This is a genomic window from Microbacterium sp. Leaf436, from assembly GCF_001424715.1.
In the GTDB taxonomy this organism is placed as follows: domain Bacteria; phylum Actinomycetota; class Actinomycetes; order Actinomycetales; family Microbacteriaceae; genus Microbacterium.
Genome location: NZ_LMRB01000001.1, coordinates 451,829 through 507,513, shown reverse-complemented (window position 1 = coordinate 507,513; position 55,685 = coordinate 451,829). Strand labels below are relative to the sequence as shown.

Sequence of the window (55,685 nt, the reverse complement as noted above, 5' to 3'; positions counted from 1 at the left end):
GGCGGTCGGGCCGGCATGGCTCGTCGCGAGCGCCCTGCGCCGGGTGGGTTCGACGGGCGTGCAGCTCACGGTCTGGACCGTCTTCGGCGCCCTCACCGGACTGCTCGTCGTGGGGCTCTCCGCACTCGTGACCGACGACGGCCCGCCCACGCTCCCGGAGACAGTGGTCGTCGTGATCGTCGCCGCAGCCTCGGTCGACTACGGCTGGTGGCGCGTGTCCCGATCGAGGCGTCGCCCCCTGGACGACGAGGGCGTCGAACGCGCGGAGTGAGGGGTACGGGCTCGCCCGTGCGGACGACCACCGGAGGGCTCCGGGGTCGGAGGCGCGATGGCGGAGCAGGCAGCGCGGGCCAGCGTGTCCGGTTCGCGCAGATCACGCGGGCGATGTCGGGGGTCGACGGTAGCGTGACCGTCGATGCCGTCGTCGGGTCGATGGCATCCGGATGCCGAAGGGGGCGACGATGACGTCACGCACAGCTCTGATCGTGCGCGGGGGGTGGGAGGGCCACCATCCCATCGAGGCGACCGACCTGTTCGTGCCGTTCTTGCGCGACAACGACTTCGACGTGCGCATCGAGGACGGACCGGGCGTCTACGCCGACGACGATCTCATGCGGGGCGTCGACCTCGTCGTGCAGTCCGTGACGATGAGCGAGGCCGATCGCGAGAGCATCCAGGGTCTGCGGCGCGCGGTGGCCGCGGGGACCGGGCTCGCCGGATGGCACGGCGGCATCGTCGACTCGTACCGCCACGAAGCGGACTACCTGCAGTTGGTGGGCGGCCAGTTCGCCGCCCACCCGTCCAAGGATCCGGGCGATCGCGTCGGAGACGGGACCGACGTGTTCCTCGACCACCGCATCGAGCTCACCGACCTCGGCCGCACGCACCAGATCATGAGCGGGATCGTCGATTTCTCGCTCACGACGGAGCAGTACTGGGTGCTGCACGACGATCTGAACGACGTACTCGCCACCACCACCCACCCGGTTCGCGTCGACGAGCCGTGGCACCGACCGATCGTGTCTCCCGCCGTGTGGACGCGGGCCTGGGGCGAAGGACGGGTGTTCGTCGCGACCCCCGGCCATGACCCCTCGGTGCTGGCCGACGACAACGTGCGCACCATCATCGAGAGGGGGCTGCTGTGGGCGAGCCGACGCGCATCGGTCTGATCGGCCTCGGGGTCATCAGCGAGCAGTACCTCGACACGCTGCGCGAGCACCCCGCCGTGCGCATCGCCGCGGTCGCCGATCTGCGGGCGGAACGCGCCGCCGAGGTGGCGGCGTCGCTCGACCACGCGCGGGCGCTGAGAGTCGACGCGCTGCTCGCCGCCGACGACATCGACGTGGTCGTGAACCTCACGATCCCGGCCGCGCACGCCGACATCGCCCGTGCGGCGATCGCCGCCGGCAAACGCGTGTTCGGAGAGAAGCCTCTCGCGACGACCCTCGACGACGCGAAACAGATCGTGGCGGATGCCGAAGCGGCCGGCGTCGAGATCGGCAGCGCGCCCGACACGGTGCTCGGAACCGGCATCCAGACGGCGCGCGCCGCGGTCGAGAGCGGCCTGATCGGCACGCCCACCGCCGCCACGGCGACGTGGGTGTCGGCGGGCCATGAGCACTGGCATCCGAATCCCGACTTCTACTACCGCGAGGGCGGCGGGCCGCTGTTCGACATGGGGCCGTACTACCTGACCTCGCTGGTGCACCTGCTGGGGCCCGTCGTCTCCGTCACCGGCGACGTCTCGCGCGGACGCAGCGAACGCGTCATCGGATCGGGGCCCCGCGCGGGCGAGAGCATCGTGGTCGAGGTCGACACGCACGTCACCGGAACGCTCCGGCACACCACCGGCGCGCTGTCGACGGTGACCTTCAGCTTCGACGCGGCCGGGTCCACGGCGAGCCCGATCGAGGTGCACGGTGAGGCCGGTTCGTTGGCGGTGCCGGATCCGAACAACTTCGACGGGGTCGTACGGCACCTGGCGCCGGGCGCCCACGACTGGGTCGAGCTGCCGCCGACCGCCGGGTACGTTGCCGCGGGGCGCGGGATCGGCGTGATCGACATGGTGTGCGGAGGCGCCGAGCCCGACGGCTCGGCGGGTTGTGGCGCGTCCTCGCCCGGGCGCGCGAGTGGGGCGATGGCGCTGCACGTGACCGAGATCATGACGGCACTGCCGCTGTCCGCGAGGGAAGGGCGACGCATCGTGCTCGAGACCACGGCTCTGGTGCCACCGCTCGTTCCGTTGACGCCGGTGGAGGTGTGGCGGGGCTTCCCCGCGCGCGGCGCGGCCGGGTAGCGAAGGCGCCCGCGGAACCCGTGGGCCTTCGCGAATCGCGCGGCGTGCGCGCGACATCTCTTCGCGCCGAGTGATGCCCCGCCACTCCTCCCCATCGGCCGAGTCCCGTCATCCATCCCGATTTCGCCGCACACCTCGTCAGGGTGCCGAAGGCCCCCGCTAGCGTGCACACATGCAATCGCCGGCCTCGTCACCAGAACCCGATCACGGGGCTCCGGCTCTCGCGTCGGTGGTGACCGACGTGCTCGATCTGGATGCCGCGATGGCATCCGTCGAAGCCCGGCGGGTGCGCGCGTTGGCTCGAGTGGGGCGTCTCGCCATCATGGGACGCGCAGGGCGCCCGGCGTCGTCGCGGGAGGCCGATCTGGCCCTTCGAGAGGTGGCGTCCGAGATCGGGGCGGCCGAGCACCTGTCGGATCGCACCGTGCAGGCGCAGATCCGACACGCGATGCTGATCGCCGAGAGCTTTCCGGCGACGCTCGACGCCTGGCAGTCGGGTGCTCTGGCGCGAGCGCACGTTCACGTGATCACCGACATCGGCGCGACGCTGCCCGCGGAACGGCACCGGGAGTTCGACGCCCTCGCCGCCGCGGAGGCCGAGGGGCTCAGTCCCGGCCTGCTCCGGACGCGCCTGGCGGCACTGGCCGAGCGGCTGCAGCCGACCACCCTCACCGAACGCCACCGCGCCGGTCGCGCGCGGCGGAACGTGCGGGTCGTCCGGGGCGACGACGGCATGTCCGATCTCATTGCGACGCTGCCGACGGTGCTCGCGGTCGGGATCTACGACCGGCTGATGCAGCAGAGCCGGGCACTCGTCGATGCTCGTGACGCGCGGCCCCCGGTCACCGCGACACGGGACAGCGGCGAGGCGAGCCGCGCGTCCGCCGGTGGCGCGCCCGTGAGTGACCGGATGCCGCAGGCGCCACCCGCGCCCGACGTGCGCACGCCTGATCAGGTGCGGGCCGATCTGCTCGCCGACCTGCTCCTCACGGCAGCGCCCCTGTCCGACCCGACCCGCGACGACGACGGGCCGGGGACCCTCGGAGCCATCCGCGCCCGGGTGCAGGTCGTCGTTCCGGCCCTGACGATGCTCGACCCCGGCCGAGAGAACGCCGACCCCGCCGAGCTGGTGGGGCACGGTCCCATCGACGCCGCCACCGCTCGCCGGCTGGCCGAGTCGACCACACGTCCGTGGGACCGCGTGATCACCCACCCCATCACCGGGGCGGTGCTGCACGTCGACACCTATCAGCGCACGGCCGCCATCGACCGTTACCTGAGGGCGAGAGACCGCCACTGCCGCTGGCCCGGGTGCACCGCTCCCGCGATCCGGTGCGAAGTCGACCACACGCACGATCACGCTCTGGGTGGCCGTACCGAGACGGGCAACCTCGCCCATCTGTGTCAGCGTCACCACACCCAGAAGCAGTTCACCGCCTGGAGGGTGCGGCAGCGTGAGGGCGGTGTGCTCGAATGGACCTCGCCCACCGGGCGGACGTACGTCGACGAGCCCCTCCCCTACCCGCCCGCCGTGGCTTTCGTTCCCGGCCCTCGACGCGGCGCGCCACCCCCACACGCTGCGCCGAGACCGAGCGAAGAGAGCCCCGGGGACGGGTGAACACCCGGGGGATCGGTGCGCCCGCGCGAGCGTGTTCGCCTGCACCACCGGGGCGATCCTGAGCGCCGGGGCCGGGATGTCGATCGTCCCGACCCCGCCGCTCAGACGGTGGCCTCTCCGGGGCGCTCCTCGTCGGCGCCGCCCGCATCCGCGCGCAGTTCGTCGGCGAGGTGGCGGGCGCCGCGCACGGCGATGGCGACGCTCGTCAGGGTGGGGTTCATCGTGTTGGCGGTCGGGATCAGACCGTTGCCGCCGACGATGAGGTTGTCGAAGCCCCACACGCGGGAGTACGGATCGGCGACAGACGTGGCCTCGTCGGTGCCGGCGCGCATCGTGCCCATGTAGTGCAGGCTCGAGCCGTTGGGGAGCAGGCGGGGTTCCGCGACGAACGTGCCCAGCGCCGAGCCGGCGCGGCGGAGGCGCTGCGTGGCCTCGGCGATCTCGGCTTCCTCGCGTTCGGTGAGGGCGTACTCGATCGTGAAGTTGGGCAGACCGCGGTAGTCGAGCTCGTCGTCGCTGAAGATGGCGCCGTCTTCGACGCGGGGGAACTTGCGCACGCCGAAGCCCATGTTGACGTATCCCCAACGGTTGCCCGCCTGGGGGTGGGCCGGGTCGAGGGCGAAGGGAGGGTTCTCGGCGTACATGATCTGCGCCGAGTACGGGTGGGCAGGCTCCGAGAAGGGGATGCGGTTCACCGCGGCGACCGGGTCGGCGGGGTTCGTAGCGCGGCGGGCGAGTTCCGCCTCGAGCTCGTCGTCCGAGACGAGGGCGCTCATGCGCTCCTGGTCGAGGGAAACGGTGCTGATGACCACGTGGTGCTCGGTGAGGTAGCGGCCCAGCGGCGCGGGACGGATGCCCGAGGCCCACAGCAGCTGCGGCGAGCGGAAGGCGTCGGCGGCGACGATCACGGCATCCGCGTCGACGAAGGATTCCTCCCGGGTGCGGAGGTTCTCGACGACGAGTCCGCGCACGTGGGTGCCGTCGTGCTCGATGCGACGCACGAGGGTGAGATCGCGCAGGTCGAAGCGGGCGGCGGTGTCGGTTCCCGGCTCGATCAGGGGTCCGAGCACCATGTCGGCGCCGGCCCAGCGCATGGAGCCGTCGGGCTGCGGGTCGCCGGCGACGGGGAGGGTGCTGACGCCGTAGCCCTCGGGCAGTTCGGCGGAGAACTCCCGGTCGAGCAGGGTGCGGATGGCCGCGCCGACGGGCGAGTCCGAGAAGGCGGCGCTCTGGTGGTGCAGGAGGCCCTCGGCGGTGCTGATGAGGTCTTCCCACTCGTCGTCGGCGATGAAGTCGAGCTTTTCGCTGAAGGCGGGGCGCGGGATCGCGCAGGTCCAGTGCGAGCCCTGGCCGCCGACGTTCGTGGCCGCGGCCGCGGCGGGGAAGGTCGGCGCGTGCGCCGAGCCCTCGCCGCCGAAGTCGAGCAGGTGGGTGCCCTGGCGGGCGGTGAACATGCCCTCGACGACGGCGCCGGCAGGCAGGCCCAGCGACTCGCGGAAGTCCCCGGCCTGCGGGCCCTGCGAGCGCTCGCGGGCGCGGGCCTTCTCGTCGGGGTCGACGATGTTGCGCACGCTCTCGCCCGGGCGTTCGGTGACCTGCGGGCCGGCCTCGAACATGATCACGCGGGCGGTGGGGAGGTTCTCGAGCAGGACGCGGGCGTAGGCGGCACCGATGGGCCCGCTGCCGACGACGGCGATGGTGGGGGTGTCGGACATGTTCTCTCCTTCGAGACGGGCGGGGATCAGACGGGTTGGCGGGCGGCGGCGGGGGCCGCGGAGGTGGGCGTCTCATCCGACAGACGTCCCGGGGGAAGCAGCAGCGCGATGACGATGCCGCAGGCGTAGACGACCGCGAGGCCGAGGAAGACGGGGGCGAAGACGTCGTGGTAGATCGCGGCGACCTGGTCCTGCAGGTCGGCGGGCGCGGCGCGGACCGCCGCGGGGGTCAGGGTGTTGGCATCCACCCCCGAGGGGAGGTTCGCCGCGACGCCGAAGCCGACCACGCCCCCGATGACCGCGGTGCCGACGGCTGAGCCGACCTGGCGCACGATGTTGGTCGTGGCGGTGACGGCGCCGAGGTCGTCGCGCCGCGCGGCGCTCTGGACGACGGCGAAGATGAGGTTCATGAAGGAGCCGGTCCCGATGCCGACGGTCGCCATGACGATCATCGGAACCCACAGCGGCGCTCCCACGGGGAGCGCGGCCATGACGCCGAGGCCGGCGGCTCCGAGCGCGGTGCCGATGACCGGGTAGGCGCGGTAGCGGCCGGAGCGGCTCACGAGCCATCCGGTGAGCAGGTTGCTGACGAGCATGCCGAGCACGGTCGCGATGGGGACGAGACCCGACACGGTCGCCGTCGTGCGGTACGCCATCTGGATGTACGTGGGCACGTACGCGACGACCGCGAACAGCCCGGCGCCGATGATGAGCGCGAGGCCGAGGCAGGCCAGGATCGTGCGGTTGCGCAGGATCCGGGGCGGCAGGATCGGCTCGGCCGCGCGCCGCTCGATCGCGACGAGGGCCAGGATGCCGACGACCGCCGCAACTGCGCAGATGGTCGCCGCGGGGCGCAGGCCCTCGTCGCCGATCCAGGTCACGGCCAGCACGAGCGCGAGCAGCGAGCCGGTGAACACGACGGAGCCGGGGATGTCGAAGCGCGGGTGGGCGCCGCCGGGAAGGCGCGGGAGGGCGATCAGGGCGAGGGCGAGGGCGATGAGACCGACGGGGATGTTGATCCAGAACACCCACGACCATCCCCAGTAGTCGGTGATCAGACCGCCGACGACGGGCCCGACCACGATCGCGACGGGGAAGGCCGCCCCGATGACGGCCATGTAGCGGGGGCGCTGCCGCGGGCTGGTGACGCGGGCGATGATCGTCTGCGACATCAGCTGGATGCCCGCCGAGCCGAGACCCTGCAGGACGCGTGCGGCGATGAGCCAGCCCAGGTCGGGCGCGAAGCCGCAGATGAGCGAGGCGACGAGGAAGGTCACGATCGACACGAGGAACACGCGGCGGGGCCCGACGATATCGCCGAGCTTGCCGAGTACGGGGAGCATGGCGGTCGCGGCCAGCGTGTAGCCGACCATGATCCAGCTCATGTGCTCGAGGGCGCCGAGGTCGCCGGCGATCGTGGCGAGCGAGGTCGAGACGACGGTGTGGTCGAGGGCGCCGAGGAACGACACCGTGAGCAGGGCCGCGACGAGGATGCGTACGCGGGCGGGAGAGAGAGTCATTCGCGGGGCGCCCGTACGACCGGGCGATCGACGCGACCGTATGTGCCGCTCCGGCTCCCTCACCGGGCGAACGGGCTGCGTGAGCCCCGACGTCCCCCTCATCATAACCGACTTATGTCGAAATTCAACATTACGGCGAGCGGAGCGCATCCGAGAGGTACGTGGCCGCACCCGACAGCGTCTGTCCGCCGTCGACGCCGATCTCGGCGCCCGTGAGGAAGGTCGCGGCATCCGAGAGCAGGAAGGCGACGATCGACGCCACCTCACCGACCTCACCCGCGCGGTGGAGCGGGATCACGGCCGCGTTCGCCTCGGCGAAGGCGGGAGGGGCGCTCGCGGTCATGGGGGTGCGGATGTAGCCCGGGTGCACGAGGTTGACCCGGATGCCGCGGGGCCCGAGCTCCGTGACGCACGCGTGCGTGAGGCCCCGCAGCGCCCACTTGCTCGCGGTGTACGCCGCCGTGTAGTGCCCGGTGAGTCCCGCGACCGAGCCGATGTTGACGATCGAGGATCCGGCATCCATCAGCGGAAGGAGGGCCTGGATGCCGAGCATCGCACCCGTGACGTTCACGGCGAACACGCGATCCCAGTCGGAGCGATCGAGTGAGCCGATACGCGCGCGGTGGGTGATTCCGGCGTTGTTGACGAGCCCGCGCACACGACGACCCGTCAAGGCGGTCGCGAGGGATGCCCACTCGCCCTCGGACGAGACGTCGAGGCGCCGGTAGGCGATCGAGTCCGGAGGAGCCGCGGACAGCAGATCGGGGGCCGCGGCGGCCAGGTCGACGGCGACCACCTCGGCACCCGCGCGAGCGAGGGTCAACGCGTCTTCGGCCCCCTGCCCACCCGCCGCTCCGGTGACGACGAACAGGTTGCCGGCGAGACCGGGGAGCCGCAGGACGGGGTCGCCGTCGGACGTCATCGCGGTCGCCGCCGGGTCGGCCGCGACCGACCGTTCGCGAGAGGGAGACCCCGCCGCGCTCGTCGCGCCGGACGCAGGCTCCCCTCACCCGAGCACCCGTGCGGGTCTCCGGCGGCACCGCGACGCGGGCTCATCTCGCGCGCGCTCGCGACCGGACGCGGGCGCGGGCCACGGGCGGCGCCGCGACGCGCTCGCCGACGACGTTCACGACTTCGCCGACGCCCTCGATCACCAGGCGCACCTCGTCGCCGGGTGCGAGCGGGCGGGGGTCCAGGCCGCCGCGACGGCCCCACAGCTCGCCGAGGCAGCCCCCGTTGCCGACCGTGCCCGAGCCGAGCACGTCGCCCGGGACGACGACGGAGTTGCGCGCGGCGTACGCGACGAGCTCGGGAAAGGGCCAGCCCATGTTGGACACGAGGTCGTGACCGATGCGTTCGCCGTTGATGAAGAGTTCGGCGCGCACGGCGAGGAAGCCCTCGTCGTCGAGGAAGGGTTCCAGCTCATCGGCCGTGACGATCCACGGTCCGAGGGTCATGGCGAAGTCCTTGCCCTTCGCGGGTCCCAGGCGCACCTTCATCTCGCGCGACTGCAGGTCGCGGGCCGACCAGTCGTTCATCACGGTGTATCCGAAGATGTGGTCCGCGGCGGCGACGGCATCCAGATTCTCGCCGTCCGAACCCGGGACCGCTCCGATGACGGCGGCCAGCTCGAGCTCGACATCGAGGCGCTGCGTCTCGGGGATCGCCACGACGTCGCCCGTCGCGCGGACGGTGTGCGGATTGGTGAAGTAGAACGTGGGGGCCTCGTACCACTCGGGCACGACCTCGCTCTTTCCGTCGACCGAGGCGCTCACACCCTCGACGTGCTCCTCGAAAGCCACGAAGTCGCGGATCGACGCCGGCACCAAGGGGGCGAGCAGGCGCACCTCGGCCAGGGGGCGCGCGGTGTCGGTGTCACGACGGGCGAACAGCGCGGGGAGCGCGCTCAGACCCTGAGCGAGCACCTCGGCGACCCGGAGGCCGTCGGGAAACGGGATGACGGTGTCGGCCTCGACGAAACCCTCGCCGATGTCGGCACCGTCGGCCCAGCGCGCGATCCTCACGCGTGCACCCGGGTGCGCAGCAGGTCGGCGGCGTTCTCGCCCAGTACGGCGCGGACGGCCTCGTCGGGCAGTCCCGCCCCGCGTACGAACGCGACGGGCTCGTCGAGACCCATGTCGAAGGGGAAGTCGCTGCCGAGGAGCACGCGGTCGGCCCCCGCGACCTCGACGAGCCAGCGGAGCGCGCGCTCGTCGTGCACGACCGTGTCGAACCAGATCCGCGAGAGGTACGTCGACGGCGCGTGCGCGCAGCCGTGCGCCTCGGGTCGCACCCTCCACGCGCGGTCGGAGCGCCCGATCGCGGTGGGGAGGTACCCGCCGCCGTGCGCGGCGACGAGTCGGAGCCCCGGATGCCGGTCCAGCACGCCCGCGAAGATCAGGTGCGACAGCGCGACGGCGTTCTCGGTCGGCTGCCCGACGGTGTTGGAGAGGTAGAAGCGGTCGAGGCGCTCGTCGAGCGAGCAGCCGAACGGGTGCAGGAACACCACGGCCCGCAGCTCCGCCGCTCGTGCCCAGAAAGGCTCCAGACGCGGGTCGCTGAGCTCGACGTCGCCCGCGAACGACGAGATCTCCACACCCGCGAGACCGCGACCGAGCACGGCGTCGTCGAGCGCGTCGACGACGAGGTGCGGGTGCTGCAGCGGCACGACGCCGAGGCCGACGAGGCGGTCGGGGGCGGCGGCGACGTGCTCGGCGATCAGGCGGTTCGCCTCACCGCTCGCCCAGGTCGCGAGACCCTCGTTCGCCCACGGGTAGAAGTGGTTCGGAGAGGGGCTGACCCACTGCCGGTCGACGCCCTGCGCGTCCATCGCGGCCAGGCGGGCGCCCACGTCGGTGAGGCGCGGGAAGCGCTCGCCGATCATGCGGCCCGATGCATGCAGGCTCTCGACGCCGTTGCGACGCCGCTCGAGGTCGGCCGCGGCCTGCACCTCGTCGGGCACGCGGCGCTCGACCTCGGCGTGCAGGCCGGGCATGAGCAGGTGCGCGTGGACGTCGGTGATCTCGCCGTTCGCGGCGCCGTCGCTCGCGAGGCTCACGAACGGGCCGCCGTGAGCTGCGCGACACCGAACATCAGACCGCCCATGTCGGCGTCGCGGACGCCGTCGAGCTGCCACTGCCCGAGCTGCACCGAGGCGTCGACGATGGCCTTGGCCCGTTCGACGCGGCGGGCGTGGAACTCGTCCCACAGCGCCTGGTCGACGGCATCCCGGTTCACGAGGAGCTCGCTCAGCACGGCCGCGTCTTCGAGGCCCTGGGCGGCACCCTGGGCGATCGTGGGAGGGCAGCTGTGGGCAGCGTCGCCGATGACGACGGCGCGACCGCGGTTCCACGGCGCCTCGACGAGGTGGCGAGTGAACCACGTGTAGTTGGCGTCGGCGCCGGCCTCGATGTCGGCGCGGATGTGGTTCCACGGACCGTCGTAGGCGCGGGACTGCTCGACCATGATGCGGCGGGCCTCTTCGGGCGTGGCGCCGGAGCGGTCTTGAGCCGCCTCGACGAGGAAGGCGTACATCGTGTCGTCACCGGTGGGGGTGTACCCGGCGATGTACATCGGTCCGCCGTAGTACAGCTCGCTGCGGTCGACGTCGGGCGGGAGCGACACGAAGGTGCGCCAGATGCCCATGCCGGTCTGCTCGGGCGCGACGTGGATGCCGATCATCTCGCGCACCGCGGAGTGCAGGCCGTCGGCCCCGACGAGCAGGTCGAACGTGCCCGCCGACTCGCCGTCGACCTCGATCGCGACGCCGTCGTCGGTCTGCGAGACGCGTGTCACGCGCTGACCGAAGTGCACGCGCGCCCCGTTCTTCTCGGCCGCGGACAGCAGGATGCGGGCGAGGTCGGGGCGCGACATGCCCATCGTGGAGGGGTAGTCGGGACCACCGGTCTTCAGGTCGGGGAGGGCGGCGACGACGGGGGCGCCGGGGCCGGGGGCGCGCAGGTTGAGGCCCTCGAACGCCTTTCCGGCTGCGGCGATCTCGTCCCACACGCCGAGCTCGTCGAAGACGCGCAGGGCGTTGCCCTGCAGCGTGATGCCCGATCCGCGCGTGGACAGCGCGGGCTGGGCGTCGTAGAGGTCGACCTCGACGCCGGCCTTGCTGAGGAAGATGGCGGTGGCCAGGCCTGCGACGCCGGCTCCGGCGATCGCGACTTTCTGAACGGCGGTCATGTCAGAACCTCTCTGTTCTGGGACGGGGTGGGGGATTACAGCAGGGCGACGGGGTTCACGGGCGACCCGACGGCCCCGGTGATCGGCAGCGGCGGCGCCGAGAGCAGGAACTCCCAGCGTCCCGCGGAGGCGCAGTGTTCGGCGAGCGCGTCGAGGTTCCACATCTCGCCGATCGTCAGGCCCATGTTCGGGATGACGACCTGGTGCAGCGGCTGGAACGCCGGCACGTCGAACTCGTTCGGTCGCACCTCGAAGCCCCAGGTGTCGGTCGCGATCGCGGCGATCTCGGTGCGGTGCAGCCAGCCGGCGGTGGTGAGCGAGAGCCCGGGGGCGGGGCCACCGGCGTAGTCGCCCCAGCCGTCACGACGGGCGCGCGTGTAGTGGCCGGTGCGCACGAGCACGATGTCGCCGCGACCGATCCGCACCCCCTCGGCCGCCGCGCACGCGTCGAGGTCGTCGGCGGTGATGGCGTGACCGTCGGCGAGCTCGCCGGTCTCGGGCGCGAGGTGGCGGCCGAGGTCGAGCAGCACACCGCGCGAGACGATGACGTCGGCCGCGTGCTCGATTCCGGTGACCAGGTCGCCGTCGCTGGTGACGACGTCGCCCGCGCGGCGGCCGTTCCATGCGAAGCCGTGGTCGAAGATGTGGCCGAGGCCGTCCCACTGGGTCGAGCACTGCAGGGGCATCGAGATGACGTCGTCGGCTCCGCCGATGCCGTGGGGGAAGCCCTGGTTACCGCGCTCGGCGTCGGTTCCCGTGTCGGTCATCGTGTGCACGGGATTGGTGCGTCGGCGCCAGCCCTTCTGCGGGCCGTCGGTGTCGAAGGGTTGCGACAGCGAGATCGAGACGCCGTCGCGCACCAGTGCGGCGGCCGCCCGGCGTTTCTCGGCGTCGATGAAGTTCAGGGTGCCGAGCACGTCGTCGTCGCCCCACCGCCCCCAATTGCGGTAGGCCTCGGCGCGCGCCGCGATCTCGGACTCGGGGTTCCGGCGGTCGAGATCGGCCGGGTTCTCGGACGGCGTCATTCCGCGTCCTCCGCCACGCACCGCACGACCTGGGTGCCGAGCGCGCCGATGGTTCCCGTCATGACGTCGCCGTCGCGCAGGAAGCGCTTCCAGTGCTGTCCGTTGCCGGCGGGGCTGCCGGTCAGCAGCAGGTCGCCGGGCAGGAGCGGGTGGGTCTGAGACGCCGCCGAGACGAGCGCCGGCACGTCGAACAGCAGGTCGGACGTCGAGGCATCCTGCATCACCTGTCCGTTCAGTTCGAGGCGCACGGGGGTGTCGGCGGGGTCGACGAAGTGCGCGGGGACGAGCAGCGGGCCCGTCGGCAGGAACCCGGGCGCGTTCTTCGCCCGGTACCAATCGGTGCCGATCTCTTTCATGTCCTTGCGGAACACGAGGTCGCGCGTGGTCACGTCGTTCACGATCGTGTACCCGGCGACGTGGTCGAGGGCGTCTTCGCGCGAGACGCGGAACGCCTCGCGGCCGATGACGACGGCCAGCTCCAGCTCCCAGTCGTGCACCTCGCTGTACGCGGGCAGCACGAGGGGCACGTCGTCACCGACGACGCAGGCGGTCAGGCCGATGAAGAAGTACGGCTCGCCGCTGCGGGCGCGCTCGTCCATCATGTCGGCGGCGAACGCCCGGGCCTCGTCGGGCGTGCGGTCGGTGTTCTGCGTCAGGCCTGCGGCCACGAGCTCGATGACGTGCTCGCGGTAGTTGGCGCCGGTCTGCAGCACCTGCCGCGGCTCGACGGGGGCGGTGAGGGTGACGTCGGTGATGGGTCGCCACTCCCCCGGCGCGTCCGCGAAGGCGGCGATGCGGTCCCAGTCGGGGTCGGCGAGGAAGACGTTCAGACCGCCGCCCAGCACGGATGCGTCGAGCGGGCGGATGCGGTCGCCGGCCACGAGGCCGACGCGCACGGCATCCCCGTCGCGATAGCGGGCGAGTGCGTAAGGTGCGGTCGTCATGTCATTCTCACTTTCCCCGACCGGGATCGTCGGTCAGCCCCGGCCCTGCTGGGCGTAGGGGTTCAGCAGTGCGTCCTTGATCTCGTCGGGCACACCCTCTTCGGTGGCGCTGGGGCCGTCGGCGGGCGGGAACGACTCGGTCATCGACATCGGCATGGCGCCGTTGCGGTACATGTTGTTCGAGCCGAGCGAGGGCTTCCAGGTGTTGGCCTCCCAGTCGGGCACGTAGTTGCGGTAGCCGCCCGTGTTCAGCTCGATACGCAGGCTCGACGGCTCGCGGTAGTAGAGGAACGTCTGCTCGCCGATGCCGTGGATGTTCGGACCGTATTCGATCGGCACGCCGTTCTCCATGAGCGTGTCGGCGGCGATGAGGAGCTCTTCGCGGGTGTCGACCCAGAAGGCGTAGTGGTTCACGCGACCGGCACGGCTCGATCCGTCGAGCACGACGCCGAGGTCGTGCGACTTCTCGTTCGTGGTGAGCACCGAGAACACCGAGATGGGCGCCTCGTCGAGCACGGTGCGCGCCATGAAGCGGAAGCCGAGCGTGTCGACGTACCACTGCACGAACGCGTCGACGTCCTTGGCCGCGACCGTGACGTGGTCGAGCTGACGCGGGGCACCGGCGATCGGGCTGCGCTTCTCGGGACGGTCGGGGTAGATCGAGGCGGTGTGCGGCTCGGCACGGTGACGCTCGACGTCCCAGTGCAGGGTCATGTTGTGCCCCTGCGGACCGGTGAAGCGGAACGCGCGCCCGATGCCGCGTCCCTCGAACCACTCGCCCTCGATGCCCGCGGCCTGCACGCGCTTCGCGGCCTCTTCGAGCGCCTCGGCCGACGAGGTGCGCCAGGCCATGGTCTCGAGAGCCGGCTCGTCGCCCTGGGCGACGACGACGGAGTAGGCGTAGTAGTCGCCCCAGCAGCGGAGGTACACACGGCCGTCTTCGCGGGCGACCTCGGTCAGCCCCACCTGGTTGACGTAGAAGTCCACCGAGGCCTCGACATCAGGAGTCGTGATCGCGACGAACGACAGATGAGAGAGAAGCTTGATCATCTTCGATCCTTTCGGTGAATCGGGTCGTTCCGACTCTTCTTCCACTATCCGACCGAAGTCGGTATCAGGGAACCCGATTCTGTGGATGCCGGACATCGGCCTGACTGATCAGCCCGTCGCGAGAACGTCGTCGTGTCGCAGGTCGTCGAGATCGGCGAGGACCGCCCCGGTGGCGACCGCCTCGATCACCCGACGGAGCCCCAACCGCTCGGCCGATTCCCGCCGCGACGAGACGATCCTGCGTCCTCGTTCGTCGTCGTGGGCGACCTGCGTCGTCATCGTCGCGGCATCCACCCGCACCTCGACCCTCCGCGGGCCCAGCGCGAGCGCCGTCACCGCGCCACCCGCCCCCGACGGACCACCGCGACCCCCGCCCGCGACCGCGCGGGTGACGCTCGCACCCCCCGCGGCGCCGCGGAGCGCGAGGGTGGCGGCGAGCGGGGTCACCGCGCGGGCCACGACCTCGAGCGGGCCCCCGCCCAGCACCCGCGCCCACCCGACGGCGTCGCGAAGAAGGGTGGCGGCATCGGCCGGCGGCCCCCACGCGTCGACGGTGACGTGCAGCGGGGCGAGGGGCGGTTCCGCATCGGCCGTCACGTCGGCGCGCAGACGTCGACGCACCACCACGACAGGAACGGGCAGGTCGCGCAGTGCACGGTGCACGGCCTCGGATGCCGGACGGGGCTCATCGAGCACGATCCCGGCCGCATCACGGGCGTCGGACACGCGGTCCCACCACGCTCCTCGACCGTCGATCACGCGTACGGGCCCCGCCTCGGTCGGATCGGCGAGCCGGGCACGCGGCGCCAGCTCGGCGATGGCCGCCCGGTAGGCGGGAAGATCGGTCGAGACGGCGACGGCGGTCATGACGCGCTCCCGGCGGGTGCGGGTGCGGGTGCGGGTGCGGGTGCGGGGAGGGTCGGGCCGGCGCTCGGGGCGGCGCTCTGGTCGAGGCTCGGGGCCGTGCTCGGGCTGGCGCTCGGGGCGGGCGCGGCGACCGAGCCCGGGGCGCCCCCGCCTCGGATCACCGCCGCGGCCGTGTCGGCGACGGCGAGCACGAAGGCCGCGTCGGCGCGGAGCTCGTCGTACTCCATGGCCGTGTCGCCGCGGAGCAGAGCCGCGAGGGCCCCCCATTCGGCATCGTAGCCGTCGCGCCGGTCGAGGGGATACACGGTCTCGACACCGCGTGCGTCGCGCACCGCGATGCGGGCACTCCCCGCGTGCACGAAGGGCGGCGGGAAGTCGACGTCGATGCGGTCACCGGCCGTCGCGATGCTCACGCGCCAGAGCGAATCCGCCCCCTCGGGAACCATCAGCACGGTGAAGCGCACCACCGCATCGGCCGAGCGGAGCCCGAGATCGAAGCCGATCGGCGCGATCGGGCGCGCCCACGCCACCTCGGTGGCATCCGGAACGAGGTCGCGCACGAGGGGCAGGTCGTGCACGGCGAGTCCGACGATGAGCTGGCGCACGATCGCGGCGCTCTGCGCGGGGTCGGACAGATCCAGCGGGGGCCTCGCCGATCCGGGCGGGGCGGGCAGCGGATCCCCCATGACGAGCGCGTGATAGCGGTCGTTGGGCGAGAGGCACAGGGTGACGGTGACCGCCGCGATGCGCCGGTCGATGGCATCCAGGTGGTGAGTCGCACGTACCCACGCGGGGTCGAACAGGTGGTTCGTGCCGACGACGAGCAGGGCGCCCGCCGCGGCGCAGGCGGCGACGATCTGCTCCGCCTCGTCGAGGGAGGTCGCCAGGGGTTTCTCGCAGAACAGGGCGCGGCGACCGGCGGCCAGGCTCGCCCGTACGTGCGCGGCGTGCTGCGCGGGCGGGCTGCAGATGGCCACGACGTCGACGTCGGGATCGGCCAGCAGGGCGTCGAGACCCGACGAGGAGCGGGCGCCGAACCGCTGGGCGATCGCCGCCGCCCGGCCGCTGCCCGCATCGCTGACGTGGACGAGCCGGAAGTCACCGGCCGTGCGCGCCAGGGTCGGGGCGTGCAGCGCGGCGACCCCCGGCCCCGCCCCGATGATGCCTACGCCCCACGCCATGTCCGCTCCCTCGCGTCCACTTCAGCACAAAAAACGCTGAAGTCAGAGACTAATGAACCATAGATGGGGCCAAACCGGCAGTCGCGGGGTGGGCTTGTGTGAAGATCAACGCATGGCCAACGTGTCCACCCTCCGCTTCGGCGCGCAGACCGATGAGGTCACGAGCCTGCTGCGCATCGTCAACATGGTCCGCCTCGGTGAAGCCGTCACCCGGCCCGAGATCGGTCGCGTCACCGGACTCGGTCGCGGCGTCGTCGCGCAGCGCGTCGACCGCGCCGTCGAGATGGGCTTTCTCGAAGACGCCGAGTACGCCCCGTCCTCGGGCGGCCGCGCTCCCCGCACCCTGCGCTTCCGCGCCGAGCGGGGCCGCATCGTCGTGTGCGCCCTCGGCGGGCTCCACATCCACGTGGGAGTGACCGACCTCGACGGCGAGATCATCGACGAGGCGCACCGTGTGTGGGACATCGCCCGCGGCCCCGACGAGACGCTCGCCACCGCCACCGCCATGGTCGACGAGTTGCTCGCCGGCGACGACGGCTCCCCCGTCTGGGCCCTCGTGGTGGGTCTACCCGGACCCGTCGACTTCGAGACCGGACGCCCCGTGGCCCCGCCGATCATGCCCGGCTGGAACGGCTTCGACGTGCGCGGCGCCTTCGAACAGCGCTACGACGCCCCCGTGTGGGTCGACAACGACGTGAACCTGCTGGCCGCCGGCGAACGCGCACGGCGCCGCGACGAGGGCGTCGACCTCATCTACTGCAAGGTGGGCACCGGCATCGGCGCGGGACTCGTGTCGCACGGGCGTCTGCACCGCGGCGCCAACGGCGCGGCCGGCGACGTCGGCCACGTGCGCGTGCCCGGCGCCGAGCAGACCTGCCGCTGCGGCAAGACCGGGTGCCTCGAGGCCGTGGCCGGCGGGTGGGCGCTCGTGCGCGACGCCCGCGCCGCGATCGCGGGGGGCGCCACCGGTGCTCTGGCCGCGATCTCGGCATCCGGCAAAGACCTCGCCCCCGAAGACATCGCCCTCTCGGCCGAGCGGGGTGATGCCCTCGCCATCTCGCTCGTGCAGGCCGGGGCGCGTCAGATCGGCGAGGCCGTGGCCGCCCTGGTCAACATGTTCAATCCGAGCGTCATCGTGATGGGGGGTGCTCTCGCCTCGGCCGGCGAGCTCTTCCTCGCCGAGGTGCGCCACCGCGTCTACGAGCTCTCGCTGCCGCTGGCGACGCGCGACCTGACGATCAAGGTGAGTGAGAACGACAGCCGCGAGCCGCTCCGCGGGGGCGTCGATCTCGCGCAGGAGCAGCTGTTCGAGATCAGCCTTCCCCGGTGGTTCGGCGAGGGACGCCCGACGGTCGCCGCGGTGCACGGCACGGTCGACTAACTTCTTCCTTTTTTCGACATTAGTCGTTAGGTTGTGAGCGGAAGCGCGCCACCGGGTGCGCCGCGACACGAGGACGTGCCCGCCATGACCCTTTCCGCTCTGCGCGACGACGCCCTGAGCTCGTCTCCCGAACGCTCCGGCGACGGGTCCGGCGCCACCTCCGGCACCGAGGTGCGACTGTCCCTGCCGTGGATCCGTTCCCTGCCGCTCGCGAGCCTGCTCGACCCCGTCGTGCATGTCGGAGGCCGTCGATACGATCCGGTCGTCGTGCTCGGCGATCGCCGCCTCGCCGCGGCCGACCTCGCCGATGAAGAAGGGTGGTGGTACCTGCAGGATCGCGTCGTATTGGAAATCCCGGATGCCACGACCCCCGGCATCCACGAGGTGTCGGTGTCGTTCCGGCTCGAGATCCCGTACCTGCCCGGCGGGGCGGACGATCCCCTGCGTCTGCCGTTCGTCTTCACGAGGGAGCTGGAGAGGGACGCGACGGCGTCGAGCGTGTCGCGCGATGTGGCGCGCGATGTGACCCCCGATGTGGCGCGGGATGCGGCGGGCGATGCGGCGCGCGATGCGGAGGGGCTGTCATGACGATTCCCGCGGAGTGGACGCTGGCGGCGAGCGCCTTCAACGTCACCCCCGAGGTCGTTCGCGCCGAGCGCTCGGCCCCCGACCTCGCCCTCACGCTCGTGGAGCGCGGCATCGCGACGGCCATCGAGATCGAGCTGGGCCAGATGTGGCGCGGGTTCCCCGACCCGCCCGCCGCCGAGACGACGGCGTTCCACGACCGGCTCGCCGCCGCGGGAGGGCGTGTGAGCATCGTGGGCGTGAGCATCGACGAGTTCACGCGCGGGCGCCGACGCACCGACGCCGAGCGCCGCGCGTTCCTCGCACCGCAGCTGCGCGCCGCGGCGAGCGCGGGAGCCGCGGGCGTGCGCCTGCCCATCGGACAGGCCGGACCGCTGCTCGCGGGCCTCGTCCCCCTGCTCGACGAGCTCGACCTCGTGCTGTACGAAGAGGCGCAGGGGCATCAGACCCCGACCGACCCGGGCACGGCCGCCGCGTACGACCGCATCGCCGAACTCGACACCCCGCGCGTGCGGTTGCTGCTCGACATCAGCATGCTCATGCCGGCCCTGCCGGTCACCTACCTCGAGAAGCTCGAGCGCGGCGGCCTCCCCGCGGATCTCGTGCGGCGCCTGCGAGACGAGTGGCGCGACCCCGCCACCCACGGCGCGGTGATCGACGTGCTCCGCTCCGGCGGGGTGCCGGGCCTGGTGCACACGCTCTACATGAACCTGCTGGTGCGCTTCGGCCGCTCGAACGTGGCCGACCTGGCATCCGTTCTGCCCCTGCTCGGGGCGCTGCACCTGAAGTTCTGGGATCTCGACGACGCCGACGGGCGCGTGTCGACGCCGATCCGCGAGGTGGGGCGGGCGCTGCGCGCCACGGGCTTCGCCGGCACGCTCTGCAGCGAGTGGGGCGGTCAGGAGTGGCTCGACGACGACCCGTGGGAGATGACCGAACGGCACCTGGCCCTCGCTCGCACGGTGCTCGCTCCCGCCTGAGCTCCGGCGAGTCGCCACGATCTGTCGCTCAGGTGGGCGCGCGAGCGACAGATCGCGGCGACTCATGGCGCCCCGTCAGCGCGGCTGCAGTCCGGCGGCTCGGTAGATCTCGTCGACCACCCGCATCGTCCCCACGCCGCGGCGGGCGTCGAGGATGCTCGGCGACCCGTCACCCAGCACCGTGACGAGGTGCTCGAGCTGGCGCGCGTAGCTGTTCTCGTCGGGGTCCGCGGCGACCGAGCGCAGCACGGAACCGTCGGTCGAGGTCACCGTGAGGGTCGCCCCCCACTGCGGCACGATCACGCTCGTCGCCCAGAGCGATGCGGCGCTGCCATCGACCCGCACCCACATCGCCCCCGCGTCGTCGCCGAGGAACGAGGCGCGCAGCAGGGCGGGGATGCCACCGGGCAGGCGCAGCTCGGCATCGGTCTGCAGGTCGATCCGCGGATCGGCGTCGGAGATCTGCGCCGTGGCCGACACCACCTCGGGCTCGCCCCACGCCGCGCGCAGCAGGTCGACGGCGTAGCAGCCCACGTCCATGACCGCTCCGCCGGCCAGGTCGCCGTCGAGGCGGATGTTCCCGGGCTGCACGACGAAGTGCGGAATGCTGAAGTCGATCTCCACCAGCTTCACCTCGCCGAGCACGCCCGAACCGATCGTGTCGAGAAGGTCGGCGATGAACCCGTGCAGGCGGTAGTGGAACCCGACGAAGGCGCGGCGCCCGGCGGCATCCGCCGCATCGGCGATCGCCGCGGCCGTGGTGCCGTTCGCCGAGAGCGGCTTCTCGCACAGCACGTGTTTACCCGCGGCCAGCGCCCGCGTCGCCCACTTGGCGTGCACGACGGGCGGCAGGGCCAGGTAGACGAGGTCGACGCGGGGGTCGGCCAGGACGGCGTCGTAATCACCCCACGCGCGCAGGTCGAGACGGTCGGCGAAGGCCCGCGCCCGCTCGGGATCGCGCGCGCCGATCGCCACGACCCCGACCCCGTCGACGCCTCGGGCCGGCTCGACCATCGCGCGTTCAGCGATCCCGCCGGCGCCGAGGATGCCGACGCCGAGCATCACCGCTCGCCGTGGTAGTACGGCCACGGGTTGATGCGGCGGTCACCGCGACGATCGGGCCCGGTCAGCGAGACCTCTCCGGTCGCCGCCCACTCGACGCCCCGCGGGAACATGCGGATGAACTCGATGCGACGGAACGTGTCGATGTCGTGGCCGATCGTGATGGTGAACGACCGACCCGCGCCGTACTCGTTGATCCAGGCGAGGGGCTGCTCGGTGTTGATGCCGGGGAGCGCCGCGATGCCGCCCTCGGGGATGTCCACCGGGTAGTGCGACATCGGCCACACGGGCGCCTTCTCGTACGCCTCGAGGTCGTCGAAGGTCGTGAGCAGCACCTGGGCACCGTCGTACATCTGCACCCCGACGAGGATGTCGTCGCCGGTGACGGTCCAGGTCTCGTTGATGCCCTCGGTGATCGGATGCCGCGGCTCGGTCGTGTGCAGCTGCGCCTCGCCCCACGGGCGGGGGCGTAGGCCCGTCTCCCACGCGCTGAGCTTGGCTCCGCGCATGACGTTGTACTCCTCGGGGTACCCCCAGCGGTCCTCTTGAGCGGCGGAACCGTGGAACCACACGATGCCCTTGCCCTCGTCGTGCACGAAGCGCAGGATCGCGGCATCCGTCTCGCCGCCGAACCCGGTGGCGATGTCGTGGTAGCCGTCGCGGCCCTCGAAGATGACGATGAGCACGTCGTACTTGTCGATGATGCTCGCGGGAAGACCGCGGGGATCCTCCACGACGCGGACGGTGAAGCGCCCGGTGTCCTCGAGGAGCGTGGTGATCCACTGGTTGTGCAGGCGGAAGCTGCGGTGCGCGTTGTCGTGCTCGATCGTCATGTGCCCCGAGAGGATCAGGACCTTCAGGGTGTCGGTCACGGGTCAGCCTTTCGAGGAGAACGCGGCGTCGAACAGCTGGTGCGGCGGGGTGATCTCGCCGAGCTTGCGCACGAAGGCGAGCGCCTCGGGGCCGCCGACGAGGCGGTCCATTCCGGCGTCCTCCCACTCCACGCTCGTGGGTCCGTCGTAGCCGATGGCGTTGAGCGCGCGGAAGAGCGGCTCCCACGGCACGTCGCCGTGCCCGGTCGAGACGAAGGTCCACCCGCGGCGCGGGTTGTCCCACGAGAGGTGCGAGCCGAGGACGCCGTTGCGACCGTCGAGGTTCGTCGTGGATTCCTTGCAGTGCACGTGGAAGATGTGATCGGCGAAGTCGAGCACGAACGCGACCGAGTCGAGCTGCTGCCAGACGAAGTGCGACGGGTCGAAGTTGAAGCCGAAGCTCGAGCGGTGGCCGATGGCCTCGAGGGTCTTCTTCGCGGTCCAGTAGTCGTAGGCGATCTCGGAGGGGTGCACCTCGAGCGCGAAGCGCACGCCGACCTCTTCGAACACGTCGAGGATCGGATGCCAGCGCGCGGCGAAGTCCTCGTAGCCGCGCTCGATCATGGCGTCGGAGGCGGGCGGGAACATCGCCACGTACTTCCAGATGCTCGACCCGGTGAAGCCGGTGACCGTCGTGACCCCGAGCTTCGCGGCGAACCGTGCCGTGTTCTTGAGGTCTTCCGCCGCACGCTGCCGCACGCCCTCGGCGTCCCCGTCGCCCCAGACGCGGGAGGGCACGATGTCGTGGTGCCGCTCGTCGATGGGATCGTCGCAGACGGCCTGGCCGACGAGGTGGTTGGAGATCGTCCAGACCTTCAGGCCGTTCTTCTCGAGGATGTCGAGGCGCGACTGCACGTAGTCGGCATCGTCCCAGCGCGAGACGTCGATGTGGTCGCCCCAGCAGGCGATCTCGAGGCCGTCGTAGCCCCACTCGCCCGCCAGGCGGGCGACCTCTTCGAAGGGCAGGTCGGCCCACTGGCCGGTGAACAGAGTGATGGGGCGGGCCATGGCGGCGGTCCTTTCAGAGAGCGGGAACGGGCGAGCCGACGCGCGTCCACGCGGAGTCGGCGGCACTGCTGCGCTCGACGGCGTCGAGCACGCGCTGCACGCGCAGGCCGTCGTCGAACGAGGGGTGGGGGTCGGTGCCGGCGGCGATCGCCTCGACGAGGTCGACGACCTGGTGGCTGAAGCCGTGCTCGTAGCCGAGCATGTGGCCGGCGGGCCACCACGCCGAGACGTAGGGATGCTGCGGCTCGGTGACGAGCACCTGGGTGAAGCCCTGGCGCCCCTCGGGGGCGGTGCGGTCGTAGAACCGCAGGCTGTTGAGGTCTTCGAGGTCGAACGCGAGCGCGCCGCGATCACCCGACACCTCGATGGTCAGGGCGTTCTTGCGGCCGGTCGCGAAGCGCGTCGCTTCGAACGAGACGAGTGCGCCGTTCGTGAGGCGTCCGGTGAAGAGGGCGACGTCGTCGACGGTGACGGCGCCTCTCTCGATGCCCCCCGCCCCCTTCGACAGTCCCATCGACCCGTCGGTGGGCAGGGGTCGTTCGGCCACGATCGTGTCGATCGTGCCCGAGACCCTCTCCACCCCGAGGTCGGTCACGAACTGCGTCATGTCGATGATGTGCGCGCCGATGTCGCCGAGCGCCCCGGAGCCGGCGTGCTCCTTCTGCAGACGCCAGGCGAGCGGCGTCTCGGGATCGACGAGCCAGTCCTGGCGGTATGCCGCGCGCACCTGCTGCACGGTGCCGACGGCTCCCTCGGCGATCATGTCGCGCAGCAGTGTGACGGCGGGAACCCGGCGGTAGGTGAAGCCCACCATCGACCGGACGCCACGAGCCCGGGCGCGCCCGGCCGCCTCGGCCATCGCTTCGGCTTCGGCCACGGTGTTGGCCAGCGGCTTCTCGCAGAGCACATGCTTACCGGCCTCGAGGGCGGCGATCGCGATCTCGGCGTGGGATTCCCCGGGCGTGACGATGTCGACGATGTCGATGTCGTCGCGCGCGATGACCTCGCGCCAGTCGGTGGCCGACTCGGCCCAGCCCCATTTCGCGGCGGCCGAGGCCACGGCATCCGCGTTGCGTCCGACGACCACGGTCATCTCGACCGCGCGCGGCAGGTCGAACATACGCGGCGCCTGGCGCCACCCGACGGAGTGGGCGGCGCCCATGAAGCCGTAGCCGATCATGGCCACGCGGAGGGGCTGGGCGTTCGTCATGCCAGGACCAGTTCGCGCTCGACAGGGACGCGGTTGGTGACGTAGCGGCCGGGGCCGCCGTCGGCGCCCGGCATGATCTGCATGTAGAGCAGACGCATGGTCAGGACGACCTCGACGGTGACGGTCTCGCCCGCCGCCGGCGGGGTGTCGAGGTGGATGAGCACGTCGGGGCGGTCGGCGACGAACCAGAGCGTCTCGGACTGCTCGGGCAGTTCTTCGATCCGGTACTCGCGGCCCTCGAGCGAGAAGCGCAGGTCGTCGGCGGCGACGGCGACGCCGTTCACCGTGACGCCGACGTTGTCGACGGCCGACAGCCAGAGGCTGCGGTACCAGGGCAGCTGCACCGAGACGGCGAGGCCGTCGTCGGTGCGTCGGACGTCTTTCTCGGCGAAGAGGGAGTTGTGGGTGGCCATGGTGTCTCCTAGGCGAACGTGTCGGTGAAGCTCGCGTGCGCGACGGGCGGCACCGGCTCGAGCTTCTGCGTGGTCTCGGGGCTGTAGGGGTGGTTGGTGTCGCGCACCGGCTCATCGGCCGGCGGCATGAACACGGGCTTGCCGTCGTCGCCGAAGTACATGAGATCGAGGTCGAACGCGCCCTGGTTCTTCAGGCCGAAGCTGACCCAGTTCTCTTCGAAGGGGGCGCGGGCGAGCTCGTAGCAGCGGAAGGTCCAGAACTTCCACTCACCGTCCTGTTTGCGGAAGTCGATGGCGTACTTGCACCACACCCAGTGCGCCCAGACCTTCTTGCCGAGCACCTCGGTGGGCGAGTACATGTCGGGGAACGCTTCGGCGACGGTCGGGTCGGTCAGGCCCGACTCGGTGCCCGCCATCATCCAGACGCCCTTGGCGGTCTCGCCGTCGGCGGCCACCTCGATGACCGGGGTGTTCGTCGAGTGCAGGATGAGCTTGCCCTCGGGGTGCGGGCGTCCGCGGTGGTAGTCGGTGACGCTCTGCCAGGTCGTGTACTGGCCGGCGTTGGTGTACCGCGCCCGGATGCCCTCGGTGCCCTCCTTCACCCAGAGCGGGATGATCTGCTCGTCCTCGAACGCGTTGTGCAGGTACATGTACCGGTTGAACAGGTTCTCGACCTGCCCGCGGTCCTCGGCGCGCTGCGCCAGGGCGTGGGCGGCCTCGACCTGGTCGCGCAGGCGTGCGACCTCGGCGATCAGATCGGCGACGGATGCTTCTGTGGCGGTGTTCGACATGCTCACTCCTTCGTGTGCGCGACGGTTCAGGCGGGCTGATGCGCGGCGGACTGCTCCGCGACGGTGTCTTCGATGGCCGTGCGCATGAGCGTGTGCTGCTTCTTGACGAGGTCGATCGGGTCGCTCTCGCCGAGGTCGCTGAACGCGTGGCCTTCCCACTCGCTCGAGAGGTAGCCCTCGTACCCGCCGAGCACGAACTGCTTCACGATGCGCGGGATGTCCATGGCCGGCTCTTCGCCGTCGGCGCCGATGTCGTAGAACTTCGCGTGCACGTGGAAGATCTGCGGCATGATGTCGAGCCACTCTTCCGGAGCGACGAGACCGTGCATGTTGAAGGCCAGACGTGTGAAGGGTCCGAAGCGCAGGAAGTCGACGCCCTCGCCCGAGAGGTAGTCCTCGAACTTCTGGTTGCGTACGTGCATGGGCGTGGGCTCGTGCCAGATCTCGTCCATGACCGAGAAGTGCTTCTCATCCATGCCCATCTGCCCGAGGGTGCGCAGCAGCGTCGGCGACAGCGAGTGCATGGTCGACGAGAAGTCGGCGGTGAAGCCGAGGCGGTCCGACTGCAGCTCCTCGTACATCTCGCGCATCTCGAGCACCTTGGGGTCGTTGGGCCCCGACGGGGCGTGGATCTCGTACCCGAGCTTCTGGTCGTATTTCTCGGCGAGGGGGAGCAGGCTCCGCAGCAGCTCCTTGCCGTGCGAGCGGATGACGATCTTCTTGAAGCCGAGGGTGTGCGCGGCCTTCAGCTGACGGGCGAGGAAGTCGTGCTCCTCGTCGAGCGTCATGTCGCGGCTCTTGCGGCGGCCCATGTCGAGGTTCGTCCCGACGGCGCTGGCTTCGAGGCCGTACTTCTCGAGCGAGTCGAACCAGAGCTTCACGAAGTCGGCGTCGACGTCGGGGTACGAGCGCAGCAGCTGCGCGAAGTTGAACTCGACGCCCGGGCCGATGCCCTGGTCGTGCACCTCTTTGATGAGCGTCTCGGGGGTGTACTGCCCCGCGGCGAACTCGCTGGTCATCGAGTAGAGCGTGGTGCCGAGCTTGATGCCGGTTCCGGCGATGCCGTCACTCATGTGAGGGGTCCTTTCGGGATGCGCACGTGCGTGCGCGAAGTCGGGTGCGCGCGGGGGCGCGGAGAGGGGATGGGCGAGGGTGCGCGAAGGGAGGGGTCAGGCCCGTACGGCGTGCGCGAGGTGCGCGTCGAGGGCGCGGCGTGCCTCGGCGGCATCCGTGATCATGCGCGAACCGGCCGCTTCGGCCGCCGTCCGCTGCACGAGCTGCTCGCCCCGGATGATCTCGAACGGGCTCTGCCAGTGGTTCCAGTGCCAGCCCTCGTACTCGCTCGAGACGGCGCCGCTGTATCCGTTGTCCACCAGCAGGGTGATGAGGTCGGCGACGGGGACCGAGGGTTCTTGGCCGTTCTCGTCGATGCCGAAGAACTTGCCGTGCACGTGCTTCACCCACGGCATGATCTCGAGCCAGTCGTCGACGCGCGCCGGGCCGAAGAGCCCGGTGCCGTTGATGCCGAAGTCGATGCCGAGGTCGGGGCGGCCGTACTGGTGACCGAGTCCGATGAAGCGGCCGAAGCGCTGGCCGTGCTCGGCCTGGTCGGCCGGCGGGCCCTGCTCGTAGTACTCGTCCCACAGGGCGACGACGGCCGAGAGAAGCTCCTCCGAGGCCCCGCGGCGGCGGTACGCCTCGATGAGCGAGGGGGCGAAGCCGCTGACCGTGGCACCCCAGTCCATCGTGAAGCCGAGGAAGGGCGACCCGACCTTCTCGTAGCGGTCGCGGAGCGCGAGGATGCGCGGGTGCGAGGCGTACTGGTCGGCGTGCACCTCGAGGGCGAGCGTGACGCCGTACTCCTCGGCGATGGGGGCGAGGGCCTCCATCGAGTCGGGGGTGATCGAGATCTGCACGCGGGCGATGGGGAAGCCGAGCTTCGCTGCCGCCGCGATCTGCCTGCGCATGTAGGCGAGGAGCTCGTCCTGGTTCATGAGCGAGTCGGGCCGCAGGCCGATGTCGGCGTTGACCGCGAGCGAGGTGCGCACGAGCCCCACCTCGTCGATGAGGTCGTTGAAGCGGCCGGCGAACCGGTCGTCGATCTCGGGGAAGCCGCGGAAGCTCGAGAAACCGATGATCTCCAGTCCCGGGCCGAAGCCTTCGGCCGCGGTCTTGCGGATCAGCTGGTCGAGGTCGTACTCGCGGCCGTGGAAGGCGCGGGTGAAGCTGTAGAGGGTGACGCCCTGGATGGGGGTGCCCTTCTGCTGAGCGGTCATGCGCGGGCCTCCTCGACCTGGCGAGCGGTCATCGTCTTGGTGTCGTGCTCCTCGATGTGGAGCACCTGGTCGTCGGCGATGATGATGTAGGGGATGTAGAGCTCGAGATCGACGCGCACCTCGTGCTCTCCGGCATCCGCGGGGACATCCCCCGACAGGACGGCGGAGTCGGTGGGGAACCACCACTGCTCGGTGTTCGTCTTCATCTCGGCGAAGGTGAACTCCTCGCCGTTCATGCTCCACCGCAGGGAGTCGGCGGGCGCCTCGACGCCGTCGACGGTCAGTGTGGCTCCCGAGATGCAGGATGCCGGCAGCGCCCGGTACCAGGGCAGGCGCACCTCCACCGACGCGCGCCCGTTCCGGGCGGTGAGCGTCCCCTGCTCGATGATGCGATCCGGGATCACGATGACCTCCTCGTCGGTGCGACCGAAGCCGCAGACCTCTTTGTCTTGATTTCTACATTCTAATGTCTGTTTCCTGCATAAGCAAGGAAATCAGGTGAGGGATGCCGCGATCCTCCGCGCTCCGCGCACCGCCAACGCCACCGAGGTGAGCGTCGGATTGCACGCCGTCGACGTCGGGATGACGCCGTTTCCCGCCACGAAGAGCCCCGGCACGCCCCACACCTGACTGTCGGTGTCGCACACGCTCGTGCCGTCGTCGGCGACGCCCATCCGCGTCGACCCCTGGTAGTGCAGCGACGATCCGGGGGGCAGCGTGAACGGTCGACTGTCGAGAGGATCGCCGACGGCCTCGCCCAGGCGCACGATCTCGTGCCGCGCCCGCTCGATGACCTCGTGGTCGCGGGCGGTGAGCCGGTAGTGGATGCGCGGGGCCGGCATCCCGTAGCCGTCGACGTGCGCGTCGTCGAACGCCACCCGGTCGTCGGCCTGCAGGTCCTTCGCGCAGAACAACCCCAACCCCACGATCGAGCCCGGCACGACCGGATCGTCTTCGGCGAGGGGGATCGGCGAGGCGTCGAGCTGCATGATCTGCCCGTGGAAGGGCGAGCCGTCGATGAAGGGCACCCAGCTGACACCGCTGTACTCGGCGAGTCCCGTGGCGGGCGCGTCGGCGCCCAGCGGCGGCATGTCGCGTAGGCGGGCCGCGAAGACGATCTGCGCCTGATCGTTGAGGTAGCGGCCGAGGGCGTCGGGACGCACGCCCGAGGCCCACAGCAGCTGCGGCGAGCGGAGGGCGTCGGCGGCGACCACGACGAATCGCGCCGCGACCTCGTGCTCCTCACCCGAACGCAGGTCGCGCACGACCACGCCCGCCGCCCGCCCCGCCGTCACCACGACCGAGGTCACGAGCGACTCGTCGATCAGCGTGAACCCGGGGTTCTCGCGCGTGACGTCGCCGAGCACCACGTCGGACCCCGACCACACCAGGCGGCCGTCGTCGCGGCGATGCGCGGCCAGCGGCATCCGCTGCACCCTCGTGGCCTCCACGCGGCCCTCGTCGACCGCCGCGGAGAGGCGCTCGCGCACGATCGCGCCGAAGGGCGCCCCATCGAACGCGTCGGTACGCACCCCGAGCAGCCGCTCGCCCTCGGTGAGCAGCTCGTCGAGGTCGGGCAGGAAGTCGATGCGCTCGCTGTCGTTCGGGCGCGGGCAGGCGCCCGTCCAGTGCGCCGACATGCCGCCGACGTTGCTCGACATCGCCGCGACCGGCATGCCGTCCTCACCGTCGAACGCGTAGCCGTCGTCGAGCAGGTAGGTTCCGGGCCGTGCGCCGCGCACCCCGGCCTTCGCCGCGCCGGGGTTGGCGACCTTGGCTCCGCGCTCCCCCGGGCCCTCCGACGCCGCCTGCGCGCGGGCGCGCTCCGCGGGGTCGGCGATGTTCTTCACGTGCGCACCGGGAGGGTTCGACACGGTCGGACCGACCTCGAACATCGCGATGGTCGCACCCGGCGCCTGCTCCGACAGGATCCGCGCGTACGCGGCTCCCGTCGGACCGCTGCCGACGATGACGACGTCGACCGAACCGGGGTACTGCCGGGCGCTCATGCCGAGCGCGCGATCTCGACGACGTGGGCGACCGAGGCCTCCGACGCGGTGGTCGGGTAGTACTCCAGGCCCACCGGGCCGTCGTAACCGCTGGCGCGGAGCAGCCCGAAACGCTCGGTCCAGTCGAGCTCGCCGGTGCCGGGCTCGCCGCGGCCGGGAGCGTCGGCGAGCTGCACGTAGTGCACGAGGTCGCCGGCGTTCTCGAGCTCGGCCCGCATGTCCTCGCCCTCGACGGCCGAGTGGTAGATGTCGTACAGCACGCCGAAGTGCGGCGAAGCGACACCGCGGGCGACGTACACGGCCTCCGAGGTACGGTCCAGGAGTGACCCCGGGTGGTCGACGCGCACGTTCACCGGCTCGAGTACCAGGCCGATGCCCGATCCGTCGATCTGGGCGATGGCCTTCTGGTAGATCTCGACGAGCTTGTCGAGCTGCACCTGGCGCTTCCACCCGCCGAAGCCGGTTCCGCTTCCCACGACCATGCGCGGGCAGCCCAGGTCGCGGGCGATCTCGACGCCCTCGTCGAGCTTGCGGAAGAACTCGGAGTGGTCCCACGGCGGGATCATGAACTGCGTGCGGGGCTCGGCGAGCTGAGCGGTCAGCTGCACACCGGTCTCTTCGAGCGCGGCCTTCAATGCCGGCAGGTCCTTGGGGGTCGAGGGGGCGTCGACACCGGTCGGACCCCACATCTCCACGGCGTCGAAGCCCGCCGACGCCGCCGCACGCACGCGGTCGTGGTAGTCGCCGGCCTCGGTGAAGAGGAGCTCGATGTTGGGGGCGAGTTGGTACACGGGGTGTCCTTTCGGGGGGCGCGGGCGCGACGATCGACGGATGCCGCGCTTCGCGGCATCGCTGTGGGCGGGCTCAGCCCGCGAGGAGAAGGCGTCAGCCCTTCAAGCCGCCGGCGAAGCCCTGGATGAAGCGCTTCTGGGCGAAGAGGTAGAAGGCGAGGATCGGGATCATCGAGACGATGACGATCGCGAAGATCTGGTTCCATGCCGAGACCAGCGAACCGATGTAGTAGTACATGGCGACCGGCAGGGTCTGGTTCGCCGATCCCCCGAGGAAGATCAGCGAGGTGAAGAAGTCGTTCCACACGATGAGGCCGGCGAGGATCGCCACCGTTCCGGTCGCGGGTGACATCAGCGGAAGCACGACCTGGAAGAAGATCTGCGTGCGGCTCGCGCCGTCGATGGTCGCGGCCTCCTCGTACTCGGTGCCGAGGCCGCGGAAGAACCCGGCGTAGAGGAAGATCGCGAGCGGCAGCAGCATGCCGCTGTAGAGCAGGATCATCCCCCACACCGAACCGGTCAGGCCGATCGAGCGCGCCCCGATGTACAGCGGGACCGTCCCCAGTTGCGTGGGCAGGATGATGGCGACGAGGAACAGGTAGTAGACGCCGCGGCTCCAGCGCCGCGTGCTGCGAGCGATCACGTAGCCGGTGAGCGAGCCCAGCAGCACCATGAGGAAGATGCTGCCGGCCGTGATGATCACGCTGTTGAGCAGGCCCTGGATGACGTTCGCGTTGCCGGTGGCCGTGAGGACCTTGGCGAAGTTGCCGAAGTCCGGGGCCGAGGGCGGGGCGAGCGTCGACGACGTGATGACCTCGCGGTCGGACTTCAGCGCCGTGGTGACGAGGAAGTAGAACGGCAGGAGGAAGACCAGTGCGACCAGCCAGAAGCCGACCTCGCGCAACGCGGTGAGCTTGGTGTAGCGGAACATGTCAGTTCTCCTCGGGGCGCTCGGCGGTGGCGCGCTGCTGGATGACGGCGAAGACGAGGATGATCACGGTCAGCAGCAGCGCCAGGGCGGCGCCGTACCCGAAGTTGCCCAGGGCGAACGACTGCTTGTAGACCTGCGTGGCCAGGTTCTCGGTGGCCCCGGCAGGTCCGCCGCCGGTGAGGGCCATGATCTGATCGAACACGCGCAGACCGTTGACGAGACCGAGCGTGGTCGCGATGGCGACCGCCGGGCGGATGGAGGGCAGCGTGATGTGCCAGAAGCGCTGCCAGACGGTGGTGCCGTCGATGGCCGCCGCCTCTTCGATCTCGACCGGCACGGCCGCCAGTCCCGCCATGTAGATCACCATGGCGAAGCCGATGTTCTGCCACACCAGCACGACCAGGACGGTCCAGATCGCCCAGGTGGGGTCGGCGATCCAGGCGCGGGCGACGGAGTCGAGCCCCGCTCCCCGCAGGATCACGTTCAGCGGGCCGTTGAAGTCGAAGATGAACTTCCAGATGTACGAGGTGGCGAGGGGGCTGAGCACCACCGGCATGAAGAAGAGCGTGCGCAGGATGTACCGCGACTTGAGTCCGCGGTTCAGGCCCACCGCGATGCCCAGCCCCAGGATGTTGCTGATGATGACCGAGCCGAAGGCCAGGAACAGGGTGTTCCCGAGGGCGCCGATCTTCGTCGGGTCCTGGAAGATCCGCACGAAGTTGTCGAGACCGACGATCTCGAAGGCCCCGATCCCCGTCCAGTTCGTGAAGGCGAAGAAGCCGCCGATCCCCGTGGCGAGGTAATGGATGCCGAGGACGAAGACGATGCCGGGCAGTGCCCACCACCAGTAGCCGAACTTCAGCTGACCCGACCGGCGGGGCGGGGGAACGCGGCGACCGCGCCCCCCGCGCCGGGGAAGGACCACGCGCTCGGTCTCGGTAGCGACCTGTTGTCCGCTTCGGAGTGTTGTGCTCATGTCCTTCTCGTCATCGTCTCGTCGTCGGCATCCAACGGGCTCACTCGCCCCAGGCGTTGTCCATGTTCTGCAGCACCTGATCGATCTGCGTCTGACCGGTCAGCAGTCCCTGCACGCCCACCTGCAGCGCCTCGTACACGGCCGGGTTGGGCCACACGTTGTTGGGGAGTGTCGTGTAGGACCCCTCGGCGAGGATGTCGTCGATCGGGGAGTAGATGGTGTCGCTGAGGTCGAGGTTCTTGTACTCCGAGATCGGCAGCAGGCCCGACACCTCGTAGTACTTCTCCTGCGCTTCGGGCGTGGACAGCCACTCGACGAAGGCCGCCGCGGCATCCTTCTTCTCGGACTTCGCGTTGATCGAGATCGTGTAGTTCGAGCTGGCGAGCACGAACGGCTTCTCTCCCTTGGCGGCCGGGAACGGCTGCACCTTGAAGTTCGCCTCGGCGGGAGCCGCCGACGCGATCTCGACCGCGGAGCCCGACGGGATGAAGCTGCCGATCGAGGTGCCCTGCGCGAGTCCGTTGGTGATGGCGTCGAAGCCGCCGCCCTCGGCACCGGGCTGGAAGCATCCACGGTCCTTCAGGTCGATGATCGTCTGCAGCGCGTCCTTCCATCCGGTGCTCTCGGCGAAGGTCGTGTCGCCCGCGGCGCGCTCGGCGTTGAAGTCGGGCTCGACCTCGTAGACGCGCGTGGCGGCGATGCCCTGCGCGGTCAGACCGGCGTTGGGGCCGGCCGCGCCGGCGAGGGCGAGCATGGACTTCCCCTGCCCGGTGAGCGTCTCGCACTCCGCGTAGAACTGGTCCATCGTGGTCGGCCACTCGTCGATGCCGTTCTGGGCGGCGGTGCCCATGCTCGCGACGACGGCGCCGATGGTGAAGTCCATGGGCTGCCCGTAGGTCTTGCCGTCGATCTCGAACAGCGGTTCGCTGCCGGAGGGGACGAGCGAGGTGGCGGTGTCGCCCAGCGGCTCGAGGAAGCCGGCCTCGGCGAGGGGGACGAGACCGCGGGCGTCACCCGAGCCGGGGGTGGTCTGCACGACGTCGGAGGCGTTACCGGCCTGGAACTGCGTGCGGATGGTCTCGCCGTACTTGTCGTTCGGGGTGGGGTTGGTGGTGATGGTGATGTCGGGGTTCGCCTCCATGTACGCCTTCGCGAGCGCCTCGTAGGGGCTCTCGAGGTTGTTCGAGGTGGCGAAGGTGAAGGTGAACGAGTCGGCGTTCCCGTCGCCCGAGCCCGAGCCGGAGCCGGAGCAGCCGGCGAGAACGAGGGCGGCGGCGGCGGGAACAACGAGAAGACCTGCGATGCGCGTGAGGCGACGTTGCTGAGTCATGACAGCCTTTCTGACGACGTTGTCGGCGGACCCTTCGATGGGAGCACCTGTGCTGTGTGTCCCAGTATCAGCGGGATGCGCCGAAAACGCACATAAGTCTTCGCGATGCGGCGCATAAGGCGATGAGGCCGCGACCGCATCGCCGTCAGGCATGAGCTCTGGCCCCGCATAGACGCCATTGATACAGTGCAGGGACAGCTCCCCAGCGAAGGATCACGACGTGGTGACCGATCATGCAACGCTCTCGCGCCTCGACCTGAACCTCTTGGTCGCGCTCGACGCCCTCCTCACGGAGCGCAGTGTCACCCGCGCCGCCGAACGGCTGCACCTGAGCCAACCGGCCCTCAGCGCCTCGCTGTCGCGCCTGCGCACCCACTTCGACGACCAGATCCTGGCCCGCCGCGGCAACACGTACGAGCTGACCCCGTTCGCCGTGCGCCTCACCGAGCACACGACCACGGCACTCGAGGCCGCGCGGCGGGTGTTCGAGAGCCAGGCATCGTGGTCGCCCGCGGAGTCCACCCGCGAATTCTCCATCTACGGGTCGGACTACGGCTTCGTCACCGTCGGCACGATCGTCTCGCAGCTCGCCGCCGAACAGGCCCCCGGCGTGCGGTTCCGCTACATGCTGCACAACCCCGGCATCGTCGAGGACGCGGCGAACCGCTTGCGCTCGGCCGACGCCATGGTCATCCCGCACGGCCCCGTCTCGGGCCTGCCGTATCTCGACCTCTGGCAGGACGATTGGCTCGCCGTCGTCGCCGACGACAACGACGACGTGGGCGACGTCCTGACGATGCAGAACCTCGCCGACATGCCGTGGGTGCTCACGTTCCAGTCGCGATCGGCCTTCACCTCGGCCGCCCGCCAGGTGCAGCAGCTCGGCGTCGAGCCGCACATCGAGGTGGTGCTCGAGAGCTTCCTGTCGGTCGGCCACTTCGTCAGCGGTACCCGCCGGGTCGGCCTGGTGCAGTCGGCCCTCGCCCCGCACCTGCTGCGCATCGGCGGGATCCGCGTCGTCCCCCTGCCGTTCGAGGCGACGCCTCTCGTGAGCGCGCTGTGGTGGCATCCCTCGCACACGCGCGACCCCGAGCACGAGTGGATGCGCGGCCTGTTCACCGAAGCGGGCCGCGTCATCGCCGCCGGCCACGCGCCCGCGTAACCGACGCCCGGTCGCGCGGCCGGCGTCGCCCCCACGGTCGGGGTGCGGCGAGCCCCCACGCGCGCCGCACCCCGCGGTGCCGTCAGACGGCCGCCGTCACCGCCCTCATCGACGCGCGGATGAGGTCGTGCTGGCGCCGCACGAGCAGCAGCGGGTCGACCTCGCCCAGTTCGGCGAAGGCATGACCCTCCCATTCGCTCGACCAGAAGCCGCGGTAGCCGCCCTCGACGAACACGCGCACGAGCTCGGGGTAGTCGATCGCGGGCTCCTGGCCCTGCTCGTCGATGTCGTAGAACTTCGCGTGCACGTGCAGGATCTGCGGCATGATGTCGGCCCACTCGCGCGGATCGACGTGCCCGTGCATGTTGAAGGCCAGGTGCGCGAACGACCCCAGGCGACCGGGGTCGAAGTCGCGGCCGCGGAGGTAGCCGAGGAACTCCTGCTGACGCTCGCGCATCGCGGCATCGGTCGCCCAGATCTCCTGCAGCTTCGCCACCGCCTCGTCGTCGAGACCGGCGCGGCGCACGGCGCGCAGCAGCGTCGGCGACATCGCGTGCATGGTCGATGAGAAGTCGGCGACGAAGCCGAGCAGGGGCGAGTCGAGCTCGGCGTAGGTCTCGCGCACGCGCAGGATCGGCTCGGCGTGGGGCCCCATGGGCGCGTGGATCTCGTACGCGAGCTTCAGCTCGAGCTCCTCGGCGATGGGCAGCAGCCGGCGCAGCAGCGCGGGCTGGGCGCTCTGGATGCGCACGAGCGGGAAGCCGAGCTTCTTCGCGCCCTCGAACATGAGCTTCGAGAACGCGAACTCCTCGTCGGGGGTCATGTCGCGATCGCGTCGCCGACCCATGTCGAGGTTCGCGCCGAACGAGCTCGCGACGAAGCCGTGCCGGTCGAACGCCGCCCGCCACGTCCGCTCGAAGTCGTCGCCGACCACGGGGTACGTCGGCACCATCTGGGATGCCACGATCTCGATGCCGGGACCGATCCCCAGCTCCGCGACCCGGTCGAGCAGACCGTCGAAGTCGAAGTACCCCGCGCGGAACTCGGCGCTGGCCGAGTACAGGGTCAGGCCCAGCTGGAACGGGTCGTCGTCGCTCGCCGGGGGCGGCGGCGTCACATCCGACACGAGCGCGGGGATCCCGGCATCCGCGTCGACGACGGTGAGCGTCTTCACGTCGTGCACGACGTTCGGCACGTACATCCCGGGCCCGCCGTCCTGGCCGGGCGCGATCTGCATGTACGGCAGGCGCAGCTCGCCGTGCAGTACGACGTCGTGGGTCTCGCCGAGCGCGACCGGGTCGGCGCGGCGGGCGATCAGCAGCGGGTGCTCCTGCAGGAACCAGAGCCGTTCGCTCTGCTCGGGCAGCTCGTCGAGCCCGAAGACGGTGTCGCCGAACGCCACGCGGAGGTCGTCGGCATCCACCCGCTCGCCATCGACGGTGAGCTCGAGCGAAGTCACCGACGAGAGCCAGAGGCTGCGGTACCAGGGGATGGTCAAGCGCAGTGCGAACCCGTCGGGGTGCGTGCGCAGGCTGTCGTCGTGAATCAGTCCGTTCGGCATGGGGTGTCCTTAGATCCGGTCGGCGATCTGCCGCATGAGCGAGTGCTGGCGGCGCACCTGCTCGATCGAACGCCAGGGCTCCCGCACCCCTTCGTATTCGCTGGAGAGGTACCCGGTGTAGCCGGCGTCCTTGAGTGCCTTGAGCACGGGTTCCCACGGGATCTGCTGGTCGTCGAGCTGCTCGTCGATGTCGTGGAACTTCGCCTGGATGAACACCACGTTCTCGATCACGTCGAACACGTCGGCGGGGTCGACGTGGATGCCGTCGAGGAACGCCGGGCGTTGGCCGGGCAGCTCGCCGGGTGCGAGCGGGATCGGTCGGTCCTGGAAGATACCGGTGTCGAGCAGCAGGCCGAAGTGCTTCGTGCCGGTGCGGCGGATGAGGGCGATGTAGTCGTCGACGACCTCGTGCTTGATGGGGGTCGGCGAGTGGATCTCCGGGCAGATGATGACGTCGAGCTCCTCGGCCAGCGGCAGCGATGCTTCGACGACCTCGGTCCAGATGGGGTGCGGGATCAGGTCGCTCGACACGACGCCGATCTTGGGCCGCACGAAGCGGAAGCCCAGGCGCTTGGCGAGCCGCAGGTCGCGCTGCAGCGCCGCCGCGCCCTCGTCCACCGTCATGTCGCGGGCGTTCGGCCCGCTGGAGTGCAGCCGCGTGTCGATCCAGGAACCGAGATTGGTGGGCTCGAGGCCGTACCTCTCGAGCAGGGCGAACCACTCGTCGACCCACTCGTCGGAGGGGTGCGGGTAGTTCGGCACGTGCGCTTCGCCGAGGATCTCGACGCCGGTGGCCCCCAGGTCGGCGATCGAGGCGAGGGCGGTCTCGAGGTCCATGACCGTGCCGTAGTCGCCCATGTAGCTGTAGAGCGAGACGCCGTAGCGGAAGGGGGCGCCGGATGCCTCGGGCGCCAGCGTGACGTGCTTGGTCACCCGGTAGCGGCTCGGCTGGTGCTCGAGCGGAATGTACGAGGCGCGCAGGCGCAGATCGATCGAGAGCTCGTGCACGCCGTCGGGGAGACCGCCGGGCAGCGGGACGGTGATGATCGCGGCGTCTTCGAGGGGCCAGCGCACCCCGTCGCCGTCCCACAGTTCGGCCAGCGTGTACTGCCGGCCCTGCAGGGTCCACAGCGGTACCTCGGATGCCACGTCGACCAGCCCCGGAATGCTCACGCCGATCCCGTCGATCAGTGACGCCGCCATGCCGCGGTACGACGGCATCCGGACGCGGAACTGGAAGCCGGTGATCTCGTCACCCTCGCGGACGTTTCGGAATCCGACGGACTGGATGAGGTCTCTTTCGAGAAGCATCGTCGCTCACTCTCTGTGGGGTGACTTCGACGCTACCCGCCTTATGCTTCATTCCGACATAAGCCGTTGTGATGCGGCGCATCACGATCGCGCGGCCCGTGACGCGACCTCACCGACACGTCACCCCAGGTGCGCGTAGTCCGGCAGGTCGATGGCGTCGGCCGGCGGCGTGAAGAGTCCCCCCGTGAGACGCTTCGCGAGGGGAGTGGATGCCACCCGCAGCGCGGTCCGGAATGCCCCCACGCCGACCCGCGAGGTCGGGTTGGCCAGCCGCGGCGTCCCCGGGGGCAGGTTCTGCGCCTGCGCGACGTAGGGGCGCATCAGGCGCTCGTACCCGCCGAATGCGTCGCGGTGGTCGACATGGGCGGCCAGTTCGCCCGCCAGCACGTACGCACCCACGAGGGCGAGGCTCGTCCCCATTCCGCTGACCGGTGAGGCGCAGTACGCGGCATCCCCCACGAGTGCGACCCGACCACTCGACCAGCGGGGAGCCCGTACCTGACCGATCGCGTCGGTGTACAGCTCGTCGGCGCGGTCGAAGGCGTCGAGCACGCGCTCCGCCTCCCAGCCGGCGTCGGCGAAGACGGCGCGCAGGCGGCGGCGCTGGGCGTCCACATCTCCGCGCTCGCTCCTCGGGCGCGCACGATCGGTGACCACCGACAGCGTCGCGCGGATCGTGCCGTGCGGGTCGGGGCGCAGCGTGATCGACCGGCCGCCCGGCGCGGAGTACCAGCGCCACCAGTCGTCGTCTTCGGCGGTGCGCGGGATCGTCCCGTACGTCGTCTCGAGCCCCAGCGAGCGGATCCGCGGCTCCTCGCCGAAGACGAGCCCGCGGGTTCGCGAGCCGATTCCGTCGGCGGCCACGACGAGGGCGAAAGTCTCCTCGGGCGCTCGCTCGAAGCGCACCGTGACACCGTCGGCATCCTGCTCCAGCCCGGTGACCCGGTCGCCGAAGCGGTACTCCGTGCGTACGGTCGTGCGTTCCACGAGCAGTTCCGCGAGGTCGCCGCGCAGGATCTCGAGCTCGGCGGTGGCGCCGTCGGACTCGCCGCGGCCGGCCGGGAACTCCGCGACCGTGCGTCCGTCGCCGTCGACGAACCGCGTGCCGACCTCGCCGGTGGTCGCCGCCCGCACGTCGGACTCCAGGTCCATCCGCCGCACCACCTCACGTCCGGCTCCGCGCACGTCGACGTTCTGCCCGCCGGTGCGCAGCGCGTCGGCGCGTTCGACGATCACCGTCTCGTAGCCGTATCGGTTCAGCCAGTACGCGAGCGCCGGGCCGGCGATGCTCGCCCCGCTGATCAGCACGCGTCGGTCGGAGGTCGCCGCCATTCTTCACCCGTTCCGTTGATAATCAATGAGATTAGCAATCTACACGACTATCCTGGACGAGTGGACCCGCTCGACGACCCTCCCGCTGCGCACGACGACCGCCGTGAGCGCGAGCGTGCGCGCCGAAGCGACGCCCCGCTGGGCGACGACGATCTGCGGGCGCGCGTGCAGCGCGTCGCCCTGCGCCAGCAGCAGTTCGAGAAGCACGTCGCCGCCGCCCTCGCCGTCGACGCACCCGGGCTCGAGGCGATGGACCACCTCATCTCGACGGGACCCGCCACCCCCACCGAGTTGGCCCGACGCCTCGGCATCTCGACCGCCGCGATGACGCTGGTGCTGCACCGCCTCGAGAACGCCGGGCACATCCGCCGCGAACGCCACCCCCACGACGGCCGCAAGCTCGTGGTCATCCCCGTCGACGGCTCACGCGACAGGGCGCGCGAGCTCGTCACGCCCCTCATCGAGGGCGTCGAGACGGTGGTGCAGGCCATGGACGCCGCGGAGCGCGCAACCGTGCAGCGCTTCCTCGACCGGCTGGTCGACGCCTACGACGACGCCCTCGATCACTCCGGCGCGTGAGTCGCGTCTTCGGCGAAGACCTGCGACGCGATGCGGAACGCCGTGTTCGCGGCCGGCACGCCCGAGTAGATCGCCGACTGCAGGATGACCTCGCGGATCTCGTCGATCGTCAGGCCGTTGCGCAGCGCCGCCCGCAGGTGCATCGCGAGCTCCTCGTGATGCCCGTGCGCGATGAGCGAACTGAGCACCGCGATCGAGCGCGACCGGCGGTCCAGACCCGGACGCGACCAGATGTCGCCCCACGCGACGCGCGTGATGAAGTCCTGCCAGTCGGCGGTGAGGTCGGTCGTCGCCGCGGTCGCGCGGTCGACGTGCGCGTCCGAGAGCACCGCGCGGCGCACGGCCATCCCCTGGTCGTGGCGTTCCTGGTCGGTGGGCATCAGGCGGCCTTTCGAGAGGTGGAGGCGAAGAACGAGCGCAGCAGGGCGGCCACGGCCTCGGGCTGCTCGGCGGGGGGCAGGTGCCCGGCGCCGTCGATGCGCTCGACCCGACCGTTGCCCACGCCCGCGGCGATCTCGACGGCCTTGGCCTCGGGGGCGACGGCGTCGAACGCCCCCCACGCGGCGAGCACGGGCACGTCGATCCGACCGAGATCCGAGCGCACGTCGTACGCGGCGAGCGCTTCGCAGCAGCGGGCGTAGCTGTCGTCGTCGGCGTCCTGCAGCGCGTGCAGCAGCCGGCCGGTCAGCTCGGGGCGCCGCGCGATCGAGTCGGGGGCGAACCAGCGTCGGGCCGAGGCGACGATGAGGCTCGACGTGCTCTGCGCCCGTGCCTGCGCGGCGCGCTCGGCCCAGGCGCCGGGGTCGCCGAGCTGGGCTCCGGATGCCACGATCGCGGCGGCACGAAGACGATCGCCGTGCCGCAGCGCGAGCTCGAGTCCGGTGGCTCCCCCGAGCGAGACGCCGGCGTAGAGGAAGGTGTCGTCGGGCACGGCCGCGGCCACGGCATCGGCGAGGTCGGCGACCGTGAAGGCCTCGCGCGCGACGGGCCCCGTGCCGTGGCCGGGAAGGTCCCACGCGGCGACGCGGTAGTCGTCGGCGAGCAGCGGCACGACGTCGTCCCAGAGGATGGTCGAGGTGCCGAGCGACGGCCCCAGCACCACGAGCGGCGCGTCGGGCGAGCCGACCGGCTCGGTCAGCGAGATCAGCGACACCGCACTCATTCGTCCACCCCGTGTTCGTGCAGGCCGTGTTCGTGCAGGCCGTGTTCGTCCGGCCCGTGTTCGTGTGCGCCCGATGCCGCGCGTTCTGCGCGGCCGCCGCCTGCCTCGCGGTCGGCCCCGCCCCGCGCCAGCCGCGGCGCCATGCCGACGTACTGCGACGGGTCGAGCACGGCGTCCACGTCGAGTCCCGCCGCCTCGGGCAGCGCGCGCAGGCGCTCCGCCAGGTCGCCGTCGCCGGCGAGCAGCTCGGCGAACCGCGGCGCGCCGATGAGCGGCACGAGCACTCCGCGCAGCCGCTCGCTCACGAGTCGACCGCCGGTCAGCCCGGCGTTGCGCTGCGCCGCCGACACGTCGACCCGCAGGTGAGACGCGAGCGACGCCGCGTGCCGCGTCGCCCCCAGCGCCAGACGCAGCAGCTCGCGCAGCGTCGGCCACTCCGCGTGCCAAGCGCCGTCGGGGCGTTCGTCGACGGCGAGGGAGGCCGCGAGGTGCAGCGTCGCCCCCAGCTGCGGAGCGCGCAGGGCGGCGGAGCGGATCAGCACCGCCTCGGCGGGGTTCTGCTTCTGCGGCATGGCCGACGATCCGCCGCCCACGCCCTCCGACACCTCGCCGATCTCGGTGCGACCGAGGGTCGCGACGTCGGTGGCCAGCTTGCCGAGCGCGTCCAGAACCTGCGCCAGGGCATCGCCGAGCTCGGTGATCGGCCAGCGGGTGACGTGCCAGGGAGCATCGGGGGCGTCGAGGCCGGCGGCCCGGGCGAACGCCGCGGGCAGCGCCGCCGCGTTCTCGTGCGAGCCCGTGATCTCGACGAACGAGGCCAGGGTGCCGCCGGCGCCGGCGAGCTGTGCGGGGTACGCGAGCGCATCGACGCGCGCGAGCGCCCGCTCGATGCCCCGCGCCCACGTCGCGGCCCGAGCGCCGACCGTCGTGGGAACGGCGTGCTGGGTGAGGGTGCGAGCGGCCGCGACGTCGTCGGCGTGCGTGACGGCGAGCTCCCGGGCCCGCTCCCCCGCGATGCGCAGCGACGAGCGCACCTTCTCCATGGCGCGGCGCGCGACGATCATCAGCGCGGTGTCGAGGATGTCCTGGCTGGTGGCGCCGCGGTGGATCCACGGCCGGCAGTCGGCCGGCACCTGTTCCTTGAGCATGCCGACGAGCGGGATCACGGGGTTCCCCCCGGCGACCGACGCCGCGACCAGCGCGCCGACATCGACATTGCGCGCGGGGAGATTCCGCGCGGGCGAGCCGCCCCTCTCGTCGAGCCCGAAGACGTGGTCGACCTCGATCGCCACCTGCCGCGGCGCGACGCCGAGCTCGGCGTAGGCGGTGACCAGAGCGCACTCCGCGCGAACGAGCGCGTCCAGCACGAACCCGTCCGACACGAGCAGGTCGTGCCCCACCGTCACCGGCGAGAGCAAACCGACGTCGACCACCGTGGGGGGCTCAGAAGGCAAGGAAGACCGTCTCATTCTCGCCCTGCAGCCGGATGTCGTGCCGCAGGCCGCCGTCGGCGGTGCGCGTCGCGACGACAGTAGCGCGCTCCTGCGGCGTCAGAGAGGTCAGCAGCGGGTCGGCGGCCAGCGCGGCGTCGTCACCGGGCACGTAGATGCGGGTGTGCAGCTTGTCGGGCAGCCCCCGCGCGAACACGATCGCCGCGTAGAAGGCGGCGCGGCCCCCGATGCCACCGGGCTCGCGGGTCCAGAACTCGAAGTGCCCCTCGTCGTCGGTGAACGCGCGGCCGAAGCCGGTGAAGGTGTGGTCGTCGCGGCGCAACGCGCCCCGCGCCCGCGGCACCGAGCCGTCGGCATCCGCCCCGAAGATCTCGATGAGCGCGTCGGGGATGGGTGCCCCCGCGCCGTCGAGGATCGTGCCGCCGAGCACGATCGCGCCGGGCGAGTGGGGGAAGGCGACCTGGTGCTGCTTCGGGAACTCCAGGCCGTACGCGAAGAACGGCCCCACGGTCTGGCCGGGGGTGGCGCGGTGGGTCTTGGGGGGGACGGCGCTCATCACTCGTCGCCTTCCTGCTCGAAGTAGGTCGCATCGGCGCCGTCGACGACGATGTCGAAGCGGTACCCCGTCGCCCATTCGGGTGAGGTGAGGTCGTGGTCGTAGACGCCCACCAGGGCGTCGCGGTCCTTCTGCCGGTGGATGCTGTTGTAGATCGGGTCGAGCGCGAACAGCGGGTCACCGGGGAAGTACATCTGCGTGACGAGCCGCTGGGTGAACGACGAGCCGAACACCGAGAAGTGGATGTGGGCCGGCCGCCAGGCGTTGCGGTGGTTCTTCCACGGGTAGGGGCCGGGCTTGATCGTCGTGAAGCGGTACTCGCCGTTCTCGTTCGTGACCGCGCGCCCCGCGCCGGTGAAGTTCGGGTCGAGCGGGGCGGGGTGCTGATCGCGCTGGTGGATGTAACGCCCGGCCGAATTGGCCTGCCAGATCTCGATGAGCTGGTTCGCCACCGGCCGTCCCCACGAGTCGAGCAGGCGCCCCTGCACGCTCATTCGCTCACCCAGCGGTTCCCCGGCGTGCTGCAGCGTGAGGTCGGACTCGATCGCGGCGACGTCGCGCTGCCCGAAGGCGGGCGAGAACAGCTCGATCGTCTCGGGGTCGACGAGCCGGGGATTCTTGGTCGGATGCCGCAGCACGCTCGAGCGGTACGCGGGGAAGTCGTGCGCGGTCGCGCCGAGGCGCTCACCGGCGGCATCGAGCGCGTCGAGCTCGGCGTGACGGGCGCGGATCTCGTCGACGATCTGACTCTGCGTCGCCTGGTCGGGGGCGGCGAGCAGCGTCTCGGGGGCGGCGGCGGGGTGCGACATGGGGTCTCCTTCGACATGTCCATCGTCCGGCACCGGCCACGGAGGCGCCAGCGCGTTCCCGCTGAATGGGAGTCATGGCATCCTGAGCCCATGGCGAACTCCTCCTCGGGTGACTCGGTCACCGACCGACTCGTGCGCATCCTCGAGACCTTCACCCCCACGCGCACCGCGCAGACGACGGCCGACATCGGTCGTCGCGCCGACCTGCCGAGCTCGTCCGCGCACCGGATCGTGAACGAACTGGTGGATGCCGGACTCCTCGAGCGCGACGACGAGCGCCGCGTTCGTGTGGGCATGCGGCTCTGGGAGCTGGCGACGCGGTCATCGCACGCGCTGCGCCTGCGGCAGGCCGCCCTGCCGTACATGGAGCGCGTGCAGCAGAGGGTGCGCGAGCACACGCAGCTGGCGATCCTCGAGCACGACGAGGCCCTGTTCCTCGAGCGTTTGAGTGCGCCCGACTCCGGCGCCAACATCACCCGCGTCGCCGGCCGCCTGCCGGTGCACGCGTCGTCGTCGGGGCTGGCACTGCTGGCGTTCGCTCCGCACGACCTGCAGGAACGCGTGCTGGCGGGCCCCCTCGAGGCGGTGACCCCCGAGACGATCGTCGATCCGGCCGCACTCCGACGCACGCTCGCCGAGATCCGCACCCTGGGGCGGGTGGTCGCCCCGGGATACGTCGACGCGGTGTCGACCGGCGTCGCCGTGCCCGTGCGCGACGAGACCGGGGCCGTGATCGCGGCACTGTCGGTGGTGCTCCCCCGCGATGCCGAGACGCAGTTCGCGCTCGTCGAGCTGCACCGCGCCGCCCGCGACACGGAGCGCGCGTTGGGCTACCGCCGATGACGGCCGCGCGCGAGCGCGCGAGCTCCTCTACCGCGTCCCGATGAATGGGAGAGTGCGGGTGGGCGGTCGAGGATGAGGGACACCATCGTCTCAGCACCGTCGAAGGAGACGCCCATGAACCCCACCGTCCGCACCCGCGTCGCCATCGTCGGCGCCGGCCCCGCGGGGCTGCTGCTCTCGCACCTGCTGGCCCAGTCCGGCATCGAGTCGATCGTCGTCGACCAGCGCTCCCGCGACGAGATCGAGAGCACCATCCGCGCCGGCATCCTCGAGCAGGGCACGGTCGAACTGCTCGACACGATCGGTCCCGCCTCGCGCGCCCGCACCGTCGGGAACCGCCACGACGGGATCGAACTGCGCTTCGAGGGCGAGGGGCACCGCATCGACTTCGCCGACACCGTCGGTCGCGCCGTCTGGCTGTACCCGCAGCACGAGGTACTCAAAGATCTGATCGCCGCGCGCCTCGAGGCCGGTCAAGACCTGCGCTTCGGCGTCACGGCCGAGCGCATCGACGACGCCGACACCGACCGGCCCCGCGTGATCGCGACCGATGCCGAGGGCGCCCCGTTCGAGATCGAGGCGGACTTCGTCGTCGGCTCCGACGGCTCCCGCAGCGTCACCCGCGCGAGCGTCACCGGCTCGAGCCAGGGCGGCTACTTCCGCGAGTACCCGTTCGCCTGGTTCGGCATCCTGTGCGAGGCGCCGCCCAGCAGCGACGAGCTGATCTACAGCAACTCCCCCGACGGTTTCGCGCTCGTCAGCCAGCGCTCCGACACCGTGCAGCGCATGTACTTCCAGTGCGACCCGCACACCGACACCGCGGCGTACTCCGAGGAGCAGCTGTGGGACGAGCTGCAGAAGCGCGTTCCCGGAACGACGCTGGAGCAGGGCCCGATCTTCCAGCGCGACGTGCTGCGCTTCCGCAGTTTCGTGGCGCACGAACTGCGTCGCGGCCGCGTCGCCCTCGTCGGCGACGCCGCCCACACCGTGCCGCCCACGGGCGCGAAGGGCATGAACCTCGCGATCGCCGACGTGCGCCTGCTCGCCGCCGCCCTCGGGGCCCTGCTGGTCGACCGCGACGCGCGCCTGCTCGACGCGTACCCCGAGACCGCGAGCCGCCGCATCTGGAAGGCCCAGCACTTCTCGTGGTGGATGACGAGCCTGCTGCACGTGGCTCCGGATGCCACCGACTTCGACCGCCGCCGCCAGCTCGGCGAGCTGCGCACCGTCGTTGAATCGGAGCACGGCCGCGCCTACCTGGCCGAGGCGTACTGCGGCTGGCCGTTCGACGCCTGAGCCCCGCCCGTGCGGGCCCGCTCCGGTCCGGCCCTGCGCTCGCCCCGCCCTTGCGTCCGCCCGGCCCTGCGCCCGCGCCCGCCCTGCTCCCGCCCTTGCGCCCGCCCAGCCCTGCGCCCGCGTCCGCCCTGCTCCCTCCGGACGCCCGAACCCCTGTTGAGTGTCCAGAACACGCCGCCCCACGCCGCCCCGATGCGGCGTGTCCTGGACACTCAACGCCGGGGTGGCGGCGAGAGGGGGCACGACCGAAGAGGGCGCGCGCGCGCGGAGGGGGCGGGCTCAGCGCTTCGGGAAGGGGCTCGGGACCAGGGGCACCGCGCCGGTGTGGCCCTCGCGCTCCGCGGCGAGCGCGGCGATGCGTTTGCGGCACGCGAACCAGCCGATCGTGATGAGGATGCTCGCCCCGATCGCCACGAGCAGCGTGGCGGGTGAGTCGATGAAAACCAGCACCATCACCACCGCGAGGAACACGAGCGTGAGATAGCCCGTGTAGGGCGCCCAGAACAGCCGGAACGCCGGTCGCACGAGCTCACCGCGGTCGGTCAGGCGCTTGAACTTCATCTGGCAGACGATGATGGTCGCCCAGGTGACCAGGATGCCGACGGCGGCGACGTTCAGGACGGTCTCGAAGGCGTCGCTGGGGTTGACGTAGTTGATCACGACGCCCAGCAGCGCGACGACCGCGGTGATCGCGATCCCGCCGTACGGGACGCCGGCCTTGTTCATGCGCGCCGCGAACTTCGGAGCCGAGCCCGCGACCGCCATCGAGCGCAGGATGCGGCCGGTGGAGTAGAGCCCCGCGTTCAGCGACGACAGCGCCGCGGTCAGCACGACGAGGTTCATGATGACGTCGACCCCGGGCACCCCGATCGAGGCGAAGAACGTCACGAACGGGCTCTCGTCCTTGGAGTACGCCGTGTAGGGCAGCAGGAGCGAGAGCAGCAGCACCGAGCCGACGTAGAAGATCGCGACGCGGAAGATGACCGAGTTGATCGCGCGCGGCATGATCTTCTCGGGGTTCTTCGTCTCGCCGGCGGCGGTGCCCACGAGCTCGATCGAGGCATAGGCGAACACCACGCCCTGCATCAGGATGATCGCGGGCAGGATGCCGTTGGGGAAGAACCCGCCGTTGTCGGCGATGAGCGAGAAGCCGACGGGGGCGCCGGTGGGGGTGCCGAAGACGACGAAGTAGATGCCCACCAGCAGGAACGCGACGAGGGCGGTGACCTTGATGAGCGCGAACCAGAACTCCAGCTCGCCGAAGACCTTCACCGACACGAGGTTGACGGCGAGCACCGTCACCAGGGCGGCCAGGGCCCACACCCACTGCGGGACCGCGGCGATCCACGGCACGTACTTGCCGAAGAAGTTCATGTAGAGCGCAGCCGCGGTGATGTCGACCATCGTCGTCGTCGCCCAGTTGATCCAGTAGAACCAGCCCGAGACGAACGCGGCCTTCTCACCGAAGAACTCGCGGGCGTACGAGACGAACGACCCCGACGTGGGCCGGTGCAGCACCAGTTCGCCGAGCGCGCGCAGGATGAAGAACGCGAAGAGGCCGCACACCGCGTACGAGATGACGATGGCGGGCCCGGCCTGGGCCAGGCGTCCGCCCGCACCGAGGAAGAGGCCGGTGCCGATGGCGCCACCGATGGCGATCATCTGCACCTGACGCCCGGTGAGCCGCTTGTGGTAGCCGGCGTCCTCGAGCTGCACGGTCGAAGTGGGGGTCGGCTCGACGGCATCGCCGGAGCGCGGAGTGGAGTCGTTCACCTCCCCATCATTCGATTCACGCAGCGTCTGTCCAGGAAGCGCGCCGCGTGCCGCGGCATCCCGAGCTCACGGATGCCGCGGGCTCAGAGCCACTTCTTCCACTTGAACGTCAGCCACAGACCCGCCGAGACGGCCACCATCAGCAGTAACGCGAGCGGGTAGCCGTACTGCCACTCGAGCTCGGGCATGTTCTTGAAGTTCATGCCGTAGATGGCGCCGATGAGCGAGGGACCGAACAGGATGGCCGCCCAGCCCGAGATCTTCTTCACCTGCTCGTTCTGCTCGAGCGAGGTCTCGGTCTGGCGCTGGGTGACCAGGGTGGCGTTCACCGTGAGGGCGTTGTCGAGGATGGCGCGCAGCGCCGTGAGCTTGTCGCACTGGCGCAGCACGTGGTCGAGCACGTCGCGCAGTGATCGCTGCAGCTCGATGTCGACGCCGTACTTCTCGGATCCGCGCAGCAGCGCCTCGAGCATGTCGCGCAGGGGTTCGGTCGCGCGCTGGAAGTGGATCACTTCGCGGGCGAGCTCGTAGATGCGCTGCGTCAGTTCGGCGCCGCCCGCCCCGAACAGCTGGTCCTCGATCTCGTCGACGTCGTTCTGCAGGCCCCGTGCCACGGGGTCGTACTGGTCGACCACCTCGTCGAGGATCGCGTAGAGCACCGCTTCGGGTCCCCGCGCCAGCAGGTCGGGTTGCTGTTCGAGGCGGTGACGCACGTGCGCGAGGTCGGGGACCTCGGCGTGACGCACCGTCACGACGTAGTCGGGCCCGATGAACACGTGCAGCTCACCGAATTCGATCGTCTCGGTCGCGTCGATGTAGCGCGCCGGGCGCAGCACGGCGAAGAGATTGCCGCCGTAGCGCTCGAGCTTCGCGCGCTGGTGGCCGGTCAGGGCGTCTTCGACGGCGAGGGGGTGCAGCGAGAACTCGGCGGCGACCCGCTCGAGCTCTTCGGGCGAGGGCCGCAGCAGGCCGATCCAGGCCATCCCGCCATGGGCTTCCATGTACTCGAAGGTCTGGTCGAGACTCGAGGGATTCTCGATGCGGTGACCGCCGACGTACACGGCGCTGTCGATGATGGGCATGGTTCCGTTCTACCCCCGCCAGGTGTCCGTGGGGTGACAGCGAGCCCTGCGCGGGCCGAGCGGGTTCAGCGCCGCGCGCGCCCCTTGTTCGCCACCTGCATCGACCCGGCGATCGTCAGCACGATACCCATGGCCGCGGCGAGGCCGTTGTTGGCGACGCTCGCACCCGACGAGATGTCGACGATGGCCAGCACGAGGTTGACCACCCCCGCGACGATCATGAGCCAACCGACGAAGGAGAGGAGTTTGAGGCGATCCACGGGTGAACCATAGCGTGAAAAGAACGACCCCGGTCGCTCTTTCTCCGGGTCCTTCCGCTACGGTTCGCGAGCGAGATCCGCCCGATGGCGCGCAGGCGCCGTGCTCACGACCGGGCCGGGCGTGGCATCCCTCAGCCGAGGGGCTCGCCGAGCGCTGCGGCGGCATCGGGTCCCGGATGCCGTGCCCCGGCCGCGCGTCGTGTCGCCGCCCGCACGGCGCCGATGCTGGCCGCGATGACGAGCCCGATGCCGACGAGCTCGAGCCACGAGAGGTGCTGCCCGAGCAGGAGGAACCCGGCGATCGATGCCGTCGCCGGCCCCAGGCTCATCAGGATCGCGAACGCCGAGGCGGGGAGCCGCCTGAGCGCCACGAGCTCCAGCGCGTAGGGGATGGTCGACGACAGCAGCGCCACCGCCGCTCCCACCGCGAGCAGATCGATGCGCAGCAGCGCGGACCCCGCCTGCCACACTCCGAACGGCAGGGAGATCACGGCGCCGACCGTCATGGCGAGGGCGAGACCGTCGAGGCGGGGGAACTCCCGGCCGACGCGCGCCGAGGCGAGGATGTACAGCGCCCAGCTCACCGCGGCCCCCAGGGCGAAGACGACTCCGAGCGCGTCGAGGCGGTCCCACCCGCCCGCGCCGAGCGCCACCACCCCGGCCAGGGCGAGCCCGGCCCACAGCCACCGGGCCAGGCCCGCCGAGGTGAGGATCGACAGGGTCAGCGGACCGAGCACCTCGATCGTGACGGTGACGCCGAGCGGCAGCCGCTCCAGCGCCAGGTAGAACAGTCCGTTCATGCTCGCGAGCACGACGCCGAAGCCGACGACCGAGCGCCACGCCGCCGCGTGGTGCCCCCGCAGGCGGGGCCGCGCGATGAGCAGCAGCAGGACGGCCGAGAACAGCAGGCGCAGCATGACGATGCCGAGCGGTCCGGTCTGCGGGAAGAGCATGACCGCGAACGAGGCGCCCACCTCTTGGCAGGCCAGGCCCACCAGCACGAGCGACGCGGCCGACCCTTGGCCGCCGCGAGCGATCATCGCGGGGTCACGCGGCGGGCTGCGGGCAGATGGCGTTGGCCAGGATGCCGTCGCGCATCTGCTGCGAGGTCCACGGCAGGCCCGCCTCGGGGGCGGTCTGCCCCTGCGCCGCGGGGGCCTTCGACGCGATGGCCGCCAGCTCCCACGCCAACCACGCCGACGTCATCTTGTTGCCGCCGGAGTTGTTCAGCACCACGGCGATCGACATGCCCGTGCGGGGGTCGGCGAACGCGCCGACCATGTAGCCCGGCATCCATCCGTACTGTCCGATGAGCGAGCCGGCCTGGAAGGCTCCCCCCGACGCCGTGAACCACGTCGGCTGGTCGCCCCCGACGGGGACGGGCGAGGCGAAACGGTCGTCGCCATCGGGGAGCAGGGCACCCGAGGCGAGGGCCTGGGCGTAGTGCCCCAGGTCGGTGATGTCGGTCACGGCACCCGCGGCGGCACCCCCGTAGCTCGCCGACATCTCGGTGAACTCGCGCGGGTCGGTGCAGTTCCACACGCCCTCGGGGCTGGGCTGCGACCAGTAGCCCTGCAGCGACGACGCGGCGGGGTTCGCGGGGGCCGAGGACGGCAGCGCGGTCGCGTCGAGACCGAGCGGCTCGGCGACCCGCTCCGAGATGACCTGCGCGAGCGACTCGCCCGTGGCCCGCTCGACCGCGAGGCCCGCCAGCAGGTAGTTCGTGGCGGAGTCGCCGAACGAGGCGCCCGGGGCGTTCAGGCGGGGGCTCGCGATGCCGTAGGCCATGAGCTCGCGCGGGTTCCACGCGCGGTCGGGGTTGTTGAGCACCATGCCCTCGAGCACCGAGGTGTACGACGCGAGTCCCGAGGTACCGTCGCACAGCTGACGCAGCGTGATGTCCTCGTATCCGGGCAGGTTGCTGACCCACTGCGTGATCGGGTCGCTGAGGCTCAGCGTCCCGTCGGCGGCCAGTCGGTACACGGCGTCGCAGGTCATGGCGCCGGTCACGTCGGCCGCGCGGAAGGTCAGGTCGGTGGTGACCTCTGCGCCGCCGGGGCCCTGCGTTCCCAAGCCCGACACCCAGGTGCCGCTCCAGGGCGCCCAGACGCCCACGATGGCGCCCGTCGAACCCGTGGCGGCCATCGCGGTGGTGACGGCGTCCTGCAGCTCCGAGACGGTGGCCTCGGGAAGGGGGGCGTCGACCTGCGCGGGAACGTCGAGGGCCACCGACGCCTGAGGCGTGCAGCCACTCAGAACCACGGCGAGCGCGCTGGCGCCCGCGATCGCGATGGCCGCGGAACGACGCCATCCCCGCATGTGTTACCCCCAGGAATCCGAGCGCGGCGAAGCGCCCGCTCGAAAGATTCAAACACACGCCGCCTGAACGTCACCGCCCCTTGCATCCTGGACTCGTCACGTCTGCATCACATCTGGGGGCGGCTGCGGGGCGGATGCCGCGAACTCCGTCGAAAACAGGGGTTAGGCCAGCCTAACTCTTTGCGTATGATGACGTCATGAACGCCGTCATCCCGTTCTCCACCGCGCTGCGCGAACGTTCCAGCAGTGCGCACTCCACGAGCGAGTGCGACGGGTTCATGACCGAGCTGCTCACCGGCAGCGGCACCCGCGACGACTACGTCGCCCTCGTCGCCCAGCACTGGTTCATCTACTCGGCCCTCGAGGAGTCGGCGGTCGCTCTGCGGCGCGACCCCGTGGCATCGGTGTTCCTCAGCGACAAGCTCACGCGCCTCCCCGCCCTCGAGGCCGACCTCGCGTTCCTGCTCGGCGCCGACTGGCGCGACCTCGTCTCGCCGCTGCCCACCACGCAGGCGTACGTCTCTCGCATCCGGCGGGTGGCGGCCACCTGGCCCGGCGGCTTCGTCGCGCACCACTACACGCGGTACCTGGGCGACCTGTCGGGCGGGCTCTTCATCGGCCGGCTCATGCAGCGCCGCTTCGGCTTCGACACCAACGGGATCGGCTTCTTCCTCTTCGGCGACATCGCCGACCCGAAGGCGTTCAAGAGCGTCTATCGCGAGCAGCTCGACGCCGCCCCCTGGGACGACGACGAGAAGGAGCGCGTCATCGCCGAGGTGCTCGTCGCCTACCGGTTCAACACCGAGCTGTTCGCCGACCTCGCGCGCGCGAAGGCGGCTCAGGTCGCCTGAGCCGCCGCCTGTTGGCGGCCGAGCCACGCCTGCTTCATGAAGCGGCGCACGTCTTCGTCGACCCGGATGTCGCTGGGCCGGAGCGGGCGCGTCAGGTACAGGCCGTCGATCGAGGTGAGACGGCTGAGCGCGACGTAGGTCTGCCCGGGGGCGAAGGCGCCGGCGCCGAGGTCGACGACGGCGCGGTCGTAGGTCTTGCCCTGCGACTTGTGGATCGTCACGGCCCACGCCAACCGCAGCGGGAACTGCGTGAACTCCGCGACGATCTCGCGCGAGAGGTTCTTCGTGCCCGGGTCGTAGGCGTAGCGGTACCTCTCCCAGACCGCGGGCTCCACGTCGTGCTCGGTGCCGTCGACCTCGACGCGCACGCTGTCGCCCGCGATGCGCGTGACGGTGCCGATCGTGCCGTTGACCCAGCGGGGCGCCTCGCCGAACTGCGCCCCGTCGTTGCGCAGGAACATCACCTGCGCGCCGACCTTGAGCGTCAGCTCCATCTCGGCGGGGTAGTTCGCCTCGCCGCGGCCGAAGTCGCCCGAGATCTCGGCGGCTGCCGTCTGCGTGCGCCCGATGAGCTCGTCGAGGTGGCGCCTGTTGATCGTGTTCACCCGGTCGTTACGGGTGGCGAGCGTGATGATCGGGTGCTCGCCGTCGGCGGGGTGAGGAGGGGTGCGCGCCCCGGCGGTGTTGAGCACCTCGGCCATCTCGGCCGTCACCCGTCCGTAGCGCACCGCGTTGAGCAGGGTCTTGAACCCGGGGTCGGACTGCCGGTGGATCTCGACGAGCTCGTTGACGTGCAGTTCGGCGCCGTGCCGGCCGATGTCGATGAGACCGTCGCTGGCCGACTCCCCCGACCACACCTTGGCGTCGAAGAACCAGAACGAGCGGTAGTGGTCGTCGATGTAGCGCGCCTCGTCGCCGCGCGGCGGCACCGGGGCGAGCTGGTACGGGTCTCCGAACATCACGACCTGCGTGCCGCCGAACGGCTCGGCGCGACGACCCCGGGCCTGACGCAGGGAGCGGTCGATGGCATCCATCAGGTCGGCGTTGACCATCGAGATCTCGTCGATCACCAGGGTGTCGATCGCGTTGAGGATCTTGCGGGTGGCGTCGTTCTGGTCGATGTCGCCGTTCGCGATGAGACCGATGGGCAGGCGGAACAGCGAGTGGATCGTCTGGCCCTCGACGTTCAGGGCCGCGACCCCCGTCGGTGCGCACACGGCGATCTGCTTCTTCGTGTTCCACGCCAGGTGCTGCAGCAGCGTCGACTTGCCCGTACCCGCCCGGCCCGTGACGAAGACGTGCTCACGGGTGTCCTCGATCAGCCGGAACAGCGCCTGCTGTTCGGCGGAGAGGGGCGGCGTGGTCACCGGTTCATGCTAGTTCGCACCGCCGTCGCCGGACGGCGGGGTGTGGACGCGTCGTCGGACCGGGAGCGGGCAGGCGTCTCGCACGACGGCTCGGTGCGCACCAGCAGCCAGCGCGCCTCGCCCGAGAGCACGTCGGCGACGTGGCTGCGGAACCGCGGGCACTCGGTGATGTCATGCGCGCGACAGCGCAGGGCGTGCTCGGTCATCGCGCGGGCCTGGGCGATGTCGGCCGCGCGCCGATCGAGCTCGGCCACGTGCTCCTCGAGCACCCGGTGGCGGTCGGGCGCGTCCTCGTCGAGCAGCACCTGGATCTGCTCGAGCGAGAGCCCCGCGGCCTTGTTGCGCAGGATCACGGCGATGCGCACGCTGTCGCCCTCGTCGAAGCGCCGGCGCCCCGCGGCATCCCGACCCGGGCGCAGCAGCCCCTCGTCTTCCCAGTAGCGCAGCACGTGCGTCTCGAGCCCGAATCGCGCCGCCGCCTCGCCGATCGACTCCCCGCTTGACTTCATGTCGACATGAAGTCACACGATGGACGAGAACGCAAGCGGAAGGAACCCTCATGTACGACGCGATCATCATCGGCGGCGGCCCCGCCGGACTGCAGGCCGCCCTCACCCTGGGTCGAATGCACCGACGCACCCTGCTGCTCGACTCCGGCACGTACCGCAACGCCACCGTGAGCCACGCCCACAACCTGCTCACCAACGACGACCGCGACCCGGCGGAGCTGCGTCGACTCGGTCGTGCCGAGATCGGCGCGTACGCGACGGTCGAGATCCGGGATGCCGTCGCCTCCACCGTGGCGCAACAGGGCGACGAACTGACGGTCACCGTCGACGACGAGCCCCTGCGCGCGCACGCGGTGATCCTCGCCACCGGCGTGACCGACGATCTCCCCGCGATCCCCGGCCTCGCCGAGCAGTGGGGCGACCGCATCGCCAACTGCCCCTTCTGCCACGGACACGAGTTCGCCGGTCGTCCCGTCGCGGTCGTCAACGCCTCGCCGCACGCGGCGGTGCTGGGCCGCATGCTCGAGCCCGTGGCATCCGAGGTGCACCTGGTCGACCCGGCACGCGTCGAACGGGTCGACGGCACGGCCGACGGGCTCCGCCTGCTGCTCGACGAGGGCGGGCACCTCGACGTGGCCGGCGCGTTCATCGCTCCCACCTGGCGCCCGAACGCCCCCTTCGCCGCCCAGCTCGATCTCGCCGTGACCGAGGCGGGGGCCGTGCGCACCGACGCCTTCGGGCGCACCAGCATGCCCGGTGTGTACGCGGTCGGAGACCACGCGCAGGCCGAGCACCTGCCCGGGCCGATGTTCTCGCTCGCCGCGGCCATCGCCGCCGGGCAGCTGGCCGCGGTCGCCGTCGTGCACTCGCTCGTCGCCGACTGAGACGCGCGACGCGGGCGCCACTCCGCCCCTCCCGGTGGGCCCGCGTGACGCCGCGGGGCGGCGCGCGGCATCTGCGCAGGTGGGCTTCCTAGACTGGGGGCGTGGACAACGCCGGCGGGGGCCCCGCGACGCCCAGGGGCGTCATCGGCGCGCGCCCGCGCGGGCGGTTCGAGATCCCGGCGATCATCGTCATCGGCATCCTGCTGCTCGCCGCGCTGGGCGGGGGAGCCGCGTCGCTGTACCGGGAGTTCTACAGTCCCCGGGCCTTCGTCATGCACTACCTCGAGCTGCTGCACGACCGCCGCGCGGCCGAGGCGCTCGCCGTTCCGGGTGTCGCCGTCGACTCGGCCGATCTCGAGGCCGCGGGCCTTCCCGCGACCGCGTCCGAGGCGCTGCTGCGGCCCGAGGCACTCACCCCGTTGATGGATGCCGCGATCGTCGACGAATCCGTCGAGGGCGACGTCACCCGCCTGACCGTGTCGTACACGGCGGGCGGGTACGCCGGCACCACCACGCTGTCGGTGCAGCGCGACGGCGGGTCGAGCCTGCTGCCCCGCTGGCGCTTCGCGCGCAGCCCGCTCGCCGTGATGGACCTGTCGGTGCAGGGGTCGATGCGCTTCTCGGTCAACGGCTTCGAGGTCGACAAGCGCCAGGTGTCGATCGACCGGGCCGACACCGATCCCACGGCCGACGTGCCATTGCTGGTCTTCTCTCCCGGGCTGTACTCGGTCGCCGTCGACACGGCGATCTCGGCGACCCCCGGGGTGGCTGTGCTCGCCGATGCGCCCCTGGCCGGCATCCCCATCGACGTGCAGGCCGAACCGACCGAGGAGTTCATCGCCGTCGTGCAGCAGCGCGTCGAGGACTTCCTCTCGTCGTGCGCCGAGCAGAAGGTGCTGCAGCCCACCGGGTGCCCGTTCGGGTTCACCGTGCGCAACCGCATCGACGGAGCCCCCGACTGGTCGATCGTCGAGCAGCCCGTCGTCACGGTGGTGCCCGACGGTGCCGGCTGGCGTATTCCGTCGGCCAAGGCGGTCGCCCACATCCGCGTCGACATCCGCTCGATCTTCGACGGCAGCGTGCGCTCGGTCGAAGAAGACGTGCCCTTCCGCGTCGACGGCGCGATCACGGTGCTGCCCGACGGCACCGCCTCGATCCTCGTGGGCGGGCAGTCCGACTGAGCGGAATCAGCCGCGCTGGCGTGCGGCGACGCGGGCGTCGCGCTCGGCCATACGCGCCAGCTCTTCGTTGTACGCGTCGAGTTCGAGGTCTCCGACCCGGTCGACGTGCCGATCACGGCGCTTCTGCTGCCGTTCGTCGCTGCGGCTCCACTGGATCGCGACGGTGATCGCCAGGATGAGCGTCGGGATCTCGCCCACCGACCAGGCCACGCCACCGCCGACGTACTGGTCCTGCAGGGGTGTCGCCCCCCAGGTGCGTCCCATCGCACCGAACCACTCGGCGACCATGAGGCCGGAGTTCATCATGATCGCGATGCCGAAGAACGCGTGCATCGCCATGATCGCGATGAGCACGAGCAGACGCATCGGATAGGGCAG

The 55,685-nt window shown here is 71.0% G+C and carries 55 protein-coding genes (2 of these 55 running past the window's edge); 14 read left to right on the top strand and 41 right to left on the bottom strand.

What is annotated here, in order from left to right; translation table 11 throughout:
• From ASG45_RS02345 to ASG45_RS02330, 4 genes are all read left to right on the top strand, one after another.
• Positions 1-271, top strand: the end of a protein-coding gene (locus tag ASG45_RS02345; protein WP_156459328.1) for a hypothetical protein. 302 nt of this gene lie to the left of the window's left edge; 271 of the gene's 573 nt are visible here — the last part of the coding sequence; its start codon lies beyond the left edge, outside the window; its stop codon occupies positions 269-271.
• A gap of 190 nt (positions 272-461) precedes the next feature.
• Positions 462-1,169 (top strand): ThuA domain-containing protein, encoded by a 708-nt coding sequence (locus ASG45_RS02340; RefSeq protein ID WP_055833193.1) that lies wholly within the window; start codon positions 462-464, stop codon positions 1,167-1,169.
• Positions 1,142-2,296: a Gfo/Idh/MocA family protein gene (locus ASG45_RS02335; protein ID WP_055832611.1), complete on the top strand. Its 1,155-nt coding sequence runs from the start codon at positions 1,142-1,144 to the stop codon at positions 2,294-2,296. Before ASG45_RS02340 ends, ASG45_RS02335 begins: the two co-directional genes overlap by 28 nt.
• 172 nt (positions 2,297-2,468) lie before the next feature.
• Positions 2,469-3,914 carry an HNH endonuclease gene (locus ASG45_RS02330; protein ID WP_055832609.1) on the top strand — a complete coding sequence of 482 codons (1,446 nt, stop codon included), beginning with the start codon at positions 2,469-2,471 and terminating at the stop codon, positions 3,912-3,914.
• A gap of 101 nt (positions 3,915-4,015) precedes the next feature.
• Here ASG45_RS02330 and ASG45_RS02325 read toward each other — a convergent pair whose 3' ends face one another.
• The 11 genes from ASG45_RS02325 to ASG45_RS02275 all read right to left on the bottom strand — a co-directional run bounded on the left by ASG45_RS02325 (position 4,016) and on the right by ASG45_RS02275 (position 16,404).
• Complete coding sequence (locus tag ASG45_RS02325; RefSeq protein WP_055832607.1) at positions 4,016-5,629, bottom strand: GMC oxidoreductase; 1,614 nt, start codon at positions 5,627-5,629, stop codon at positions 4,016-4,018.
• A 26-nt stretch (positions 5,630-5,655) separates the two neighbouring features.
• Complete coding sequence (locus ASG45_RS02320) at positions 5,656-7,149, bottom strand: MDR family MFS transporter (protein WP_055832605.1); 1,494 nt, start codon at positions 7,147-7,149, stop codon at positions 5,656-5,658.
• Positions 7,150-7,279: 130 nt separating this feature from the next.
• A complete protein-coding gene (locus ASG45_RS02315) occupies positions 7,280-8,071 on the bottom strand; it encodes an SDR family NAD(P)-dependent oxidoreductase (protein ID WP_055832603.1) in 792 nt (263 codons plus the stop codon).
• Between the two features lie 130 nt (positions 8,072-8,201).
• Entirely contained in the window at positions 8,202-9,173 is a 972-nt protein-coding gene (locus ASG45_RS02310; protein ID WP_055832600.1) for a fumarylacetoacetate hydrolase family protein, read from the bottom strand.
• Positions 9,170-10,207, bottom strand: a complete 1,038-nt coding sequence (locus ASG45_RS02305; protein WP_082516416.1) for an amidohydrolase family protein — start codon at positions 10,205-10,207, stop codon at positions 9,170-9,172. The genes ASG45_RS02310 and ASG45_RS02305 overlap by 4 nt, the downstream gene beginning before the upstream one ends.
• Positions 10,204-11,337, bottom strand: a complete 1,134-nt coding sequence (locus ASG45_RS02300; RefSeq protein ID WP_055832598.1) for an FAD-dependent monooxygenase — start codon at positions 11,335-11,337, stop codon at positions 10,204-10,206. The genes ASG45_RS02305 and ASG45_RS02300 overlap by 4 nt, the downstream gene beginning before the upstream one ends.
• A 35-nt stretch (positions 11,338-11,372) precedes the next feature.
• Positions 11,373-12,362: a cyclase family protein gene (locus ASG45_RS02295; RefSeq protein WP_055832596.1), complete on the bottom strand. Its 990-nt coding sequence runs from the start codon at positions 12,360-12,362 to the stop codon at positions 11,373-11,375.
• The gene (locus ASG45_RS02290; RefSeq protein WP_055832594.1) at positions 12,359-13,306 is read right to left on the bottom strand and encodes a fumarylacetoacetate hydrolase family protein; all 948 of its coding nucleotides are present in this window, start codon (positions 13,304-13,306) and stop codon (positions 12,359-12,361) included. Before ASG45_RS02290 ends, ASG45_RS02295 begins: the two co-directional genes overlap by 4 nt.
• Positions 13,307-13,339: 33 nt before the next feature.
• Positions 13,340-14,356: a VOC family protein gene (locus tag ASG45_RS02285; RefSeq protein ID WP_055832593.1), complete on the bottom strand. Its 1,017-nt coding sequence runs from the start codon at positions 14,354-14,356 to the stop codon at positions 13,340-13,342.
• Between the two features lie 108 nt (positions 14,357-14,464).
• A complete protein-coding gene (locus tag ASG45_RS02280; RefSeq protein WP_055832591.1) occupies positions 14,465-15,223 on the bottom strand; it encodes a hypothetical protein in 759 nt (252 codons plus the stop codon).
• Positions 15,220-16,404: a Gfo/Idh/MocA family protein gene (locus tag ASG45_RS02275; RefSeq protein WP_082516415.1), complete on the bottom strand. Its 1,185-nt coding sequence runs from the start codon at positions 16,402-16,404 to the stop codon at positions 15,220-15,222. The genes ASG45_RS02280 and ASG45_RS02275 overlap by 4 nt, the downstream gene beginning before the upstream one ends.
• A 112-nt stretch (positions 16,405-16,516) precedes the next feature.
• On the opposite strand from ASG45_RS02275, the gene ASG45_RS02270 reads away from it, so the two are divergent.
• The 3 genes from ASG45_RS02270 (at position 16,517) to ASG45_RS02260 (ending at position 19,350) form a co-directional block, all read left to right on the top strand.
• Positions 16,517-17,785, top strand: a complete 1,269-nt coding sequence (locus ASG45_RS02270; RefSeq protein ID WP_055832589.1) for an ROK family protein — start codon at positions 16,517-16,519, stop codon at positions 17,783-17,785.
• Positions 17,786-17,869: 84 nt separating this feature from the next.
• The gene (locus ASG45_RS02265) at positions 17,870-18,373 is read left to right on the top strand and encodes a hypothetical protein (protein WP_055832587.1); all 504 of its coding nucleotides are present in this window, start codon (positions 17,870-17,872) and stop codon (positions 18,371-18,373) included.
• Positions 18,370-19,350: a hypothetical protein gene (locus ASG45_RS02260; protein WP_055832585.1), complete on the top strand. Its 981-nt coding sequence runs from the start codon at positions 18,370-18,372 to the stop codon at positions 19,348-19,350. Before ASG45_RS02265 ends, ASG45_RS02260 begins: the two co-directional genes overlap by 4 nt.
• A 75-nt stretch (positions 19,351-19,425) precedes the next feature.
• Here the strand turns inward: ASG45_RS02260 and ASG45_RS02255 are convergent, their stop codons facing one another.
• The 14 genes from ASG45_RS02255 to ASG45_RS02190 form a co-directional block, all read right to left on the bottom strand.
• The gene (locus ASG45_RS02255; protein ID WP_235561548.1) at positions 19,426-20,439 is read right to left on the bottom strand and encodes a Gfo/Idh/MocA family protein; all 1,014 of its coding nucleotides are present in this window, start codon (positions 20,437-20,439) and stop codon (positions 19,426-19,428) included.
• On the bottom strand, positions 20,412-21,284 hold the full coding sequence (locus ASG45_RS02250) for a ThuA domain-containing protein (RefSeq protein ID WP_055832580.1): 873 nt from the start codon (positions 21,282-21,284) through the stop codon (positions 20,412-20,414). The genes ASG45_RS02255 and ASG45_RS02250 overlap by 28 nt, the downstream gene beginning before the upstream one ends.
• 3 nt (positions 21,285-21,287) lie before the next feature.
• Entirely contained in the window at positions 21,288-22,292 is a 1,005-nt protein-coding gene (locus ASG45_RS02245) for a sugar phosphate isomerase/epimerase family protein (RefSeq protein WP_055832578.1), read from the bottom strand.
• Positions 22,293-22,305: 13 nt separating this feature from the next.
• Entirely contained in the window at positions 22,306-23,502 is a 1,197-nt protein-coding gene (locus ASG45_RS02240; protein ID WP_235561547.1) for a Gfo/Idh/MocA family protein, read from the bottom strand.
• Positions 23,499-23,915, bottom strand: coding sequence for a C-glycoside deglycosidase beta subunit domain-containing protein (locus ASG45_RS02235; protein WP_055832576.1), 417 nt, complete (start codon positions 23,913-23,915; stop codon positions 23,499-23,501). Before ASG45_RS02235 ends, ASG45_RS02240 begins: the two co-directional genes overlap by 4 nt.
• An 8-nt stretch (positions 23,916-23,923) precedes the next feature.
• Complete coding sequence (locus tag ASG45_RS02230) at positions 23,924-24,706, bottom strand: nuclear transport factor 2 family protein (RefSeq protein WP_055832574.1); 783 nt, start codon at positions 24,704-24,706, stop codon at positions 23,924-23,926.
• Between the two features lie 26 nt (positions 24,707-24,732).
• On the bottom strand, positions 24,733-25,779 hold the full coding sequence (locus ASG45_RS02225; protein ID WP_055832571.1) for a sugar phosphate isomerase/epimerase family protein: 1,047 nt from the start codon (positions 25,777-25,779) through the stop codon (positions 24,733-24,735).
• 96 nt (positions 25,780-25,875) lie between these two features.
• The gene (locus ASG45_RS02220; protein WP_055832568.1) at positions 25,876-26,982 is read right to left on the bottom strand and encodes a sugar phosphate isomerase/epimerase family protein; all 1,107 of its coding nucleotides are present in this window, start codon (positions 26,980-26,982) and stop codon (positions 25,876-25,878) included.
• A complete protein-coding gene (locus ASG45_RS02215; protein WP_055832566.1) occupies positions 26,979-27,386 on the bottom strand; it encodes a C-glycoside deglycosidase beta subunit domain-containing protein in 408 nt (135 codons plus the stop codon). The genes ASG45_RS02220 and ASG45_RS02215 overlap by 4 nt, the downstream gene beginning before the upstream one ends.
• 90 nt (positions 27,387-27,476) lie before the next feature.
• Complete coding sequence (locus ASG45_RS02210) at positions 27,477-28,991, bottom strand: GMC oxidoreductase (RefSeq protein WP_055832563.1); 1,515 nt, start codon at positions 28,989-28,991, stop codon at positions 27,477-27,479.
• Positions 28,988-29,782 (bottom strand): TIM barrel protein, encoded by a 795-nt coding sequence (locus tag ASG45_RS02205; protein WP_055832561.1) that lies wholly within the window; start codon positions 29,780-29,782, stop codon positions 28,988-28,990. The genes ASG45_RS02210 and ASG45_RS02205 overlap by 4 nt, the downstream gene beginning before the upstream one ends.
• 94 nt (positions 29,783-29,876) lie before the next feature.
• The gene (locus ASG45_RS02200) at positions 29,877-30,713 is read right to left on the bottom strand and encodes a carbohydrate ABC transporter permease (RefSeq protein ID WP_055832560.1); all 837 of its coding nucleotides are present in this window, start codon (positions 30,711-30,713) and stop codon (positions 29,877-29,879) included.
• 1 nt (position 30,714) lies between these two features.
• Positions 30,715-31,689, bottom strand: a complete 975-nt coding sequence (locus tag ASG45_RS02195; RefSeq protein ID WP_055832557.1) for a carbohydrate ABC transporter permease — start codon at positions 31,687-31,689, stop codon at positions 30,715-30,717.
• Between the two features lie 40 nt (positions 31,690-31,729).
• Positions 31,730-33,019, bottom strand: coding sequence for an extracellular solute-binding protein (locus tag ASG45_RS02190; RefSeq protein WP_055832555.1), 1,290 nt, complete (start codon positions 33,017-33,019; stop codon positions 31,730-31,732).
• Positions 33,020-33,242: 223 nt separating this feature from the next.
• Here ASG45_RS02190 and ASG45_RS02185 point away from each other — a divergent pair, with 223 nt between their 5' ends.
• On the top strand, positions 33,243-34,181 hold the full coding sequence (locus ASG45_RS02185) for a LysR family transcriptional regulator (protein ID WP_055833182.1): 939 nt from the start codon (positions 33,243-33,245) through the stop codon (positions 34,179-34,181).
• 82 nt (positions 34,182-34,263) lie between these two features.
• Here ASG45_RS02185 and ASG45_RS02180 read toward each other — a convergent pair whose 3' ends face one another.
• The 3 genes from ASG45_RS02180 to ASG45_RS02170 all read right to left on the bottom strand — a co-directional run bounded on the left by ASG45_RS02180 (position 34,264) and on the right by ASG45_RS02170 (position 38,385).
• Entirely contained in the window at positions 34,264-35,742 is a 1,479-nt protein-coding gene (locus ASG45_RS02180) for a C-glycoside deglycosidase beta subunit domain-containing protein (protein ID WP_055832553.1), read from the bottom strand.
• A 9-nt stretch (positions 35,743-35,751) separates the two neighbouring features.
• The gene (locus ASG45_RS02175) at positions 35,752-37,053 is read right to left on the bottom strand and encodes a C-glycoside deglycosidase beta subunit domain-containing protein (protein ID WP_055832551.1); all 1,302 of its coding nucleotides are present in this window, start codon (positions 37,051-37,053) and stop codon (positions 35,752-35,754) included.
• Positions 37,054-37,173: 120 nt separating this feature from the next.
• A complete protein-coding gene (locus ASG45_RS02170; RefSeq protein WP_055832549.1) occupies positions 37,174-38,385 on the bottom strand; it encodes an FAD-dependent monooxygenase in 1,212 nt (403 codons plus the stop codon).
• A 60-nt stretch (positions 38,386-38,445) separates the two neighbouring features.
• On the opposite strand from ASG45_RS02170, the gene ASG45_RS02165 reads away from it, so the two are divergent.
• On the top strand, positions 38,446-38,964 hold the full coding sequence (locus tag ASG45_RS02165) for a MarR family winged helix-turn-helix transcriptional regulator (RefSeq protein WP_055832547.1): 519 nt from the start codon (positions 38,446-38,448) through the stop codon (positions 38,962-38,964).
• On the opposite strand, the gene pcaC is transcribed toward ASG45_RS02165, so the two are convergent.
• The 5 genes from pcaC to pcaH are packed head-to-tail and all read right to left on the bottom strand — an operon-like array spanning position 38,949 to position 42,942.
• Entirely contained in the window at positions 38,949-39,344 is a 396-nt protein-coding gene (gene pcaC / locus ASG45_RS02160; RefSeq protein ID WP_055832545.1) for a 4-carboxymuconolactone decarboxylase, read from the bottom strand. The two genes, ASG45_RS02165 and pcaC, sit on opposite strands and share 16 nt — an antisense overlap.
• Complete coding sequence (locus ASG45_RS02155) at positions 39,344-40,126, bottom strand: alpha/beta fold hydrolase (protein WP_055832543.1); 783 nt, start codon at positions 40,124-40,126, stop codon at positions 39,344-39,346. The genes pcaC and ASG45_RS02155 overlap by 1 nt, the downstream gene beginning before the upstream one ends.
• Positions 40,123-41,580 (bottom strand): lyase family protein, encoded by a 1,458-nt coding sequence (locus ASG45_RS02150; RefSeq protein WP_082516414.1) that lies wholly within the window; start codon positions 41,578-41,580, stop codon positions 40,123-40,125. Before ASG45_RS02150 ends, ASG45_RS02155 begins: the two co-directional genes overlap by 4 nt.
• Positions 41,570-42,133 (bottom strand): protocatechuate 3,4-dioxygenase subunit alpha, encoded by a 564-nt coding sequence (gene pcaG / locus ASG45_RS02145; RefSeq protein ID WP_055832541.1) that lies wholly within the window; start codon positions 42,131-42,133, stop codon positions 41,570-41,572. Before pcaG ends, ASG45_RS02150 begins: the two co-directional genes overlap by 11 nt.
• Positions 42,133-42,942, bottom strand: a complete 810-nt coding sequence (gene pcaH / locus ASG45_RS02140; protein ID WP_055832539.1) for a protocatechuate 3,4-dioxygenase subunit beta — start codon at positions 42,940-42,942, stop codon at positions 42,133-42,135. Before pcaH ends, pcaG begins: the two co-directional genes overlap by 1 nt.
• Positions 42,943-43,032: 90 nt before the next feature.
• On the opposite strand from pcaH, the gene ASG45_RS02135 reads away from it, so the two are divergent.
• Complete coding sequence (locus ASG45_RS02135; RefSeq protein ID WP_055832537.1) at positions 43,033-43,785, top strand: IclR family transcriptional regulator; 753 nt, start codon at positions 43,033-43,035, stop codon at positions 43,783-43,785.
• A gap of 114 nt (positions 43,786-43,899) precedes the next feature.
• Positions 43,900-45,081, top strand: coding sequence for a 4-hydroxybenzoate 3-monooxygenase (locus ASG45_RS02130; protein ID WP_055832535.1), 1,182 nt, complete (start codon positions 43,900-43,902; stop codon positions 45,079-45,081).
• A 279-nt stretch (positions 45,082-45,360) separates the two neighbouring features.
• On the opposite strand, the gene ASG45_RS02125 is transcribed toward ASG45_RS02130, so the two are convergent.
• The 5 genes from ASG45_RS02125 to ASG45_RS02105 all read right to left on the bottom strand — a co-directional run bounded on the left by ASG45_RS02125 (position 45,361) and on the right by ASG45_RS02105 (position 50,515).
• A complete protein-coding gene (locus ASG45_RS02125) occupies positions 45,361-46,797 on the bottom strand; it encodes an amino acid permease (RefSeq protein ID WP_055833179.1) in 1,437 nt (478 codons plus the stop codon).
• A 140-nt stretch (positions 46,798-46,937) separates the two neighbouring features.
• Positions 46,938-47,936 carry a magnesium/cobalt transporter CorA gene (gene corA / locus ASG45_RS02120; RefSeq protein WP_055832533.1) on the bottom strand — a complete coding sequence of 333 codons (999 nt, stop codon included), beginning with the start codon at positions 47,934-47,936 and terminating at the stop codon, positions 46,938-46,940.
• Positions 47,937-48,001: 65 nt separating this feature from the next.
• Positions 48,002-48,196 (bottom strand): hypothetical protein, encoded by a 195-nt coding sequence (locus ASG45_RS02115; protein ID WP_055832532.1) that lies wholly within the window; start codon positions 48,194-48,196, stop codon positions 48,002-48,004.
• A 131-nt stretch (positions 48,197-48,327) separates the two neighbouring features.
• Positions 48,328-49,236: an EamA family transporter gene (locus tag ASG45_RS02110; RefSeq protein ID WP_055832530.1), complete on the bottom strand. Its 909-nt coding sequence runs from the start codon at positions 49,234-49,236 to the stop codon at positions 48,328-48,330.
• A gap of 7 nt (positions 49,237-49,243) precedes the next feature.
• Entirely contained in the window at positions 49,244-50,515 is a 1,272-nt protein-coding gene (locus ASG45_RS02105; RefSeq protein WP_055832528.1) for a serine hydrolase domain-containing protein, read from the bottom strand.
• A 197-nt stretch (positions 50,516-50,712) separates the two neighbouring features.
• On the opposite strand from ASG45_RS02105, the gene ASG45_RS02100 reads away from it, so the two are divergent.
• A complete protein-coding gene (locus ASG45_RS02100) occupies positions 50,713-51,366 on the top strand; it encodes a biliverdin-producing heme oxygenase (protein WP_055832525.1) in 654 nt (217 codons plus the stop codon).
• On the opposite strand, the gene ASG45_RS02095 is transcribed toward ASG45_RS02100, so the two are convergent.
• Both ASG45_RS02095 and ASG45_RS02090 read right to left on the bottom strand, forming a co-directional pair.
• The gene (locus ASG45_RS02095; protein WP_055832523.1) at positions 51,354-52,733 is read right to left on the bottom strand and encodes an ATP-dependent DNA helicase; all 1,380 of its coding nucleotides are present in this window, start codon (positions 52,731-52,733) and stop codon (positions 51,354-51,356) included. The two genes, ASG45_RS02100 and ASG45_RS02095, sit on opposite strands and share 13 nt — an antisense overlap.
• The gene (locus ASG45_RS02090) at positions 52,730-53,242 is read right to left on the bottom strand and encodes a MerR family transcriptional regulator (protein WP_082516413.1); all 513 of its coding nucleotides are present in this window, start codon (positions 53,240-53,242) and stop codon (positions 52,730-52,732) included. The genes ASG45_RS02095 and ASG45_RS02090 overlap by 4 nt, the downstream gene beginning before the upstream one ends.
• Before the next feature lie 50 nt (positions 53,243-53,292).
• On the opposite strand from ASG45_RS02090, the gene ASG45_RS02085 reads away from it, so the two are divergent.
• Both ASG45_RS02085 and ASG45_RS02080 read left to right on the top strand, forming a co-directional pair.
• Positions 53,293-54,126, top strand: a complete 834-nt coding sequence (locus ASG45_RS02085; RefSeq protein ID WP_055832520.1) for an NAD(P)/FAD-dependent oxidoreductase — start codon at positions 53,293-53,295, stop codon at positions 54,124-54,126.
• Between the two features lie 101 nt (positions 54,127-54,227).
• Positions 54,228-55,307 carry a hypothetical protein gene (locus ASG45_RS02080; RefSeq protein ID WP_082516412.1) on the top strand — a complete coding sequence of 360 codons (1,080 nt, stop codon included), beginning with the start codon at positions 54,228-54,230 and terminating at the stop codon, positions 55,305-55,307.
• A gap of 6 nt (positions 55,308-55,313) precedes the next feature.
• Here ASG45_RS02080 and ASG45_RS02075 read toward each other — a convergent pair whose 3' ends face one another.
• A protein-coding gene (locus tag ASG45_RS02075; RefSeq protein WP_055832518.1) for a cytochrome c oxidase assembly protein crosses the window boundary here: on the bottom strand, positions 55,314-55,685 show its 3' portion. 1,614 nt of this gene lie beyond the right edge of the window; only the last 372 of its 1,986 coding nucleotides appear in the window; its start codon lies off the right edge, out of view — the gene reads right to left on this strand; it ends in the stop codon at positions 55,314-55,316.

Excerpts from the sequence above, each read along its gene's own strand:
- ASG45_RS02110 (WP_055832530.1), bottom strand. The coding sequence starts at position 49,236 with ATGATCGCTCGCGGCGGCCAAGGGTCGGCCGCGTCGCTCGTGCTGGTG.
- ASG45_RS02295 (WP_055832596.1), bottom strand. The coding sequence starts at position 12,362 with ATGACGCCGTCCGAGAACCCGGCCGATCTCGACCGCCGGAACCCCGAG.
- ASG45_RS02240 (WP_235561547.1), bottom strand. The coding sequence starts at position 23,502 with ATGACGAACGCCCAGCCCCTCCGCGTGGCCATGATCGGCTACGGCTTC.
- ASG45_RS02280 (WP_055832591.1), bottom strand. The coding sequence starts at position 15,223 with ATGACCGCCGTCGCCGTCTCGACCGATCTTCCCGCCTACCGGGCGGCC.
- ASG45_RS02130 (WP_055832535.1), top strand. The coding sequence starts at position 43,900 with ATGAACCCCACCGTCCGCACCCGCGTCGCCATCGTCGGCGCCGGCCCC.
- ASG45_RS02330 (WP_055832609.1), top strand. The coding sequence starts at position 2,469 with ATGCAATCGCCGGCCTCGTCACCAGAACCCGATCACGGGGCTCCGGCT.
- ASG45_RS02270 (WP_055832589.1), top strand. The coding sequence starts at position 16,517 with ATGGCCAACGTGTCCACCCTCCGCTTCGGCGCGCAGACCGATGAGGTC.
- ASG45_RS02105 (WP_055832528.1), bottom strand. The coding sequence starts at position 50,515 with ATGCGGGGATGGCGTCGTTCCGCGGCCATCGCGATCGCGGGCGCCAGC.
- ASG45_RS02290 (WP_055832594.1), bottom strand. The coding sequence starts at position 13,306 with ATGACGACCGCACCTTACGCACTCGCCCGCTATCGCGACGGGGATGCC.
- ASG45_RS02220 (WP_055832568.1), bottom strand. The coding sequence starts at position 26,982 with ATGACCGCTCAGCAGAAGGGCACCCCCATCCAGGGCGTCACCCTCTAC.
- ASG45_RS02085 (WP_055832520.1), top strand. The coding sequence starts at position 53,293 with ATGTACGACGCGATCATCATCGGCGGCGGCCCCGCCGGACTGCAGGCC.
- pcaH (WP_055832539.1), bottom strand. The coding sequence starts at position 42,942 with ATGTCGCACCCCGCCGCCGCCCCCGAGACGCTGCTCGCCGCCCCCGAC.
- ASG45_RS02300 (WP_055832598.1), bottom strand. The coding sequence starts at position 11,337 with ATGACCGCCGTTCAGAAAGTCGCGATCGCCGGAGCCGGCGTCGCAGGC.
- ASG45_RS02325 (WP_055832607.1), bottom strand. The coding sequence starts at position 5,629 with ATGTCCGACACCCCCACCATCGCCGTCGTCGGCAGCGGGCCCATCGGT.
- ASG45_RS02155 (WP_055832543.1), bottom strand. The coding sequence starts at position 40,126 with ATGAGTGCGGTGTCGCTGATCTCGCTGACCGAGCCGGTCGGCTCGCCC.
- ASG45_RS02195 (WP_055832557.1), bottom strand. The coding sequence starts at position 31,689 with ATGAGCACAACACTCCGAAGCGGACAACAGGTCGCTACCGAGACCGAG.
- ASG45_RS02275 (WP_082516415.1), bottom strand. The coding sequence starts at position 16,404 with ATGGCGTGGGGCGTAGGCATCATCGGGGCGGGGCCGGGGGTCGCCGCG.
- ASG45_RS02260 (WP_055832585.1), top strand. The coding sequence starts at position 18,370 with ATGACGATTCCCGCGGAGTGGACGCTGGCGGCGAGCGCCTTCAACGTC.
- ASG45_RS02175 (WP_055832551.1), bottom strand. The coding sequence starts at position 37,053 with ATGCTTCTCGAAAGAGACCTCATCCAGTCCGTCGGATTCCGAAACGTC.
- ASG45_RS02135 (WP_055832537.1), top strand. The coding sequence starts at position 43,033 with ATGGCGAACTCCTCCTCGGGTGACTCGGTCACCGACCGACTCGTGCGC.
- ASG45_RS02285 (WP_055832593.1), bottom strand. The coding sequence starts at position 14,356 with ATGATCAAGCTTCTCTCTCATCTGTCGTTCGTCGCGATCACGACTCCT.
- ASG45_RS02180 (WP_055832553.1), bottom strand. The coding sequence starts at position 35,742 with ATGCCGAACGGACTGATTCACGACGACAGCCTGCGCACGCACCCCGAC.
- ASG45_RS02245 (WP_055832578.1), bottom strand. The coding sequence starts at position 22,292 with ATGGCCCGCCCCATCACTCTGTTCACCGGCCAGTGGGCCGACCTGCCC.
- ASG45_RS02235 (WP_055832576.1), bottom strand. The coding sequence starts at position 23,915 with ATGGCCACCCACAACTCCCTCTTCGCCGAGAAAGACGTCCGACGCACC.
- ASG45_RS02100 (WP_055832525.1), top strand. The coding sequence starts at position 50,713 with ATGAACGCCGTCATCCCGTTCTCCACCGCGCTGCGCGAACGTTCCAGC.
- ASG45_RS02315 (WP_055832603.1), bottom strand. The coding sequence starts at position 8,071 with ATGACGTCCGACGGCGACCCCGTCCTGCGGCTCCCCGGTCTCGCCGGC.
- ASG45_RS02200 (WP_055832560.1), bottom strand. The coding sequence starts at position 30,713 with ATGTTCCGCTACACCAAGCTCACCGCGTTGCGCGAGGTCGGCTTCTGG.
- ASG45_RS02265 (WP_055832587.1), top strand. The coding sequence starts at position 17,870 with ATGACCCTTTCCGCTCTGCGCGACGACGCCCTGAGCTCGTCTCCCGAA.
- ASG45_RS02320 (WP_055832605.1), bottom strand. The coding sequence starts at position 7,149 with ATGACTCTCTCTCCCGCCCGCGTACGCATCCTCGTCGCGGCCCTGCTC.
- ASG45_RS02190 (WP_055832555.1), bottom strand. The coding sequence starts at position 33,019 with ATGACTCAGCAACGTCGCCTCACGCGCATCGCAGGTCTTCTCGTTGTT.
- ASG45_RS02340 (WP_055833193.1), top strand. The coding sequence starts at position 462 with ATGACGTCACGCACAGCTCTGATCGTGCGCGGGGGGTGGGAGGGCCAC.
- ASG45_RS02090 (WP_082516413.1), bottom strand. The coding sequence starts at position 53,242 with ATGAAGTCAAGCGGGGAGTCGATCGGCGAGGCGGCGGCGCGATTCGGG.
- corA (WP_055832533.1), bottom strand. The coding sequence starts at position 47,936 with ATGCCCATCATCGACAGCGCCGTGTACGTCGGCGGTCACCGCATCGAG.
- ASG45_RS02170 (WP_055832549.1), bottom strand. The coding sequence starts at position 38,385 with ATGGCGGCGACCTCCGACCGACGCGTGCTGATCAGCGGGGCGAGCATC.
- ASG45_RS02225 (WP_055832571.1), bottom strand. The coding sequence starts at position 25,779 with ATGAGTGACGGCATCGCCGGAACCGGCATCAAGCTCGGCACCACGCTC.
- ASG45_RS02210 (WP_055832563.1), bottom strand. The coding sequence starts at position 28,991 with ATGAGCGCCCGGCAGTACCCCGGTTCGGTCGACGTCGTCATCGTCGGC.
- ASG45_RS02230 (WP_055832574.1), bottom strand. The coding sequence starts at position 24,706 with ATGTCGAACACCGCCACAGAAGCATCCGTCGCCGATCTGATCGCCGAG.
- pcaC (WP_055832545.1), bottom strand. The coding sequence starts at position 39,344 with ATGCCCACCGACCAGGAACGCCACGACCAGGGGATGGCCGTGCGCCGC.
- pcaG (WP_055832541.1), bottom strand. The coding sequence starts at position 42,133 with ATGAGCGCCGTCCCCCCCAAGACCCACCGCGCCACCCCCGGCCAGACC.